39 protein-coding genes (1 of these 39 only partly in view) are annotated in these 41,289 nt (G+C 69.4%); 22 read left to right on the top strand and 17 right to left on the bottom strand.

Annotated elements, in window-relative coordinates; translation table 11 throughout:
- Positions 1-173 precede the first annotated feature (173 nt).
- A complete protein-coding gene (locus PSS76_RS22705) occupies positions 174-1,772 on the bottom strand; it encodes an adenylate/guanylate cyclase domain-containing protein (RefSeq protein ID WP_337456648.1) in 1,599 nt (532 codons plus the stop codon).
- Between the two features lie 44 nt (positions 1,773-1,816).
- Between PSS76_RS22705 and nucS the strand changes: the two genes are divergently transcribed.
- Together nucS and PSS76_RS22695 are read left to right on the top strand one after the other, a co-directional pair.
- On the top strand, positions 1,817-2,506 hold the full coding sequence (gene nucS, locus PSS76_RS22700; protein WP_013415637.1) for an endonuclease NucS: 690 nt from the start codon (positions 1,817-1,819) through the stop codon (positions 2,504-2,506).
- Between the two features lie 42 nt (positions 2,507-2,548).
- On the top strand, positions 2,549-2,881 hold the full coding sequence (locus tag PSS76_RS22695; RefSeq protein WP_013415638.1) for an Rv1322 family protein: 333 nt from the start codon (positions 2,549-2,551) through the stop codon (positions 2,879-2,881).
- A 49-nt stretch (positions 2,882-2,930) separates the two neighbouring features.
- On the opposite strand, the gene PSS76_RS22690 is transcribed toward PSS76_RS22695, so the two are convergent.
- Complete coding sequence (locus PSS76_RS22690) at positions 2,931-3,869, bottom strand: coiled-coil domain-containing protein (RefSeq protein WP_081187796.1); 939 nt, start codon at positions 3,867-3,869, stop codon at positions 2,931-2,933.
- A gap of 99 nt (positions 3,870-3,968) precedes the next feature.
- Positions 3,969-4,448 carry a methylmalonyl-CoA epimerase gene (gene mce / locus PSS76_RS22685; protein WP_005513989.1) on the bottom strand — a complete coding sequence of 160 codons (480 nt, stop codon included), beginning with the start codon at positions 4,446-4,448 and terminating at the stop codon, positions 3,969-3,971.
- 90 nt (positions 4,449-4,538) lie between these two features.
- On the opposite strand from mce, the gene PSS76_RS22680 reads away from it, so the two are divergent.
- From PSS76_RS22680 to PSS76_RS22670, 3 genes are all read left to right on the top strand, one after another.
- Positions 4,539-5,732: an acetyl-CoA C-acetyltransferase gene (locus PSS76_RS22680; RefSeq protein ID WP_005513988.1), complete on the top strand. Its 1,194-nt coding sequence runs from the start codon at positions 4,539-4,541 to the stop codon at positions 5,730-5,732.
- A gap of 83 nt (positions 5,733-5,815) precedes the next feature.
- Positions 5,816-6,196, top strand: coding sequence for a DUF3817 domain-containing protein (locus tag PSS76_RS22675; RefSeq protein ID WP_175272110.1), 381 nt, complete (start codon positions 5,816-5,818; stop codon positions 6,194-6,196).
- Between the two features lie 105 nt (positions 6,197-6,301).
- The gene (locus tag PSS76_RS22670; protein ID WP_064057830.1) at positions 6,302-7,210 is read left to right on the top strand and encodes a tetratricopeptide repeat protein; all 909 of its coding nucleotides are present in this window, start codon (positions 6,302-6,304) and stop codon (positions 7,208-7,210) included.
- Between the two features lie 22 nt (positions 7,211-7,232).
- On the opposite strand, the gene PSS76_RS22665 is transcribed toward PSS76_RS22670, so the two are convergent.
- The 3 genes from PSS76_RS22665 to PSS76_RS22655 are packed head-to-tail and all read right to left on the bottom strand — an operon-like array spanning position 7,233 to position 12,929.
- Positions 7,233-8,678 carry a neutral zinc metallopeptidase gene (locus PSS76_RS22665; RefSeq protein WP_337456647.1) on the bottom strand — a complete coding sequence of 482 codons (1,446 nt, stop codon included), beginning with the start codon at positions 8,676-8,678 and terminating at the stop codon, positions 7,233-7,235.
- Between the two features lie 49 nt (positions 8,679-8,727).
- The gene (glgB, locus tag PSS76_RS22660; RefSeq protein WP_013415642.1) at positions 8,728-10,923 is read right to left on the bottom strand and encodes a 1,4-alpha-glucan branching protein GlgB; all 2,196 of its coding nucleotides are present in this window, start codon (positions 10,921-10,923) and stop codon (positions 8,728-8,730) included.
- Entirely contained in the window at positions 10,920-12,929 is a 2,010-nt protein-coding gene (locus PSS76_RS22655; protein ID WP_013415643.1) for an alpha-1,4-glucan--maltose-1-phosphate maltosyltransferase, read from the bottom strand. The genes glgB and PSS76_RS22655 overlap by 4 nt, the downstream gene beginning before the upstream one ends.
- A gap of 455 nt (positions 12,930-13,384) precedes the next feature.
- Between PSS76_RS22655 and glgP the strand changes: the two genes are divergently transcribed.
- Complete coding sequence (gene glgP, locus PSS76_RS22650; protein WP_337456646.1) at positions 13,385-15,985, top strand: alpha-glucan family phosphorylase; 2,601 nt, start codon at positions 13,385-13,387, stop codon at positions 15,983-15,985.
- A 32-nt stretch (positions 15,986-16,017) separates the two neighbouring features.
- On the opposite strand, the gene gabT is transcribed toward glgP, so the two are convergent.
- The 5 genes from gabT to PSS76_RS22625 all read right to left on the bottom strand — a co-directional run bounded on the left by gabT (position 16,018) and on the right by PSS76_RS22625 (position 23,518).
- The gene (gene gabT, locus PSS76_RS22645; RefSeq protein WP_337456645.1) at positions 16,018-17,370 is read right to left on the bottom strand and encodes a 4-aminobutyrate--2-oxoglutarate transaminase; all 1,353 of its coding nucleotides are present in this window, start codon (positions 17,368-17,370) and stop codon (positions 16,018-16,020) included.
- 15 nt (positions 17,371-17,385) lie between these two features.
- On the bottom strand, positions 17,386-19,035 hold the full coding sequence (locus PSS76_RS22640) for an ABC transporter permease (protein WP_337456644.1): 1,650 nt from the start codon (positions 19,033-19,035) through the stop codon (positions 17,386-17,388).
- Positions 19,032-19,952: an ABC transporter ATP-binding protein gene (locus PSS76_RS22635; RefSeq protein ID WP_005513976.1), complete on the bottom strand. Its 921-nt coding sequence runs from the start codon at positions 19,950-19,952 to the stop codon at positions 19,032-19,034. The genes PSS76_RS22640 and PSS76_RS22635 overlap by 4 nt, the downstream gene beginning before the upstream one ends.
- 68 nt (positions 19,953-20,020) lie before the next feature.
- Positions 20,021-22,078, bottom strand: coding sequence for an ATP-dependent DNA helicase (locus PSS76_RS22630; RefSeq protein ID WP_005513973.1), 2,058 nt, complete (start codon positions 22,076-22,078; stop codon positions 20,021-20,023).
- A 51-nt stretch (positions 22,079-22,129) separates the two neighbouring features.
- On the bottom strand, positions 22,130-23,518 hold the full coding sequence (locus PSS76_RS22625) for a cytochrome P450 (RefSeq protein WP_337456643.1): 1,389 nt from the start codon (positions 23,516-23,518) through the stop codon (positions 22,130-22,132).
- An 88-nt stretch (positions 23,519-23,606) separates the two neighbouring features.
- Between PSS76_RS22625 and PSS76_RS22620 the strand changes: the two genes are divergently transcribed.
- Positions 23,607-24,227 carry a TetR/AcrR family transcriptional regulator gene (locus PSS76_RS22620; RefSeq protein WP_337456642.1) on the top strand — a complete coding sequence of 207 codons (621 nt, stop codon included), beginning with the start codon at positions 23,607-23,609 and terminating at the stop codon, positions 24,225-24,227.
- A gap of 13 nt (positions 24,228-24,240) precedes the next feature.
- Here PSS76_RS22620 and PSS76_RS22615 read toward each other — a convergent pair whose 3' ends face one another.
- The gene (locus PSS76_RS22615) at positions 24,241-24,828 is read right to left on the bottom strand and encodes an isochorismatase family protein (protein WP_064076732.1); all 588 of its coding nucleotides are present in this window, start codon (positions 24,826-24,828) and stop codon (positions 24,241-24,243) included.
- Complete coding sequence (locus PSS76_RS22610; protein WP_337456641.1) at positions 24,825-26,192, bottom strand: nicotinate phosphoribosyltransferase; 1,368 nt, start codon at positions 26,190-26,192, stop codon at positions 24,825-24,827. Before PSS76_RS22610 ends, PSS76_RS22615 begins: the two co-directional genes overlap by 4 nt.
- Positions 26,193-26,262: 70 nt before the next feature.
- On the opposite strand from PSS76_RS22610, the gene clpS reads away from it, so the two are divergent.
- The 7 genes from clpS to rdgB all read left to right on the top strand — a co-directional run bounded on the left by clpS (position 26,263) and on the right by rdgB (position 31,342).
- A complete protein-coding gene (gene clpS, locus PSS76_RS22605) occupies positions 26,263-26,619 on the top strand; it encodes an ATP-dependent Clp protease adapter ClpS (protein WP_005513967.1) in 357 nt (118 codons plus the stop codon).
- A 48-nt stretch (positions 26,620-26,667) separates the two neighbouring features.
- Complete coding sequence (gene aosR, locus PSS76_RS22600) at positions 26,668-27,249, top strand: oxidative stress transcriptional regulator AosR (protein WP_005513965.1); 582 nt, start codon at positions 26,668-26,670, stop codon at positions 27,247-27,249.
- The gene (locus PSS76_RS22595; protein ID WP_084963456.1) at positions 27,246-28,334 is read left to right on the top strand and encodes a P1 family peptidase; all 1,089 of its coding nucleotides are present in this window, start codon (positions 27,246-27,248) and stop codon (positions 28,332-28,334) included. The genes aosR and PSS76_RS22595 overlap by 4 nt, the downstream gene beginning before the upstream one ends.
- 34 nt (positions 28,335-28,368) lie before the next feature.
- Entirely contained in the window at positions 28,369-29,049 is a 681-nt protein-coding gene (locus PSS76_RS22590; RefSeq protein WP_084980143.1) for a rhomboid family intramembrane serine protease, read from the top strand.
- Between the two features lie 123 nt (positions 29,050-29,172).
- Positions 29,173-29,931, top strand: coding sequence for a cyclic nucleotide-degrading phosphodiesterase (locus PSS76_RS22585; RefSeq protein ID WP_022595244.1), 759 nt, complete (start codon positions 29,173-29,175; stop codon positions 29,929-29,931).
- A 20-nt stretch (positions 29,932-29,951) separates the two neighbouring features.
- On the top strand, positions 29,952-30,734 hold the full coding sequence (gene rph / locus PSS76_RS22580) for a ribonuclease PH (protein ID WP_005513956.1): 783 nt from the start codon (positions 29,952-29,954) through the stop codon (positions 30,732-30,734).
- A complete protein-coding gene (gene rdgB / locus PSS76_RS22575) occupies positions 30,731-31,342 on the top strand; it encodes an RdgB/HAM1 family non-canonical purine NTP pyrophosphatase (protein WP_084963452.1) in 612 nt (203 codons plus the stop codon). Before rph ends, rdgB begins: the two co-directional genes overlap by 4 nt.
- 79 nt (positions 31,343-31,421) lie before the next feature.
- Here rdgB and PSS76_RS22570 read toward each other — a convergent pair whose 3' ends face one another.
- Together PSS76_RS22570 and PSS76_RS22565 are read right to left on the bottom strand one after the other, a co-directional pair.
- Positions 31,422-31,802: a DUF3817 domain-containing protein gene (locus tag PSS76_RS22570; RefSeq protein WP_013415656.1), complete on the bottom strand. Its 381-nt coding sequence runs from the start codon at positions 31,800-31,802 to the stop codon at positions 31,422-31,424.
- Positions 31,799-32,206 (bottom strand): transcriptional regulator, encoded by a 408-nt coding sequence (locus tag PSS76_RS22565; protein WP_084963450.1) that lies wholly within the window; start codon positions 32,204-32,206, stop codon positions 31,799-31,801. The genes PSS76_RS22570 and PSS76_RS22565 overlap by 4 nt, the downstream gene beginning before the upstream one ends.
- A 267-nt stretch (positions 32,207-32,473) precedes the next feature.
- Between PSS76_RS22565 and rpsP the strand changes: the two genes are divergently transcribed.
- The 5 genes from rpsP to PSS76_RS22540 all read left to right on the top strand — a co-directional run bounded on the left by rpsP (position 32,474) and on the right by PSS76_RS22540 (position 35,959).
- The gene (rpsP, locus tag PSS76_RS22560; protein WP_013415658.1) at positions 32,474-32,923 is read left to right on the top strand and encodes a 30S ribosomal protein S16; all 450 of its coding nucleotides are present in this window, start codon (positions 32,474-32,476) and stop codon (positions 32,921-32,923) included.
- Positions 32,923-33,165 (top strand): RNA-binding protein, encoded by a 243-nt coding sequence (locus PSS76_RS22555; protein ID WP_005513947.1) that lies wholly within the window; start codon positions 32,923-32,925, stop codon positions 33,163-33,165. The genes rpsP and PSS76_RS22555 overlap by 1 nt, the downstream gene beginning before the upstream one ends.
- A 6-nt stretch (positions 33,166-33,171) precedes the next feature.
- A complete protein-coding gene (rimM, locus tag PSS76_RS22550) occupies positions 33,172-33,738 on the top strand; it encodes a ribosome maturation factor RimM (protein ID WP_084980329.1) in 567 nt (188 codons plus the stop codon).
- Between the two features lie 10 nt (positions 33,739-33,748).
- Positions 33,749-34,447, top strand: coding sequence for a tRNA (guanosine(37)-N1)-methyltransferase TrmD (gene trmD / locus PSS76_RS22545; protein ID WP_005513944.1), 699 nt, complete (start codon positions 33,749-33,751; stop codon positions 34,445-34,447).
- Between the two features lie 78 nt (positions 34,448-34,525).
- Positions 34,526-35,959 carry a flavin monoamine oxidase family protein gene (locus tag PSS76_RS22540; RefSeq protein ID WP_337456640.1) on the top strand — a complete coding sequence of 478 codons (1,434 nt, stop codon included), beginning with the start codon at positions 34,526-34,528 and terminating at the stop codon, positions 35,957-35,959.
- Here PSS76_RS22540 and PSS76_RS22535 read toward each other — a convergent pair.
- On the bottom strand, positions 35,913-36,851 hold the full coding sequence (locus PSS76_RS22535) for a serine hydrolase (protein ID WP_064057845.1): 939 nt from the start codon (positions 36,849-36,851) through the stop codon (positions 35,913-35,915). The two genes, PSS76_RS22540 and PSS76_RS22535, sit on opposite strands and share 47 nt — an antisense overlap.
- A 76-nt stretch (positions 36,852-36,927) precedes the next feature.
- On the opposite strand from PSS76_RS22535, the gene PSS76_RS22530 reads away from it, so the two are divergent.
- Positions 36,928-39,252: a Tex family protein gene (locus PSS76_RS22530; protein ID WP_005513941.1), complete on the top strand. Its 2,325-nt coding sequence runs from the start codon at positions 36,928-36,930 to the stop codon at positions 39,250-39,252.
- A gap of 44 nt (positions 39,253-39,296) precedes the next feature.
- Here PSS76_RS22530 and PSS76_RS22525 read toward each other — a convergent pair whose 3' ends face one another.
- The gene (locus PSS76_RS22525) at positions 39,297-39,968 is read right to left on the bottom strand and encodes a GAP family protein (protein WP_013415662.1); all 672 of its coding nucleotides are present in this window, start codon (positions 39,966-39,968) and stop codon (positions 39,297-39,299) included.
- Positions 39,969-40,078: 110 nt separating this feature from the next.
- Between PSS76_RS22525 and PSS76_RS22520 the strand changes: the two genes are divergently transcribed.
- Positions 40,079-41,053, top strand: a complete 975-nt coding sequence (locus tag PSS76_RS22520) for a formylglycine-generating enzyme family protein (RefSeq protein WP_013415663.1) — start codon at positions 40,079-40,081, stop codon at positions 41,051-41,053.
- Positions 41,053-41,289, top strand: partial view of a hypothetical protein gene (locus PSS76_RS22515; RefSeq protein ID WP_013415664.1) — the beginning only. Its footprint extends 648 nt past the window's final position; 237 of the gene's 885 nt are visible here — the first part of the coding sequence; its start codon is at positions 41,053-41,055; the stop codon falls past the right edge of the window. The genes PSS76_RS22520 and PSS76_RS22515 overlap by 1 nt, the downstream gene beginning before the upstream one ends.

Here is a 41,289-nt window from a genome sequence, read left to right as displayed (position 1 = left end):
CCCGGAAGCTAAGCCCTCCAGCGCCGATGGTACTGCACTCGACAGGGTGTGGGAGAGTAGGACACCGCCGAACACCCGTTAACCGGAAGGCCCCCACCAGCATTGGTGGGGGCCTTCCGGCATTTCACATCCATTCTCTACGGCACGGCCATTGCGTGGATGAGGGGCTGCGATCACACGGCGGAAGTATCCGAGACCGTGTCACGCGACCGGCCCCGAGATGTCTTCGCGATCGGATGCGCCAGGCGCGTGGGAAGCGAGCGTCCGCGGAGCACCACCTCGTCGCCCGCCGTCCACAGCGTTGCCTCGCTCGTGCCGGCACGCTCGACCGTCGTTATCGATGCCAGCAGACGGCCGGGTTCGTTCTTGGCGATCTCGGACAGTCGTGCGGCCTCGTTGACCGGGTCGCCGATGACGGTGTATTCGAAGCGTTCTCGCGCACCCACATTGCCGGCGACGGCGGTTCCGGCGGCGACACCGATGGCCGCGCAGCACTCGGGGACCTCCGCGAGGAGGCGTCGTCGAATCATGCGTGCCGCCGCGAGGGCATGCCCGGCGGCGTCGTCGAGATCCCGGGGTGCGCCGAAGATGGCGAGCGCCGCGTCGCCTTCGAACTTGTTGACGAACCCACCATGACGATCCACCTCGTCGACGACGACTTCGAAGAAGCGGTTGAGGAGGTCGACGACCTCCCCTGGGGGTCGGGTCGCGGCCAGTTCGGTGGAGCCGACGAGATCGACGAAGAAGATGGCGACCTCACGCTCTTCGCCACCCAGACGCGGGGGCTCGACGAGCGCTGCCTCCGCGACGTCGTGGCCCACGTGCCGCCCGAACAGGTCGCGGATCCGTTCCCGCTCCCGCAGACCGTCGGCCATCCGGTTGAAACCGGACTGCAGCTCGCCGAGTTCGGTGCCGTCGTAGACGACGACCGCGGCGTCCAGGTCGCCCTCCTCGATGCGGCTCATGCCGGCCTTCACCGCGCGGATCGGGGCGACCGTCGCGCGCGCCGACAGGAGAATGAGCAGAAGCCCGAATATCAACGTGATGGCACCGAGGCCGACGATGGCCACGATCAATTGCTCCCGCGTGGTCTCGCGGTTGAAGTAGCTGAAGATCGCGACGATCACGAGACCCGTCATCGGTACGCCCGTGCCGAGGATCCACGCAAGCATGGTGCGCCCGACGACGCCGCCCAGCCGGATCCTGGGCCGGGTTCCTGCGGCGAGCGCGCGGGCCGCGGCGGGCCGCAGCGCGAACTCGCTGAACACGTGACTGAACGCGCAGATGGTGAGCCCGCCGAAGGCGATCGTGAAGGCCACCTTGGGAATCGCCTCCGGCTCGACCAGTCCGTAGCACGTGGTGAGGATGACGAGGGCGATCGTCCACTGACCGATCTGCATCTTCGTCAACCGCCACGACATGGTGAGAGCCGCCAATTGTTCAGCTCGGGTCGGGGTGCGGTCCAGCATCATCCATTCGAGGCTGTGCAGGGCGCGTCTGGTCCCCCTGACGGTGCCGACGAGCAGCGCGACCGCCAGGTACACCGGAACGAAGACGAAGTTGAGGAAGCGGAACTCGTCGTCCAGCATCATCGGGCCCGGGACCACGTACGTCACGAGGATCGCGACCACCGCGGCGCCGACCAGGTTGGCACCGAGCAGCGACGTCGTCAATAGCGTCTGGACCCGGATGCGCCGGATTCGTGGCGCCTCGGACGGCGTTCCGAGCAGGCGGGATCCGAGCGGCGTGGAGGCGGATCGGCGCGGGTCCATAGTCGTTCGAGAGTAGACCGATTCGATCCACTAGGGTGGGCGGAGTGCGTCTTGTCATTGCTCGTTGCCGTGTCGACTACGTCGGTCGTCTGACGTCCCATCTGCCGATGGCCCGTCGACTGCTGCTCATAAAGGCGGACGGGTCGGTGAGCATCCACGCCGACGACCGCGCGTACAAGCCGCTCAACTGGATGAGCCCACCCTGCTGGCTCTCCGAAACCACCGACGGTGCGGGCCCGGATGGCGCCGAACAGCAGTTGTGGGTGGTGACCAACAAGGGCGGCGAGGAACTGCGGATCACCATCGAGGAGATCGAGCACGATTCGAGCCACGAACTCGGCATCGACCCCGGTCTCGTCAAGGACGGCGTCGAGGCGCATCTCCAGGAGTTGCTGGCCGAGCACGTCGAGACGCTCGGCGACGGGTACAGCCTCATCCGCCGTGAATACATGACCGCGATCGGACCGGTGGATCTGCTGTGCCGCGACGCGGACGGCGCAACGGTGGCGGTGGAGATCAAGCGCCGCGGTGAGATCGACGGCGTCGAACAGCTCACGCGCTACCTGGAACTGCTGAACCGCGACCCACTGTTGGCGCCGGTCACCGGCGTGTTCGCGGCGCAGCAGATCAAGCCGCAGGCGAAGACGCTCGCCACCGATCGCGGGATCCGTTGCCTCGTCCTCGATTACGAGGCGCTCCGCGGAACCGAGAGCACCGAGTTCCGGCTGTTCTGAGCGAGGAAGGATTGCGCGGAGGACGCCACCTAGACTGGGGGAGTGCCGCGCCGTAACCAGTCCCACAAGTCTCAGCGCCGATCCGGCGGGTCGTCAGGGGAGAGCCGCGGCGGCAGTCTGTTCGGAGACGCGTTGGCCCGCGAGGAGTCCGGTCCCGCGGGCTACGACGACGAGCGCTTCATGGTGCGTCAGATTCCCGGCGCCCGGGCGACGAAGAGCTACCGCTGCCCGGGATGCGACCAAGAGGTGCGCCCGGGTGTCGCGCACGTCGTCGCGTGGCCGGCCGACCCTGGTGGCGCCGACGACCGCCGGCACTGGCACACGGGGTGTTGGGCGGGGCGTCGGACACGTGGGTTGACCCGACGCTGGTCCTAGACCCGACCCTGTTCCTGGAGACCCGACGCTGCTCCCAGGCCGTCCGCGCCTAGGACGTTGCCGGGGCCGTCTCGGGCACCTCGTCGTCGTTCGTGGGCTCGGTGGCAGCGTCGCTCTCGGACTCCGAGTCGGTGTCGGCTCCGACGTTGTCGAGCAACTCCGCCTCGCGGTTGACCGACGCCAGCATCGCCGGCACCGAATCGAGTTGGCCGCGGATGCCCAACAGCTGGGCGAGGATTCGGCCGCGCAGCACGCGCAGTTCCTCGGCGAGTTCCTTGGCGTGGGCGATCTTGCGCTCGGACTGCTCCGTCGCGACCTGCACGCGTCGGGCTGCCTCCTCGCTCGCCTCGGTGAGGCGGCGGTGGGCCTCGGCCTTGCTCGTCGTCTCGAGCTCCTCGATCGCGGCGATCGTCTTGGCCCGGCGCTCGGCCATCGTGATCTCGAAGTCCTGCTGGACCTGGACGCGCTTGGCCTCGGATTCCGCGGCCAGACGATCGCTCTCGGCCTGTGCGGCCTGGACGATCCGCGTGGCCTCGGTGCGGGCGGCCTGCATCGTCTGTTCGTGTTCGCGTTCGAGCGCCTCGCGCCGCTTCTCGAGTTCCTCGGTCTTGGTCTCGTAGAGCTTGCGGAGGCGTTCGCTCTCCTGCTCGGCGACCGACAGCATCTCGGCTGCTTCCGCTTCCGCCTTGGCGCGCACCTCGGATGCCTCGTCGGACGCCAGGCGCAGCATCCGGGAGATGCGCTCGCTCATACCCTCCGCGGTGGTGGGAGGGACCGACAGCCGGTCGACGTCGCGACGCAGTTCGTCGATCTCGTCCCGGGCGTCCTCGAGTTGGTTGGCCAGCTCACGTGCCTGCGCGGCCGCCGCGTCGCGGTCCGTCGCCATGAGGCGGAGTTCGGTGTCGAAGCGGTCGAAGTATCGCCGAACCTCGTCCTTGTCGTATCCCTTGCGGACGATGGTGAACGGCATGCCGCGGTCGTAGGCCATGCCTGCCAATCTACCGGGGGAGGCCGGCGCTGTGCCCGTGGCGTGGGCGGGGGATCGTCACACCGGGCCCACGCCACGGACCCGTCGGGAAGTACCCGATCAGTGTCCGCCGTCGGCGGCAGGCTCGACGAGCTCGATGAGCACTCCGCCGCCGTCCTTCGGGTGGATGAAGTTGATGCGCGAGTTCGCGGTGCCCCGGCGCGGAGCGTCGTACAGCAGGCGGACGCCGTCGGCGCGAAGCTGGGTGCTGATCGCGTCGATGTCGGTGACGCGGAACGCGAGCTGCTGGAGGCCGGGGCCGCTGCGGTCGATGAACTTCGCGATCGTGGAGTTCTCGTTCAGCGGGGCGAGGAGCTGGATCGCGGTGGCGCCGGCGACCTGGCCCGGGTAGCCGAGCATGGCCTCGCGCACGCCCTGCTCCTCGTTGACCTCCTCGTGCAGGGAGACCATGCCGAGGTGCTTGCCGTACCAGGCGATGGCAGCATCGAGATCCGGCACCGCGATACCGACGTGGTCGATCGCGGTCACGAGCTCGGAGGTCAGTCCGCTCGGGGCGGTGCTGGGGGAGGAAGATGTCATGTATCAGACGGTAGCGCTACCGTTTGAACTGTTCGCGCCGGGTCACGGCTGAGGCCGCCGACCCGACCAGGATCGACCGCTGGAGGAATCTTGACCACTTCTGTCATCGTTGCCGGGGCACGTACCCCCGTCGGACGGCTGCTCGGATCCCTGAAGGATCTCTCGGGGTCCGACCTCGGCGGTGTAGCGATCAAGGGCGCACTCGAGAAGGCCGGCGTGGCGCCCGAGCAGGTCGACTACGTGATCATGGGCCAGGTTCTCACCGCGGGCGCCGGGCAGATGCCGGCGCGTCAGGCCGCCGTCGCCGCGGGCATCCCGATGGACGTCCCCGCCCTCACGATCAACAAGGTGTGCCTGTCGGGCATCGACGCGATCGCCTTAGCGGACCAGTTGATCCGTGCCGGAGAGTTCGAGATCGTGGTGGCCGGTGGCCAGGAGTCCATGTCGCGGGCCCCGCACATGCTCGAGAAGAGCCGCGAGGGCTTCAAGTACGGCGACGTCACGCTGCGCGACCACATGGCCTACGACGGCCTGCACGACATCTTCACCGACCAGCCGATGGGCAACCTCACCGAGCAGCGCAACCAGGACGACGATCAGCGCATCACGCGGGAGGCGCAGGACGCGTTCGCGGCCGCCTCGCACCAGAACGCCGCTCGCGCCTGGAAGGACGGCCTGTTCGCCGAGGAGGTCGTGCCGGTCACCATCCCGCAGCGCCGCGGTGAGCCGATCGTCGTCACCGAGGACGAGGGCATCCGCGCCGACACCACCGTCGAGTCGCTCGCCAAGTTGCGCCCGGCGTTCGCGAAGGACGGTTCGATCACGGCCGGCACCGCATCGCAGATCTCCGACGGCGCGGCCGCGGTCGTCGTGATGAGCAAGGAGAAGGCCGAGGCGCTCGGGCTCGAGTGGATCGCGGAGATCGGTGCCCACGGCGTCGTCGCAGGACCGGACTCGACGCTGCAGTCGCAGCCGGCGCGTGCGATCGCCCGCGCCTGTGAGCGCGACGGCATCGACCCCAAGGACCTCGACGTCGTCGAGATCAACGAGGCCTTCGCGGCTGTGGGCATCGCGTCGACGGCCGAGCTGGGCATCGACCCGGCGAAGGTCAACGTCAACGGCGGCGCAATCGCGATCGGCCATCCGCTCGGCATGTCCGGAGCCCGGATCGCGCTGCACCTCGTGCTGGAGCTGCAGCGCCGCGGCGGCGGCGTCGGTGCGGCCGCGCTGTGCGGTGGCGGCGGGCAGGGCGACGCCCTGATCGTGCGGGTGCCCAAGAAGTAGGGGCGCCTCTACTCCTTCACGACGCCCCGTGGTCGAGACTGTGACGAGTCTCAACTACGGGGTGTCGTAGTTTGTCGGGCACAATGGCGGCCATGGCGAACTTCTTCGATCTCAGCTCGTGGCCCAAGCGCTTCCGTTTCGTGGCCGTCCTGGAAGCGATCAGCTGGGCCGGTCTGTTGATCGGCATGGCCTTCAAGTACCTGCCCGAGGAGGGGCCCGAGATCGGCGTCAAGATCTTCGGTCCGATCCACGGTGCGATCTTTGTGATCTACATCATTGTCACGTTGTTCACGGCGCGTGCACTGCGTTGGCATCCTGCTACCACGCTCCTCGCTCTCTATCTGAGCATTCCCCCGTTCGGCACGCTCTTCTTCGAGTGGTCCGCGAAGGTGACGGGTCAGCTCGGCGAGCTGTCGGCGGACTCGACGAACGCCGTTGGGCGCGCACCGGCACCGGCTCGGTAGTCGCCTTCGAGTGACGGGCCGGGATGGATGCGCGCCCGTCACTCGTGCCACACTTGAACGGTGACTCGACCCGGTTCCCGTCCGTCCCCTGCAATCGCTGCGGCCATGGCCGGCGCCGTCGATCTGTCCGGTCTCAAGGACCGCGCGCCGGCCCCGCCGAGCCCCTCTGCCGGTCCGCCCGCCGACGGCAGCGCCCCGGTGAACCCCACCGGTCTGGCGCCGGTCGTCGATGTCACCGAGGCGACCTTCCAGACCGAGGTCCTCGATCGGTCCAATGAGGTCCTCGTGATCGTGGACCTGTGGGCGACATGGTGCGGCCCGTGTAAGCAGCTGTCCCCGGTACTCGAGAAGCTCGCCCACGAGGGCGGTGGCAACTGGGTGCTGGCGAAGATCGACGTCGACGCGAACCCCGGTATCGCGCAGGCGTTCGGCGTGCAGTCCGTGCCCACCGTGGTCGCGATCGCGGCCGGCCGGCCGCTCGCCGACTTCGCAGGAGCTCAGCCGGAGCCCCAGCTTCGCCAGTGGATCGCCGCGCTGCAGGAAGCGGTCGCCGGCAAGCTCTCCGGTCCGCCGTCGGCCGACGGTGAACCCGAACCCGAGCCCGAGGACCCCCGTTTCGTAGCAGCGGAGAACGCGCTCGACGAGGGCGACTTCGCGGGCGCCGAGGCCGCCTACAACCTCATTCTCAACTCAGAACCGGCCAATCAGCAGGCGCAGGCGGCGTTGCGCCAGGTCCGGTTCCTCGCCCGCGTGCAGGATCTGCCGGCCGACGCCGTCGCCGTCGCCGACGCCCAGCCCGACTCCATCGACGCGCAGTTCGCGGCCGCCGATGCCGAGCTGTACTCGCAGCAGCCGGAGGCCGCCTTCGATCGGCTCGTCGCGCTGGTCAAGCGGACGTTCGGTGACGACCGGACGACGGTCCGGACCCGCCTGCTCGAGCTGTTCGAGTTGTTCGATTCGGCCGAGCCGATCGTGGTCGCGGCTCGGCGGAAGCTGGCGTCGGCGCTCTACTGAGCGCAGTCCCGTTCCCGCTTCGTCAGCGGTAGCGTCCGTCGCACGCCTTCTGCCCACCGAGTACACCGGTGCGGAAGGCGTCGACCCGTGAGAAGCCGCTGGGCACGGTGGCGCCGTCGACGTCGCTGGCGGCCAGACCGTCGGACAGCAGCCCCGAGATCGCCTCGTCGAGGTCGCCCGCCGACAACCAGATCCGGCGCTCGGTGCCGGTGGTGGACCCGTCCGGGCTCAGTGCCGCCGTGACCGATCCGGACAGGCATGCAGCACGCAGCGCTGCCTGCGGGCCCGTGATGGGTTGGCCGGCGGCCTTCTGTACCGCGAGGGTGTAGCGGGACGCGAGGAGGACGTAGGCGCTGTAGTCGCCGACGACGTCGACGTTCAGCAGGGGGTCGACGCCGGTCATCTCCGTCGCGGGTCGGCTGCGCGCCGCGAGGTCCGCGACGTCCACGCTGATCGTGTTGGTGGTCGGGCAGTACGCCGCGGGACGGGTGGCGGTCGCATCTGCGCACGTGGTGTCGACGCCGTTCAGGTCCAGCTTCGGGGGGTCGTCGAGGGCGAACACCGCGGCGAACGAGTCGAAGAGCACCGTGAGGGTCTCCCGCGTGACGGGGAGCTCGCCGTCGTCGTTACTGCCGCTGAATCCCTGCGGGAGATCGGCTCGCCGGGAGGTGATCTCGTCGGCGTCTATCCGTGTGCACGCGCCGGCCCCGTCGGTGAACCCGATCTGGGCCGCGGTGACCCGTTCGAACGCCGAACCGTGAATCGAATCGGGGTCGTTCGGATCGGCGTCACGCACCGAGACCGTTGCGGCGAGCACCGAATTGAGTCCGTCCGAGGTGTTCAGGGTGAAGTGGGGTGCCCCGTTCTCGGCGACGTGACGGATGAACGCGCCCGCGAAGCAGTCCGCCTGTTGTTCCACGACGATGCCCGGGTCGTCGTCGCCGACGAGCCCTGCCTTGTGCTGGATCGCGTGACCGTACTCGTGGGCGAGCACCATCACCACGGACATGGGCCCGAACGCGTCGACGAGGCTCGGCAGCAGATACGCGCGATCCCAGCCGATCGAATCCTGCCGGATGCAGTACGCGGCGTTGACGAGGTCGGCGGTATCGATGCCGCAGAACCGGGTGCCGTTCGGGGCGTCGGGGTCCCACGACAACAACTCCGAGACGGGCGCGAAGGTGCCCTTGAAGACGGTGGGGTATTCGCCGGCCCAGTAGTCCTCGATGTCCGAGATCGCATTGGCGGCAAGCGCGTCGATTTCGCCGCCGTCGGTGCCGGCAACCGCGAGCGGTGCGTTCGGCACTCCGTCACGGGGTCCGCTGGGGCCGCCGCGGGCCGGGAGTCCGGCGACCGTGAACGGGTCGTCGTAGATGGACACGGCCTGCCCCTCGGTGGTCGCCGAACAGGCTGTGGCCGCGAGCGTCGCCGCCACCAGGACCGTGATCAGGGTCCGCGTCGTCGACACCGGTCGTGTCCGTGTCCTCACCGATCCAGCCCAGTCACCGAGTGTCCCTTCACCGTTCCAGCTCCAACCAGATCGCGGCGCTCGCCGGCAGCGTGAGCGTCGCCGAGGCCGGGCGGCCGTGCCACGGGTGTTCCGTGGCCGTCACCGCACCCAGGTTGCCGAGCCCCGATCCGCAGAAGTCCTGCGCATCGGTGTTCAAGATCTCGGACCACGTTCCGGGCTCGGGCAAGCCCACACGATAATCCGAGTGTGCCGAACCGGAAAAGTTGTACAGACACGCGACGATCGAGCCGTCGCTGCCGTACCGGAGAAAACTGAGCACGTTGTTCTCGGTGTCGTTGGCGTCGATCCACGAATAGCCGCCCGGCGAGGCGTCGAGCGACCACAGTGCGGGGGTGGCGCGATAGATGGCGTTGAGAGCGCACACCAGCGCGTGGATGCCGCGGTGCAGGTCTCCGGTCGCGGGATCCTCGAGCTCGCGCCACCGCAACCCGTGTTCCTCGGACCATTCGCTGGCCTGCCCGAATTCCTGCCCCATGAAGAGCAACTGCTTGCCGGGGTGCGCCCACAGGTAGGCGAGCAGCGCTCGAACCCCGGCGGCCTTCGCGCGGTCGTCGCCGGGCATCCGGGACCAGAGTGTGCCCTTGCCGTGGACCACCTCGTCATGGCTGATCGGCAGCAGGTAGTTCTCGCTCCACGCGTACATCAGCGAGAAGGTGATCTCGTTGTGGTGGAAGCTGCGATGGATCGGGTCGCGCCGCAGGTAACCGAGCGTGTCGTGCATCCAGCCCATGTTCCACTTCATCGTGAAGCCGAGACCGCCGACGCTGGTGTTCCGCGTGACTCCGGGCCAGGACGTCGACTCCTCGGCGACCGTGACGACACCCGAGTGGTGTTTGTGCACGGTCGCGTTCATCTCCTGCAGGAAAGCGACCGCCTCGAGGTTCTCCCGACCGCCGTGCACGTTGGGTGTCCACTGGCCTGCCGGTCGCGAGTAGTCGAGGTAGAGCATCGAGGCAACGGCGTCCACACGCAGGCCGTCGACGTGGAACTCGTCGAACCAGAAGAGCGCGTTGGCGACGAGGAAGTTGCGCACCTCGCGCCGACCGAAGTCGAACACGTAGGTGCCCCAGTCGAGTTGCTCGCCGCGCTGCGGATCGGCGTGCTCGTACAGCGCAGTGCCGTCGAAGCGGGCCAGCGCCCACTCGTCCTTCGGGAAGTGCGCGGGCACCCAGTCGACGATGACGCCGATACCGGCGCGGTGCAGCCGGTCGACGAAGGCCCGGAAGTCGTCGGGGGAGCCGAAACGTGCCGTGGGGGCGTAGTACGACGTCACCTGGTACCCCCACGACCCGCCGTACGGGTGTTCGGCGACCGGCAGCAGTTCGACGTGCGTGAAGCCGGCCTCGATGACGTACGTACTCAACGCGTCGGCCAGTTCGACGTAGTTCAGGCCGGGACGCCACGAGCCCAGATGGACCTCGTAGACGCTCAGCGGTTCCCGGCTCGGTTCGAGTCCGGAGCGGGCGGCCATCCATTCGTGGTCGGTCCACCGATGTGCGGACTCGGTGACGATCGACGCCGTCGCCGGGGGCACCTCCGTCGCGAACGCCATCGGGTCGGCCTTGTCGCGGACGCTGCCGTCGTGGCCGTGGATGCGGAACTTGTACATATCGCCGACCCCGACGTCGGGGACGAACACCTCCCACACCCCGGTGCTCCCCAGCACCCGGAGCGGGAAGGTGCGCCCGCCCCACAGGTCGAACTCACCGAGCACGCTGACGCCGCGGGCCGCCGGCGCCCACACCGCGAACGACGTCCCGCGCACGCTGCCGTCGGGGGTCTCGTACGTGCGGGGGTGCGCACCGAGCACGTCCCACAGTCGTTCGTGTCGGCCCTCGCCGAACAGGTGCAGGTCCAGCTCACCCAGGGTGGGCAGGAAGCGGTATCCGTCAGCGGTGACGACGACATGGTCGCCGGGGTACGTCACCACCAGCCGGTAGTCGACCAGGTCGCGGATGGGGAGGAGCGCGCTGAAGACGTCGTGCCCGACGGGGTGCAGCGGACGGTCGTGGCCGCCGATCCGCACCGACACCGACTCGGCACCCGGCCGCAGTGCCCGCACGACGGTGCCGTCGGGCCGCGCGTGCGCGCCGAGCACCGAGTGGGGGTCGTGGTGAGTGCCCTGCGCGAGCAGTGTCAGATCGTGCGGATCGGGAGGGCACACCGGGTCCGGGGCGGTCACGGGTTGTGTTCCCGGTCGGCGAGGCGGCGTCGGGCGTCGAACGGGATGTGCGGCAGCGTCAGGATGTGTGCGCACGCGCGCCACGGCTCGAGGCGGACGAAGTTGTGCTGCCCCCACTCGTACTGCTCGCCGCTGACCTTGTCGTGCACGGACAGGTGATCGTGCCAGTCACGCCCGATCGCGGGCATGTCGAGCGCGACGAATCCCTGCTGCGCCCCGAACGGGTCGAGATTGACGACGGTGAGCACCGCATCGCCCGTGACCGGGTCGAACTTCGAGTACGTCAGCAGTGCGTCGTTGTCGACGTGGTGGAAATGCAGGTTCCTCAGTTGCTGCAGCGCCGGATGTGCGCGCCGGACGCGGTTGAGCGTCGCGATCCACGGTTCGAGTGACTCGCCACGCGCACGGGCGCCGGCGAAGTCGCGCGGACGCAACTGGTACTTCTCCGAATCGAGGTACTCCTCGCTGCCCGGGCGGACCGCGACGTGTTCGAACAACTCGTACCCCGAGTACACGCCCCACGTGGGCGACAGCGTGGCGGCGAGTGCCGCCCGGATCGCGAACATCCCGGGCCCGCCGTGCTGCAGACTCTCGTGCAGGATGTCCGGCGTGTTCACGAACAGGTTGGGACGGGCCTCGTCGGCCTTGGCCGCGATCTCGTTGCCGAACTCGGTGAGTTCCCATTTGTGCACCCGCCACGTGAAGTACGTGTACGACTGCGTGAAGCCGCGTTTCGCCAACCCGTAGAGCCGGGCCGGACGGGTGAAGGCCTCCGACAGGAACAGCACGTCGGGGTCGGTGCGTTTGACCTCGGCGATCAGCCACTCCCACAGACTCGGCGGCTTGGTGTGCGGATTGTCGACCCGGAAGATCTTCACGCCCAGCCGGACCCAGTGCCGGACGACGCGCAGCACCTCGGCATGCAGCCCGTCCGGATCGTGATCGAAGTCGAGCGGATAGATGTCCTGGTACTTCTTCGGAGGGTTTTCGGCGTACGCGATGGTGCCGTCCGGCAACACCGTGAACCACTCGGGATGCGCGGCCGCCCAGGGATGGTCGGGGGCGCACTGCAGCGCGAGGTCCAGCGCCACCTCGAGACCGAGGCGCCCGGCCTCGGCCACGAACGACTCGAAGTCGGATTCGGAGCCCAGCCGCGGGTGGATCGCGTCGTGCCCGCCGTCGGCCGATCCGATCGCCCACGGGGACCCGACGTCGTCCGGGCCGGCCGTCAGGGCGTTGTTGGGGCCCTTGCGGTTCACCTCGCCGATCGGGTGGATCGGCGGCAGGTACACCACGTCGAAGCCCATCGCGGCGATCCGCGGCAGATCCGCGGCCGCGGTCGCGAAGGTACCGTGCCGTGGCGCGCCGTGCTCGTCCCAGCCACCGGTCGAGCGGGGGAAGAACTCGTACCAGGACCCGAACAGGGCGCGTCGGCGGTCGACGACGACGTCGTACGTACGCGACGCCGTCACCAGTTCGCGCAGCGGCCGGATCCGCAGCGCCTCGGCCACTTCCGCCGAGAAGGCCGGCGCGACCCGGACCGGCAGCTGCCGCTCGGACCGAAGTGCGGACGCGACGCCGAGGAGTCGGCTGCGGTCCGAATCCTGGGCGCCGTCGGCGGCCCGTTCGAACAGGCGCGCGCCCACCTCCAGGTCGTTCGCGAGGTCTGCGGGCCCCTGGCCGACGGCGAGCTTGGCCTCGACCGCGTTGCGCCACGTCTGGATCGGATCGCCCCACGCCTCGATCCGGTACGTCCAGGTACCGACCGACGTCGGTGCGAACGACGCGTGGAAGGCATCGAGAACGTGGCCGGGATGCATGGGAATCCGCAGCGTTTCTGCAGAACCTCCGGGCCCCTCGACGACGAGCGTCGCCGCGACCGCGTCGTGGCCCTCGCGCCACACCGTCGCGGACACGGGGAACACCTCGCCGACCACGGCCTTGGCCGGGAACCGGCCGCCGTCGATCGAGGGCAGCACATCGTCGATGGCGAGGCGACCTGGCACACGTACTCCGTTCGGCTGCGACTGTCCGGGGACAGCGTCGAGGTGACGGATCAACGGTAGTTCAGCGGCTCGCGTGGCGTCGGGATCGCGGACCGAGAAATCGGTGAGATCGACTTTACGGCTCGTTTACTCGCGGCAACCCCGGGGCAATTCGTCCCGAATACCGTTCACGGCGTACTACTCGACGCTTCGAACGAAGCCGGACCGAAAGGTAACCGTATGGGACTCGTCGCCGGATTGATCGACCTCGTCGGAGGACTGCTCCATCTGCTGCTCGGGGGGCTGTAGCAGCCGGCAGTCCAGCCGACAGGAAGTAGCAGGCCAGTAGTCACCGCGCCCTCCGGTTCCGTCTCCACCGTCGACGGAACCGGAGGGCGCCCTCGTGCGTCGGTACCGTCGCCGGCGGTGCCCGACTCGGCGCGTCACCGGACTCGAACATGGGTAGTGTTCGCGGCGTGAAAGCCCTGCGTCGTTTCACCGTCCGTGCCCATCTGCCCGAGCGTCTCGCGGCACTGGGAACCCTGTCGACCAACCTGCGGTGGTCGTGGCATCCGCCGACGCAGGATCTGTTCGCGTCGATCGACCCCGAACTGTGGACTGCCGTTCGTCACGACCCCATTCGGATGCTCGGTGAGGTCGATCCCTACCGGCTCGACGAACTGGCGGTCGACCCTGCGTTCCTCGCCGATCTGGATCGCGCGGCCGCGGATCTCGACGACTATCTGACGCGTCCGCGGTGGTATCAGGACCAGCTCGACAAGGGTGCCGAACTCGCCACCGGCATCGCCTACTTCTCGATGGAGTTCGGCGTCACCGAGGTGCTGCCCAACTATTCGGGCGGCCTCGGCATCCTGGCCGGCGATCACCTCAAGGCCGCGTCGGATCTGGGTCTGCCGCTGATCGGCGTCGGGCTGCTGTACCGCTCCGGTTACTTCCGCCAGTCGCTCACCGCTGACGGTTGGCAGGCCGAGCACTATCCCGCACACGATCCGCAGGGGCTGCCGCTGCGGCTGCTCACCGAGAACGCGGGCGACGGCGGGCCGGGCGCCCCGGTGCTCGTGCACGTCGCGATGCCCGGAGGCCGGGTCCTGCGGGCCCGGGTGTGGATCGCGCAGGTCGGGCGGGTTCCCCTGCTGCTGCTCGACTCCGACATCGCCGAGAACGATCCGGAACTGCGTGCGGTGACCGACCGGCTGTACGGCGGCGACCAGGACCACCGGATCAAGCAGGAGATCCTCGCCGGCGTCGGCGGCGTCCGCGCGGTGCGCGCCTTCACCCGGGCACACGGGCTCGCCGACCCCGAGGTGTTCCACATGAACGAGGGGCATGCCGGTTTCCTCGGCCTCGAGCGCATCCGGGAACTCGTCACCGGCCCCGGACTGGACTTCGACGCGGCGCTCGCCGCGGTCCGCGCCGGCACGGTGTTCACCACGCACACCCCCGTCCCGGCCGGCATCGACCGGTTCCCGGTGGACCTGGTCCGCCGCTACTTCGGCGGGAACGAGGGCGAACGCGATTCGACGCTGCTGCCCGGTCTGGCCGTGGACCGGATCCTGGCCCTCGGCAGCGAGAACGACCCGGGCGTGTTCAACATGGCGCACATGGGCCTTCGCCTCGGCCAGCGCGCCAACGGTGTCTCGAAGCTGCACGGCGAGGTGAGCCGGGAGATGTTCGAGTCGTTGTGGCCCGGCTTCGACGCCGCGGAGGTGCCGATCGGGTCGGTCACCAACGGCGTGCACGCCCCGACGTGGGCGGCGCGCGAATGGATGGACCTCGGGCGGCGCCTCGTCGGGCCCGACATGCTCGAGGAGGCCCGCGGCTGGGAGCGGCTGCGCGAGATCGCTCCGGCCGAGCTGTGGTCCACCCGCAACACCCTGCGGGCGCAGCTGGTGGACGAGGTGCGCCGCCGAGTCCGGGCGTCGTGGCTCGACCGCGGCGCCACCGAGGCCGAACTCTCCTGGACCGCAGAGGTGTTCGACCCGAACGTCCTCACCGTCGGCTTCGCCCGCCGGGTGCCCACGTACAAGCGCCTGACCCTGATGCTGCGCGACCCGGAGCGGCTGAAGGCACTGCTGCTCGACGACGAGCGTCCGGTGCAGTTGGTGGTCGCCGGGAAGAGCCACCCCGCCGACGAGGGCGGCAAGGCGCTGATCCAGCAGGTGGTGCGGTTCGCCGACCAGCACGACGTCCGGCACCGCATCGTGTTCCTGCCCGACTACGACATCTCGATGGCCCGCTACCTGTACTGGGGCTGCGACGTGTGGCTCAACAACCCGCTGCGCCCGCTCGAGGCGTGCGGGACGTCGGGCATGAAGTCGGCGCTCAACGGCGGCCTCAACCTCTCCATCCGGGACGGGTGGTGGGACGAGATGTTCGACGGCGAGAACGGCTGGGCCATCCCGACCGCGGACGGCGTCGTCGACGAGGTCCGCCGCGACGACCTCGAGGCCACCGCGCTGTACGAACTGCTCGAGCGGTCGGTACTGCCGCGGTTCTACGACCGCGACGAGCACGACCTGCCGACCCGCTGGGTCGAGATGGTGCGGCACACCCTGCAGAGTCTCGGGCCCAAGGTGTTGGCGTCGCGGATGGTGCGCGACTATGCCGTCGAGTACTACGCCCCGGCCGCGAGCGCCTCCCGAAACGTGCTGCCCGACAACTTCTCCGGTGCCCGCGAGGTGGCCGGGTATCGGCGGCGCGTGGAGTCCGCGTGGCCGGGCGTGCAGGTGGCGCAGGTCGACAGTGCCGGCCTGCCCGACGACCCGGAGATCGGCGCCGATCTGTCGCTGCGGGCATTCGTCCGCCTCGGCGGCCTGTCACCGCAGGACGTCGTGGTGCAGGCGGTGCTCGGACGGGTGGGGCCGAACGACGACCTCACCGATGTCACGCCCGTGCCGATGGCGCACACCGGGACGGACGGTCTCGGCGAGGTGTTCGAGGCTCTCACGCCGCTGCCGGTCTCCGGATCGGTGGGGTATACGGTTCGCGTGCTGCCGCACCACCGACTCCTCGCGACGGATGCGGAACTGGGGTTGGTGGCAGCGCCGTACGTGTAGAGCGGCCACAGCGTTCCTCGGCCGACGCTCCGTCAGCTTGCACGCACGGCGGCACCGAGGATGTCGAGTCCGTCGTCGAGGAGATCATCGGGAATCACCAGCGGCGGCAGCAGACGAATGACGTTGCCGTAGGTACCGCAGGTGAGTACGACGACACCGCGTTCGAGTGCCCGCGCAGCGATCTCCCGGGTAGCCTCCGGGTTTGGTTCGCGGGTGCCGGGGCGGACGAATTCGAGCGCGAGCATCGCGCCGCGGCCACGGACCTCGCCGATGATGTCGACATCGTCGGCGAGTGCCTGCAGTCGCGGGCGGGCAATTTCCTCGATGTGGCGTGCCCGGCCGCAGAGATCGAGGTCGCGCATCTGGTCGAGCGTCGCCAGCGCGGCGGCGCACGCGACCGGGTTCCCTCCGTACGTGCCGCCGAGGCCGCCCGTGTGCACCTCGTCGATCAGGTCGGCGCGACCGACCACCGCGGACAGCGGCATGCCCGACGCGATGCCCTTCGCGAGCGTCATCAGATCCGGGACCACGTCCTCGTGCTCGCACGCGAACCATGCGCCGGTGCGGGCGAATCCGGTCTGGACCTCGTCGGCCACGAACACGATTCCGCTCTGACGGGCCCACGCGACCAGCGTCGGCAGGAAGCCCGGCGCCGGCACGATGAAGCCGCCCTCACCCTGAATCGGTTCGAGGAGGATCGCCGCGATCCGCCGGGCGCCGATCTGCTTGTCCATGAGGTCGATTGCGCGCCGCGCGGCCTGCTCACCGGTCATCGCGCTACCGTCCGGATTCGGTGGCTCGCGGAACGGATACGACATCGGCATCCGGTACACCTCGGGGACGAACGGGCCGAACCCGTCCTTGTACGGCAGGTTCTTCGCCGTCAGCGCCATCGTGAGATTGGTGCGGCCGTGGTACGCGTGATCGAAGGCGACGACGGCGTCGCGGCCGGTCGCGTGCCGGGCGATCTTGACGGCGTTCTCGACGGCCTCGGCGCCGGAATTGAACAGCACCGCTCGCTTGTCGTGGTCGCCGGGCGTGAGCGCGACGAGCCGCTCGCACACGGCTACGTATTCCTCGTACGGCGTCACCATGAAGCACGTGTGGGTGAACCGCGCCGCCTGCTCCCGGACGGCCGCGGCGACCGCGGTGTTGGACGACCCGGCGCCGGTGACCGCGATGCCGGAACAGAAATCGATCAGCGAGTTCCCGTCGACGTCGACGATGACGCCGCCGTCCGCGTCCACCGCGTACACCGGGACCGACGACCCCACGCAGGCCCCGACCGCGGCACGCCGACGGGCGGCGAGGGCGAGGGACCGCGGCCCGGGGAGTTCCGTGTCCAGTCGGAGCTGCTGGGGGAGTCGATATTCGATGTCGGGCACGTCGACCTCCCGGGGTCAGGACTGGATGTCGCGGCGACGGAAACCCAGCAGCGCCAGCGCGTACAACGCGGCGGCGATCGCGAGCAACACGATCAACGGCACGACGTCGAACTCGTCGGCCGGCAGGTTGGGGGTGAAGTGGAACGGCGACGCCCAGCCGGTCCAGTCGGGCAACACCTCGAGGAACATCCCGATCACCAGTGCGTAGCCGAGATACACCCACACCACCGCCAGCAGCCGCGGGAACCACGCGTAAACCGCGGCGGTCAGCGCGATCACCGTGAGCGTCGCGGGCAGGAAGTTCGCGGCAGAGCCCACGAGCCGACCGAACATCGAGCCGTCGTGCAGTGTCGCGGCCGCGGTGACGCCCATCGCCGCGCCGGCGGCCAGCACGATCAGGGCCGTCGCCACCGAGATCACCACCAACTGCGCGCCGAGCCACCGCCACCGCGACACCGGGCTCGACAGCACGTCCTCGGCCCGGCCCGACGTCTCCTCGTTCCGCGCCGACTGCACCGCGGTCATCGCGTACATGCACGCCATGATCGCCAGGAACACCAGATACAGCGCGAACGCTCCCTGTGCGGCGTTGCCCTCGCCGCCCGGCAGCAGGTCGGCGAGCCGCGGATCCTGGTCGACGAAGTCGGCCACCTGTTGGCCCAGCGCACCGATCGGGAAGGCCAGCGCCGCGACCCCGATGGCCCACGCGGCGATCTGGTTTCGTTGCATCCGCACCGTCAGCGCCGTGATCCCGGTCAGCGCACCACTCGCGCGCGGCCGCCCGCCGCGCGGCGCCACCAGACCGGCCCCGACGTCGCGCCGCCCCACCACCGCATACGCCAGCACGACGCCGACGACCACCGCAGCGAGCCCGAGCAGCAGCGGCCACCACCGCTCGTCGACGTAGGCGCGCGTGGATTGCGCCCAACCGATGGGCGACAGCCAGGACCACACGCTGCCGTCCTCCTTGGCGCGGACGTCGCCGACCGCGCGCAGCAGGTAGGCGACGGCGAGTGCCACGAGCCCCAATCCGCTTGCGGTGCGGGCATGCTCGGTGACCTGGGAGAACAGTGCCGACGTCGCGCCGAACGCGAGGCCCACCATGAACACGCCCGCAGCGAGGTTCCAGGACCCCAGCGCCGGCAGACCGACCGCGGTCAGTCCCAGACCGAGGATCAACCCGATCGACAGGTTCGCCAGCAGCACCACCGCGAGACCCGACGTGATCGGCGCGAACCGGCCGACGACGCCCGAGCGCAGCATCTCGGCGCGTCCGGTCTCCTCCTCGGTGCGCAGGTGCAGCGTCACGAGCAGCACCGACATGATCGCGACCGCGATCATCGTCATACCCGCGATCTCGTTGGCGACCATCGCGCCGAGCGTGTAATCCGAGAGTCCGTAACCCGGACCGGCGAGAGCCGTGGCGGCCGGCGATTCGATCAGCGCCGCCCGCGCCTGGCGCGACTCGGCGGTGGGGTAGAGGGTCTGGTAGCTCGACGCCAGCAGCACCGTGGATCCGCCGACAGCGATCACCCACGCGGGCAGGCGGATCCGGTCGACCCGCAGCGCCAGGCGGGTGAGGTTCCACGTGCCCGCGAGTGGATCGGCGGCCCCCGCATCCGCGGGCCGGACGGCCTGCGTGGTGGGGGCGACCTGCGTCGTCATCGCGGCTCGATGCCCAGCGAGTCGAACTCGTCGCTGTACTCGCGCAGGAACAGGTCCTCGAGCGTCGGCGGGTTCGCGGTGATGGTCACGACCCCGAGACCGGCCAGTGTCGTCATCACCGAGTCGATGTGATCGGAGTCGACGTCGAACGTGACGCCGTTGTCCGGGTCGTCGAGGCGCTTGACGTTGTGCACACCCGGCACGGACTCGAGACCGGCCGGGGACCGGCGGGTGGTCGCCGTCACCGTGGTCCGGGTGAGGTGCCGCAACTCGGCGAGGGTGCCGCTCTGCACCGTGCGGCCGGCGCGGATGATGGTCACCACCCCGCACAGCGACTCCACCTCGGCGAGAATGTGACTCGACAGCAAGATCGTGCGGCCCTCCCGTGCCGCCTCACCGATGCACTGCTGGAACACCGCCTCCATCAACGGATCCAGGCCGGACGTCGGCTCGTCCAGGATCAACAACTGCGCGTCCGCCGCGAGCGCCGCGATCAGCGCCACCTTCTGCCGATTGCCCTTCGAATACGTGCGTCCCTTGCGTGTGGGATCGAGTTCGAAGCGCTCCAGCAACTCCCGACGACGCGTGTCGTCGAGGCCGCCGCGCAGCCGTCCGAACAGGTCGATCGCCTCGCCGCCGGTGAGATTGGGCCACAGGTTGACGTCGCCCGGCACGTACGTCAGGTGCCGGTGCAGGTTGACGGCGTCGCGCCACGGATCGGCCCCGAGCACCGAGATCTCGCCCCCGTCCGCGCGCAGCAGGCCGAGCAGTACCCGGATGGTGGTGGACTTGCCGGAACCGTTGGGGCCGAGGAAGCCGTGGACCTCGCCGGGGGCGACCTCGAGATCGAGGCCGTCGAGGGCATGGACGTCACCGAAGCGCTTGGTGAGTCCGCGAACCGAGATCACCGGGTCCATCGCCCGAGCATAGGACGACCGACGCCGACTCGACCGGGTTTCCGGGACAGCCCGCCGTCATACCGCCGTCAGCTCGACGGCCGCGACGCCGCGATCCGGGCGAGTGCCTGCCGGACCACCTTCGGGTCGGCCGTCTCCCAGAACGGCGGCAGGGACGCACGCAGGTAGCCGCCGTACCGGGCGGTGGCCAGCCGGGAGTCGAGGATCGCGACCACACCTTTGTCGTCGGTGCTGCGCAGCAGACGACCGACGCCCTGCGCGAGCAGCAGTGCGGCGTGATTCGCGGCCACCGACAGGAAGCCGTTGCCGCCGCGGGACTCGACCGCCTGCTGGCGGGCCACCAGCAGCGGGTCGTCGGGCCGGGGGAAGGGGATGCGGTCGAGGATGACGAGGCTCAGCGACGGGCCGGGCACGTCGACGCCCTGCCACAGCGACAGGGTGCCGAACAGGGTCGTCGGCTCGTCCTCCGCGAACTTCTTCACCAGCGTGCCGGTGGCATCGTCGCCCTGGCACAGGACCGGCACGTCGAGCCGTCCGCGCATCTCCTCGGCGGCGGCCTTGGCGGCCCGCATCGACGAGAACAAGCCCAGCGTGCGGCCGCCGGCGGCGGTCACCAACTCCTCGATCTCGTCCATGAACGCGGGGGACAGGCCGTCCCGGCCGGGCGGTGGCAGGTGCCGGGCGACATACATGATCCCGGACTTGGCGTGGTCGAAGGGGGACCCGACGTCCAGTGAATTCCAGCGCAGCGCACCGGCATCCGACGGCGCCTCCTTGCCGGTGGCCGTGCCGGTGTCGCTGCGGGACGGCGACTCCGGCGGCAGACCCCAGTTCACCGCGAGCCCGTCGAACGAGCCGCCCACGGTCAACGTGGCAGACGTGAGGACCACCGTGGACTCGGCGAACAGGCTCGCCCGCAGCAGCCCGCCCACCGACAGCGGCGCCATCCGTACCACCCGGCGGATGTTGCCGCGGTTGTCCTCGACGGCCAGCCACACGACGTCCCGGCGCTTGGCCGGATCGGGTTCGTCGAACGCGGTGAGAACCCGGACCGCACTGTCGTGGATCTCGTCGATCGCCGACAGGGCGGCGTTGCGTGCGGCGGCTGCTTCCGGGTCGGCGGCCGCCATACCGGGCTTCGACGGGCCGATCGCGGTGCGCACGTTCCACGCCGCGTCGCGGACGGCGGCCAGCGCCATGCCGACGCCGTCGGGCAGCGCGTCCCAACGTCCCGCCGGCAACTCCTCGAGGAGATCCGCCCACCCCTCGGCGGCGGCCTCGAGGCGGTCGACGTCCTGCTCCTCGACGAGCTTGACGGCACGCCGGGCCGCGCCGCTGATCGCGGGCGCCGTCAACTCCGCGGTCGCGACCCCCGTGACCCGGTCCACCAGTTCGTGGGCCTCGTCGATCACGACGACATCGTGCTCGGGCAGCACCGCGATCCCGGAGATCGCGTCGATCGCGAGCATCGCGTGGTTGGTGACCACGACGTCCACCTGAGCGGCCTCCGCGCGCGCCCGCTCGGCGAAACAGTCCTCGCCGACGGGGCAGCGCGACTTACCGAGGCACTCGCGGGCGCTGACGCTGACCTGCCGCCACGCCTGGTCGCTCACGCCGGGCACGAGGTCGTCGCGGTCACCGGTCTCGGTGTCCGACGACCACTTGGTGAGCCGCTGGACCTCGCGGCCGAGCCGGGAGACCGCGAAGGCGTCGAACAGTTCGGCGTCCGGCGGATCGTCCTGCGCCATCCCGGTGTGGATCTTGTTCATGCACAGGTAGTTGCTGCGGCCCTTGAGGATCGCGAACCGGGGAAGACGTCCCAGCGCGGGCTTCAACGCCTCCGCGAGACGGGGCATGTCGCGATCCACGAGCTGGCGTTGCAGCGCGATCGTCGCGGTCGAGACGACGACGGTGCGTCCGGACTCGACGGCATGCCGGACGCTGGGCACGAGATACGCGAGCGACTTGCCGGTACCGGTGCCGGCCTGCACCGCGAGGTGCTCGCCGGTGTCGATGGAGTGGGCGACCGCGGACGCCATCGTCAACTGGTTCTGGCGTTCCTTGCCGCCCAGGGAGCGGACCGCGAGCTTGAGGAGATCGGGCACGTTCGGCAGCTCACGGGACACCGCAACAGGGTACTGCCCGGCACCGTCAACTCCGGTCGGCGACCTGCCGCATCACGGTGCGGACCGCGGCGACGGTGCAGGCATGCGAGGCCGCAGACGCAGATCGACCGGCTGTCCGTCGGAGGGGAACGGCAACGAGGTGAAGTCGAGCGGAGCGACGTAGTCGGCGTCGACCTGCCAGTCGAAACGCAGGAGCAGATGATGCATGATCGCCTTGATCTCGGCGCCGGCGAAGTGCATTCCCAGGCATTTGTGCACGCCGCCACCGAACGGCTCCCAGGCATACCGGTGCACCTTGTCCTCGCGGCGGTGCGGCGCGAAGCGCTCGGGATCGAAGCATTCGGGGTCGGGCCAGTACTCCGCCATGTGATGGGTGAAATGCGGAGCCACCGCCGCGTAGGTGCCGGCCGGTACGAAGTGCCCGCGAACCTGGGTGTCGCGCACCGCGCGGCGCGCCACGACCGGCACCGGAGAGACGATCCGGAGGCATTCCTTCATGACCAGATCGAGGCTGTCGAGCCCGTCCAGTTCGGTGTGGCTCGGTGTCGAGGTCCCCAGCGCCAGCGACTCCGCGCGGCAACGGTCCTGCCACCTCGGATGTTGGCCCAGGTACTGCATCATCGTGGAGAGAGTGATCGTCGAGGTGTCGTGGGCGGCCATGAGGAGGAAGATCATGTGGTCGATCACCTCGTCGTCGGTGAAGCGTTGTCCCGCATCGGCCTCGATGTGGCAGAGCACGGAGAAGAGGTCGTCGGTCTCGCGGGTTCGGCGTGCCGGTAGATACCGGTGCAAGAATTCTTCGAGAACGCGCCGGCCGTCGAGCCCGCGCTTCCATCGGGTCCCCGGGACCGGCCGGCGGATCACCGAGGTGGCCGCCTGGACACAGTCGACGAAGGCCTTCTGCACCGAGGCGATCTCGCTGTCGGTTGCTCCTTCCGCCCCGCCCATGAAGATGTCGGTGGCGAGATCCAGCGTCAGTGCCTTGAGCGCGGTGTAGGCCCGGAACCCCTCGGTGGGGGTCCATCCCTGAAGCGCCGAGTCGATCGCGGGGTGGAGGGCGGCGACGGTCTTCTCGAGCCGAGCTCGGGTGAACGCCTGCTGCATGATGCGGCGGTGTCGTAGATGTTCCTCCGAGTCGAGGAGCATGAGACCGCCGTGGAAGAAGGGACCGATCAGGACCGACCAGCCGTCGCCGTTGGCGAAGGCCCGATCCTTGTTCTGCAGCACTTCCTGGCAGGCGTCCGGGCCGAGCACGGCGAGCCACCGTCGACCGAGCATCGAGAACCACGAGATCTCGCCGTAGCGGTCCCACTGTCGTTGCATCAGCGCGAGTGGATCCCGGATGTACGCGAGTACCTGCCCCACGAGCGGCAGGCCCGGTCGGCCCGCGACCGGGCGTAGCCCGGACTGTGTGGGTGGAGCGGCCAACAACTTGGTCATGACACCTCGACCCCCGTTCATCTGACAGTAGGCTCTGTCAGATAGATGTAGTCTGGGTCACAGTCGGTCGGTCTGTCAATATCGATCCATGGCTTCCTCCCTCCCGCGCCGCTACGCCGGTCTCAGCGGTGACCAACGCACCGCGCGGCGGCGCGAGAGCCTGCTCGAGGCGGGGCTGGACGTGTTCGCGGCGGGCGGGATCAGCGGCGCCACCATGACTGCCATCTGTGCACGCGCCAAACTCACCGAGAGATATTTCTACGAGAGCTTCACCAGCAGGGACGAACTCCTGCAGACCGTCCTGGACGGCATCGTGGAGGAGGTCCGGCGCCGCGGACTCGATGCGCTGCACGCCGACACCGGGACGCTGGAGCAGCGTGTCCGCAATGCCATCGCCTCGTTCGTCACCATCCTCACCGAAGACCCCCGAAAGGGCCGGTTCGCGCTCATCGAGTCCGCCGCTGTCGAACCTCTGCGCACTCACCGCCGCGCCGCACTGCGGGGTTTTGCCCAGATGGTCGCCGACGAGGCTGCACGCATGTACGGCGACCGCGCCTGGCCGCCGTTGCAGGGCGAGATCGCAGGACTGCTGTTCGTCGGCGGTCTGGTCGAACTGGTCACCGCATGGTTGAACGAGGAGATCACCGTCACGCCGACCGAGATCGTCGACGCGGCGACACATCAGTTCACGTCCACCGCGCACCGCTGAGGACTCGGAGGCGTCAGGGCGCGGCGTCTCCCGGCTCGGAGAGGCGGCCGACCAGCTCGACGCCGGCCGCGTCGAGCTCGGCCAATGCCGCCTCGACGGTGGCGGGGGACACGCCCGCGGTAAAGGGGAGCAGCACGCGGGTGCGGAAGCCCTCGGTGGCGGAGTCCAGCGCCGTCGCCCGGACGCAGTGATCGGTCGCGATCCCGACGACATCGACGGCGTCGATGTCGTGCCGGCGCAACCAGTCGGCGAGCGACTCGCCGGACGGCGAGACACCCTCGAAGCCCGAGTACGCGGCGCTGCGCTCGCCCTTCGAGAAGGTCTCCTCGATCGCATCGGTCCCGAGTGCCGGATGGAAATCGGCGCCCGGCGTCCCGGCCACGCAGTGCGGCGGCCAGCTGTCGACGAAGTCCGGGGTCTCGGAGAAGTGGTCGCCCGGGTCGATGTGGTTGTCGCGGGTCGCGACGATCGCGCTGTAGCCGTGGTCGGAGTACAGCTCCTCGATCGCGGCGGCCACTGCCGCACCGCCCGCGACGGCGAGTGCACCGCCCTCGCAGAAGTCGTTCTGGACGTCGGTGACGACGAGTGCCGTGCCGGTCACTTCACTCCTCCCTCGGCAACCGCCGCGATCGGCTCGGTCGACGCGAATCGGGTGGGTACGGCGGGGTCGCCGTGCGACAACTTGAGCCCCTCCCACGGCAGGCTCACCAGGTTCGCGGCGAGCAGGGCCCGGGCCTCGTCGAGCGTGGGAAGGTCGTCGACGAGCTCGCCCGCGCGCACCATCGGGACGAGCAACTCCCGGGACTCGAGACCGGCGGTGTCCGGCGCTGCGGCGCCCGCCCGGTAGAGCACCTCTTCGACGATCGTGCCCGACGCCCGGCTCAGGCGCATCGCGCGTTTGGTGCCGCCCCGGGACTGCTTGTTGCTGCTGCGCTTCTCGACCGGCACGCCCTCGACCTCGACGAGTTTGTAGACCATCCCGGCGGTCGGAGCACCCGATCCCGTCACGAGTGACGTTCCGACGCCGTACGAGTCGACGGGTTCGGCGCGCAGCGCGGCGATCGCATACTCGTCCAGGTCCCCGGACACCACGATCCGGGTGCCTGTCGCCCCGAGGCCGTCGAGCTGCTCGCGGACCTGACGCGCGAGCACGCCGAGATCGCCCGAGTCGATCCGCACGCCCCCGAGGCCCGTGCCCGCCGCGGCCACGGCGTTCTCGACACCGCGGGTGATGTCGTACGTGTCGACGAGCAGCGTCGTGCCGACGCCGAGCGCCGCGACCTGCGACCGGAAGGCGCCCACTTCGTCCGGGACACCGTCGTCGGTGTGCAGGAGCGTGAAGGCGTGGGCGCTGGTGCCTGCACCGGGGACGCCGTGCCTGCGTACCGCTTCGAGATTCGAGGTGGCGTCGAAGCCCGCCAGATACGCGGCGCGCGCGCACGCGACGGCGGACTCCTCGTGGGCGCGGCGCGAGCCCATCTCGATCATCCGGCGGCCGTCCGCCGCGCTGACCATCCGGGCGGCGGCCGACGCGATCGCGCTGTCGTGGTTGAGGATCGACAACACCAGCGTCTCGAGTAGGACACATTCGGCGAACGTCCCGCGGACCGAGAGAATGGGCGACCCGGGGAAGTACAGGTCGCCCTCGCGGTAGCCGTCGATGTCGCCGGAGAACCGGAAGTCCCGCAACCACCGCACCGTCGCGGCGTCGAGGAAGCGGCCCACGATCTCGAGTTCCGGCTCGCCGAAACGGAAGCGCGACAAGGCGTCCGCGATGCGTCCCATGCCCGCGACCACGCCGTACCGGCGGCCGTCGGGCAGTCGTCGGGCGAAGACCTCGAAGCTGCACTGCCGGTGGCCGGAACCGTCCGCGAGCGCCGCCTCGAGCATCGTGAGCTCGTACTGGTCGGTGAAGAGGGCTGTACTGGACGTGTCGACGTCACGGGATGCGGGAACGGTTGCCACAGGGCCAACTCTACGATTCGGACCCCGGCCGCGGGTGTCGGGTTCGATGGCTACGCCGTACCCTGGACCCATGGCGCCGTGTTCGACGATGACAACTTTCCCGACGACACTTCCGGTCGGCAAGATGCCCGCTGCAGCGCCCCAGGTCTCGCCCGCGGAGGCCGAGATCGAGGAGACGGTCGAGGCGCAGGATCGCCCCTGGGTAACCGTCGTCTGGGACGACCCGGTCAACCTCATGCACTACGTGACGTACATCTTCCAGAAGCTCTTCGGCTACAGCAAAGCCAAGGCGACGGATCTGATGATGCAGGTTCATAAGGAAGGCAAAGCGGTCGTATCCAGCGGTTCTCGCGATAAAGTCGAGAACGATGTCCGGAAACTTCACGCCGCCGGCCTGTGGGCGACGATGCAGCGGGACGACAGCTAGACCCTCCTCCATCCATCCCTCTCGACGGTAAGGATCCCGGGTACAGACGTGCGGACTTGGACCAGGAAGAACTCGCTCGGCGGACTGAAACTCCGTTCGGAGATGGACGCCCACGAGGCGGCGGTGCTGAGGTCTCTGGTGACCTCGGTGTCCGGACTCCTCGAGGAGCGCGCGGCGTCGGCGCCCACCGACGAACTGGCTGCTCTCACGGGACTGCGGACCGGCAACTCCGAAACCCCGTCGGACGAGGTGCTCGCCCGGCTGCTGCCGGACTTCCAACGTCCGGACCCGGACAAGGCCGACTCCGGCGACGACACCGAGCGCGGCAACGTCAACAGCGCACTGCGTAGCCTCCACGAGCCCGACATCATCGACGACAAGCTCGCCGCCGGATCCGTCATCCTGCAGACCGTTCCCGCCGAGGGCGGCAAGGTCGTCCTCACGCCCGAGCAGGCGGACGCGTGGCTGGCCGGACTCAACGACGTCCGCCTCGCGCTCGGCACGAACCTCGGCATCGACTCCGACACCCCCGACGAGGTGGACCCGGACGATCCGCGGGCCCCGCACTACGACGTCTACCACTGGTTGACGTGGATGCAGGACTCCCTCGTCCAGGCGCTGATCGCGTGACGGCGCCCGGCACGTCGGTCCGGACCGGACCGACCGATTCGCTGTGCGACGTGACGGGCGTTCTGGTCGGTCACGACTACGTCCTCGACACGGACGCGACCCTCGGGGCGGGGGGCGCCACCGGATGCACCGTCGTGCTGGCGCCGGCGGGCGCAACCGCCGGCGTGGACGTCCGCGGGGGCGGCCCCGGCACCCGCGAAACCGACCTGCTCGACCCCAGCCACTCCGTGCAGCAGGTGCACGCGGTGCTGCTCTCCGGTGGCAGCGCGTACGGGCTGGTCGCAGCCGACGGCGTCATGCGATGGCTCGAGGAGCACCAGCACGGCATCCCGATGGGCGCGCCCGGCCAGGTCGTCCCGATCGTGCCGGGCGCGGTCGTGTTCGATCTCCCCGTCGGCGACTGGCGGATCCGGCCCACGGCCGACTTCGGCTACCGGGCCGCGGACCGCGCGGACACGACCGTCACGACCGGCTGCGTCGGCGCGGGTACCGGCGCCCGGGCGGGCGTGCTCAAGGGCGGAGTCGGCACCGCAAGCGCTGTCATCGAGGGCGGCCCGGCCGACGGCATCACGGTGTCGGCGCTGCTGGTCGCGAATCCGGTGGGCTCCGTGTGGGATCCGGAGACGGGACTGCCGTGGGGACTTTCCCTCGCGGACGCCGAACGGCGCGGCATGCGCCTGCCGTCCCCCGAGGAGTTGTCCGCCGCGAACGCGCTGGCCGCGAAGGGCACGGTGCTCAACACGACCATCGGCGTCGTCGCCACCGACGCGAAGCTGTCGAAGGCGTCGTGCCGCCGGGTCGCGGTCGCGGGGCACGACGGCATGGCTCGGGCGATCCGGCCCGCGCATTCCCCGCTCGACGGCGACACGATCTTCGCCCTCGCCACCGGAACCCACGAGACGCCGCTGCCCGACGGTGTCCCCGCGGCGTTCCCGCGCGAACTGCCGATCCTCGACGCGGTGTGCACCGCCGCGGCGCAGTGCGTCGAACGGGCGATCGTCGATGCGATCCTCTCGGCCACCACCGTCGCCGGGATCCCCGGCTACCGGGACGTGTTCCCGTCGGCGTTCGGGACCTCCGGCTAGGCGGCGGGCACCGTTCGCCACCGGTCGCCGGTCGGTGGTGGTCGGTACGCTCGGTTCCGTGAGCACCGGATCCGAAGTGCGCGTGACCCCGCCCCGCGTTCCGCGCCCGCTGTGGCAGCGGGCCGCGATGACCGTCGGCGGGTTCGCGGTCGTCCTCTACGTCCTGGAGGCGTTCGACACGATCGCGCCGAAGAACCCACTGGACCAGTGGGGAGTCGAACCGCGCACGCTCGACGGTTTGTGGGGAATCCTCTTCGCCCCCATGCTGCACTACGGATGGGGCCACCTGCTGGCCAACACCGTGCCGCTGCTGGTCCTCGGCTTCTTGGTGTTGATGTCGGGCATCGGTCGCGGCCTCGCCGCAACCGGGATCATCTGGGTGATCGGTGGCGTCGGCACATGGTTGACCGGTGGCGTAGGAACCGCGCATCTCGGCGCCTCCGTGCTGATCTTCGGGTGGCTCACCTTCCTGCTGGTACGCGGCATCTTCACGAGGAGTTTCGGGCAGATCGCGCTCGGCGTGGCGGTGCTGTTCGTCTACGGCGGCATGCTCTGGGGGGTGCTGCCCGGGCAGTACGGAATCTCGTGGCAGGGGCACCTGTTCGGCGCGATCGGCGGTGTCGTCGCCGCCTGGATCCTGTCCGCCGACGCCCGCAAGGGTGCTCCGGAGGCCGGGACGATCGGTTCCGCCGGGAGCGCGCGGCCGCTGCGCTGACTCGACCGTCACACCGCCGACCAGCGTATCGACGCATCACAATCGCGCGTCGAATGTGAGTTGACGCCACCGAAAGTGCCCGAAGCTTTTTGAGATCCGGGTACGCGTGGCAGCATAGTTTGCATGCGCATTACGGTCCTGGGATGTTCGGGCAGCGTCTCCGGACCCGACTCGGCTGCTTCGGGCTACTTGTTGACCGCTCCCGGCACTCCGCCGGTCGTCATGGATTTCGGGCCCGGCGTCCTCGGCGCCCTGCAGAAGCACGCCGATCCCGGCGAGGCCACGATCCTGCTCTCGCACCTGCACGCCGACCACTGCCTCGACATGCCCGGCCTGCTCGTCTGGCGGCGCTACCATCCCACCCCGCCGAGCGGACGCGCACTCGTCTACGGCCCGACCGACAGCGCGTGCCGCATCGGGGTGGCATCGGCCGAGTGCGGCGGTGAACTCGACGACATCTCCGACACCATCGATCTGCGCAGCTGGTCCGACGGCCACGTCGCCGAGATCGGCGAGATCGCGGTCCAGGCGTTCCGGGTGAACCATCCGCCGGAGTCCTACGGTTTCCGCGTCACCAGCAAGGCCGGCCGGGTCCTCGCGTACACCGGCGACACCGGCATGTGCGACGCCGTCGTCGACCTGGCACGCGACGCCGACGTGCTGCTGTCCGAGGCGTCGTGGACGCACAGCCCCGACCGCCCCGAGGGCATCCATCTCTCCGGCACCGAGGCCGGTCGGGTCGCCGCCCGGGCCGGCGTCGGCGAACTCCTGCTCACCCACATCCCGCCGTGGACGTCCCGCGAGGACGTCATCGCCGAGGCGAAGGCCGAGTTCTCCGGCCCGGTGCATGCCGTGTCGGCCGGGGACGTCTACACCGTCTGACCCCGACTAGGCTCTCGGTCGTGACGACACGAGAAGACGGTAGGACGGACGACGAACTCCGCGAGGTTCGGATCACCCGGGGATTCACCAACCATCCCGCAGGGTCGGTGCTGGTCGAGTTCGGCAACACGCGGGTCATGTGCACCGCGAGCGTCGAAGAAGGTGTGCCGCGCTGGCGGAAGGGTTCGGGGCTGGGCTGGCTCACCGCCGAGTACGCGATGCTGCCCGCGGCCACCCACACGCGCAGCGGTCGCGAGTCGGTCAAGGGCAAGGTCGGCGGGCGCACGCAGGAGATCAGTCGGCTGGTCGGCCGCTCGCTGCGCGCATGCATCGATCTCGCCGCGATCGGTGAGAACACCATCGCGATCGACTGCGACGTGTTGCAGGCCGACGGTGGTACCCGCACCGCCGCCATCACCGGCGCCTACGTCGCGCTCGTCGACGCCGTGACCTACCTGCGTGCCGCGGGCCGCCTGGCGGACCCGCAGCCTATCTCGTGTGCCATCGCCGCGGTCAGCGTCGGCGTCGTCGACGGCCGTGTCCGCCTGGACCTGCCGTACGAGGAGGATTCGCGCGCGGAGGTCGACATGAACGTCGTCGCGACCGACACGGGCACGCTCGTCGAGATCCAGGGGACCGGCGAGGGGGCGACGTTCCCGCGCTCGACGCTCGACAAGCTGCTCGACTCCGCGCTCGCCGGCTGCGAACAGCTGTTCGCGATCCAGCAGGCCGCACTCGCCGAGCCGTACCCGGGCGTGCTGCCCGAGGCGACCGAGCCCAAGAAGAAGGCGTTCGGCAGTTGAGCGGGAAGATCCTGGTCGCCAGCCGGAATGCCAAGAAGCTCGGTGAGCTCCGTCGCGTCCTGGCGGCCGCCGGAATCGAGGGACTCGAGGTGATCGGGCTCGACGAGGTACCGGAGTTTCCCGAGACCCCGGAGACCGGCGCGACGTTCGAGGAGAACGCGATCGTCAAGGCCGTGGACGGCGCGGCGGCCACCGGGCTGCCGTGCGTCGCCGACGATTCCGGACTCGAGGTCGACGCGCTGAACGGGATGCCCGGCGTGCTGTCGGCGCGGTGGAGCGGTCGTCACGGCGACGACGACGCCAACACCGCGCTGCTGCTCGGACAGCTGGCGGACGTGCCCGACGAGCGACGCGGTGCGGCGTTCGTGTCGGCGTGCGCACTCGCCATCCCCGGACAGGACACCGTCGTCGTGCGGGGCGAATGGCGTGGGCGGATCGTGCGAGAGCCTCGCGGTGACAATGGCTTCGGCTATGACCCCGTATTCGAGCCCGAGGGTGACCGGCGGACGTCGGCGGAGCTGTCCCCGCAGGAGAAGGACGCCGCGTCGCACCGTGGCCTCGCGCTGGCTCAGCTGGTGCCGGCTCTCGCGGCGCTGGCCCACGGCTGACCGCGAACCTCACAGACACGCGCAGGGCCCGTCCGATCGGACGGGCCCTGCGCGTGTCTGTGAGTGCGGTGGCGCCGCTTCAGACGCCGAAGTCCTTCTTGACCTGCTGCGTGCGCCAGTGCTCGACGAAGAACGACAGGAACGGGATGGTGCCGGCGAGCAGCGTGCCGATCGTGCGACCCGCGGGCCAGCGCACCTTCACCGCGAGGTCGATGGTGAGGATCAGGTACACGAAGTAGACCCAGCCGTGGACGATCGCGATCCAGGTGGGGAGGTTGTCGACGCTGAAGATGTACTTCGCGACCATCTCGGCCGTGAGGACGAGAAGCCAGATACCCGTCGCGTAGGCGAGAACGCGGTAGCGAAGCAGGGCCGACGCGATCTTCTTGTTGTCCTGCGGCGTGGGCGCCGCTGCGGTCGCGGTCTGCTGTGGGGTGGTCTCGTGGGGGCCGCCGCTCACTTGTCGCTCCTATCGGGCTCGCGAGCGGAGAGCTCGGCGAGGTAATCGTTGTACTCGAGCATCTGCCGGGCGTCGGAGTCGTCGAGATCGCTGGGGTCGGTCGTGGTCGGCGCTTTGGGGCGCTCCGGGAGGAGCCCCTCGGGGACCTCCGTCGGTTCGGCGTCCGCGGTGGCGGATCCGCCGACCTGGGCGTCGCCGTCCTCGAGCTGCACGAAGCGTCGGTACGCGTACACGACGAACGCCGCGAAGAGCGGCCACTGGAATGCGTAGCCGAGGTTCTGGCCGGTGCCGCCGACGGACTCGAAACGCATCCATTGCCACCAGCCGAGCGCCAGGCATCCGAGCGATGCGACGACGACCAGCACGATCAGTGCCGGCCGGCTTTTTCGACGAGTTCGGGCCACACTTCGACGGTACCCGAGGTGAGGCTGGTCCCCGTAGGGGTCCTCGGTGGTTCTGGTCACCTGAGCTGCGGCGCAGCGGTCGCGTGGACTGCGTTTCCGTTCGCGGTGGGTCGTCTGGCAGAATCAACCGCTGTTCGTCGCATCCGGTTACGTACCGCGCGGCGGTCACAGGAGAGAGGCAAAACCGGACTCACCATCCTGGTGGGTCGCTGAATTGCACGTGACATGTGCGCACAGGTGTGCGTGCTGAAGGAGATGCACAGCGTAATGGCTGTCAAGATCAAGCTCACCCGCCTCGGCAAGATCCGCAACGCGCAGTACCGGATCATCGTCGCGGATTCCCGCACCCGCCGCGACGGCCGTGCGATCGAGACCATCGGCAAGTACCACCCGAAGGAAGAGCCGTCTCTGATCGAGATCGACTCGGAGCGCGCACAGTACTGGCTGGGCGTCGGCGCGCAGCCGACCGAGCCCGTCGAGGCCCTGCTCAAGATCACGGGCGACTGGCAGAAGTTCAAGGGTCTGCCGGGCGCCGAGGGCACCCTGCGCACCAAGGAAGCCAAGCCCACCAAGCTGGAGCTGTTCCAGGCTGCGCTGGCGCAGGCCGAGAACGAGCCGGTCTCCGAGGCCATCACCCCCAAGAAGAAGAAGGCCGCCAAGGAAGAGGCCGCGGAGGCTCCCGCTGCCGACGCCGAGTCCGCCGAGGCTGCCGAGTAATGAGCGCCGTTGTCGCCGATGCCGTCGAGCATCTCGTCCGTGGGATCGTCGCCAACCCCGACGACGTTCGCGTCGAGCTGATCACGGGGCGTCGGGGACGTACCGTCGAGGTGCATGTGCACCCCGACGATCTCGGTAAGGTGATCGGTCGCGGTGGTCGTACCGCGACCGCCCTGCGGACCCTCGTCTCCGGTATCGGAGGCCGCGGGATCCGCGTCGACGTCGTCGACACCGATCTGTAGTACGCAGTGGAACTCGTCGTAGGCCGCGTCGCCAAGTCGCACGGCATCAGGGGAGAGCTGGTCGTCGAGGTTCGTACGGACGAACCCGAGGAGCGCTTCGCCGTCGGTGCCGAACTGCGTGGCCGCAAGCCGCGCGAGAACAAGCTGCACACATACACGGTGGAAGCCGCCCGGGAGCATTCCGGGCGGCTTCTGCTGCGCCTCGAGGGCATAGCCGATCGCACCGCGGCGGACAATCTGCGCGGCACGCTGTTCGTGATCGACACCGCTGATCTCACCCCGTCCGACGATCCGGACGAGTTCTACGATCACGAGCTCGAGGGGTTGACCGTGCGGATGGCCGCCGGCCGCCCCGATGCCGGCACTCCGGTGGGCACCGTGCTCGAGGTATTGCATTCTGCGGCAGGTGAATTGCTGTCGATCCGCCCGGAGGGGCAGACATCCGGCGAACTGCTCGTCCCGTTCGTCACGGCGATCGTGCCCACCGTCTCGGTGGCCGACGGCCTCATCGAGATCGATCCGCCGGAGGGCTTGCTGGACCCCGACTTCGGCGACAGCCGCAACGAGGAGTGACCGAACCACCGTGCGTCTCGACGTAGTCACGATCTTCCCCGAGTACCTCGAGCCGCTCCGTGCGGCGCTCCTGGGCAAGGCGATCGACAAGGGGCTGATCTCCGTCGGCGTCCACGACCTGCGACGCTGGACCCACGATGTACACAAAGCCGTCGACGACTCGCCTTACGGAGGCGGCCCCGGCATGGTCATGAAGCCGACCGTGTGGGGCGACGCGCTCGACGAGGTCCTCACCGACGAGAACGGCGAGCCCGATTCCGAGGCCCTCCTCGTGGTGCCGACCCCCGCCGGTGTGCCCTTCACTCAGGCCACCGCCCACCGCTGGGCGGAAGAGAAGCACCTGGTCTTCGCGTGCGGACGGTACGAGGGCATCGACCAGCGCGTGTTCGACGACGCTGCCCGTCGGGTGCGGGTCGAGGAGGTCTCGATCGGCGACTACGTCCTCATCGGCGGCGAGGCCGCGGTCCTCGTCATGGTCGAGGCCGTCGTCCGCCTGCTCCCGGGTGTGCTCGGCAATCAGCAGTCCCACCAAGAGGATTCGTTCTCCGACGGCCTCCTCGAAGGGCCGAGCTACACCCGTCCCGTCAGCTGGCGCGGGCTCGACGTCCCGCCGATCCTCCTGTCGGGGGATCACGCCAAGGTCGCGGCGTGGCGGCGGGAGCAGTCGCTGCAGCGGACGGCCGAGCGTCGTCCCGATCTCCTTTCCTGATCGGTTCCCGATCGGTTTCGCCGGGCCTTTGACCTGGAGTGGGTCACGCGAGTAGGCAGGAACTCGAGGTGACCGGCAATGACAGACGTCGACTTTTGCGTGGTGGGAGCTGGGTTCGCGGGTCTGACTGCGGCTCTGCGCCTGAAACAGGCGGGCCGCTCCGTGGTCCTGCTCGACGCCCGGGACCGCATCGGCGGGCGCACCTTCACCGAGACCCGCGCCGACGGAACCTGGATCGACCGGGGCGGTGCGTGGGTCGGCCCCGGCCAGGACCGCATCCTCGCGTTGATGTCCGAGTTCGGGGTGTCGAGGTACAAGCAGTACACCGGTGGCGACGCGATGATGGTGGTCGACGGTAGGAAGTACCGCTATCAGGGCACGATCCCGATGACGATGAGTCCGTGGGCGGTCGCGAATCTCGGCACGGTTTTTCTCGAACTCGGGGAACTGTGCAAGACCGTTCCACTCGACGCGCCGTGGGAGGCGAAGCGGGCGGTCGAATGGGACCGGATCAGTCTCGCGAAGTGGCTGGACGACAATGTGCTGTCGAAGCCGGCGCGCCAACTGCTCGAGATGGCGATCGCCGGGTGCTACACGTCCGCGGCGTCGGAGGTGTCCTTCCTGTTCGTGCTGTATCAGATGGCGTCCGGCGGTGGCCCGGGATTCGTCCTGGGGGTCGCGGACGCGGCACAGGACTCCCGCCCTGTCGGCGGCATGGGGGCGATCTATCGGCCCATGGCCGCCGAACTCGGTCGCTCCCTGCACCTTTCGCAGCCTGTGCACACGATCGCGCAGGACGCCTCCGGTGTCACCGTCACCACCGACCACGTGTCGGTCCGGGCGCGGCGGGCCATCGTTGCGGTGCCGATCGCGGTGGCCGGGCAGATTCGGTACGAGCCGCTGCTCCCGGTCGACCGGACGTTCCTGCACCAGCGGATGCCGAGCGGTGCGATCCGGAAGATCTCGGTCGTCTACGACGAACCGTTCTGGCGCGCCGACGGCCTGTCGGGGCAGTCCGCCGCGCCCGACTCGCCGGCGATGGTGACGATCGACGCGGGTACGGACGCGCCGCGGCCGGGGGTGTTGTGTGTGATCGTCGAGGGGCCTCGTGCGCGGGAATTGGGCAGGCTCGCGGCGTCGGAGCGTCGCACCGCGGTTCTCGGTGCCCTCGCCGAACGGTTCGGCCACGACGCGGCCACGCCTGTCGACTATATCGAGCAGGACTGGAGCGCCGAAAGGTACTCCGGCGGAGGCATGCTCAGCCATGCACCCACCGGGGTGCTCACCCAGTTCGGCCCTGCGCTGCGGTCGCCGTGTGGGCGCATCCACTGGGCCGGCACGGAGAGTTCCGCGGTGATGTGCGGATGGGTCGACGGCGCGGTGCGTTCGGGGGAGCGGGCCGCCCGCGAGGTGCTCGCGGCCGACGACCCGGTGCACGCCGGGCGCAGCCGGCGCGAGGAACGGCCTAGGCGATCCGCTGCAGCGGGAACACCGTTCGCACGACCTCGGTGACGGTTTCGCGGGCGTGGGCCGCGCTGACGTCGTCCACCGCCGCAGTCAGGGACGTGTCGGGGTAGTCGGCGTCGTCGTCGCCGTAGTCGAGGTCCTCCCGGGAGACGACGACCAGCACGTAGCGGTCGTCCTCGCCGACGATGCCCGTCGACACGTGGGTCCAGCGGTCGTCGATGCAGCACATCCAGCCCTGCTTGACGGCGAGCGTGGTCTCCGCACCGAGGCCGTCGGGCAGGCCGAAGCGTTGGTCGTAGCCCTCGGTGGAGGTGGCGTTCGAGGCACGCAGGTGTGTGAGGATCTCGGTGCGCCGGCCGTCGTCGAGTCCGCCGCGCCCGTCGAGCAGTCCCGCGTAGTAGTCGACGAGGTCGGCGGGGGTGGTCTCGGTGTTCCACCAGTTGTCGTCGTACGGCGTGGTGGTCGCGGTGAGTTGGTATCGGCCCACGACGTCCTCGACGATCTCGGGACCGCCGTACTCGTTCCACAGTGTGTTCGCGGCGTCGTCGTCGGAGCGTTCGAGCATCCGGCCGATGAGGTCGTGCTCCTCGGGGGTGAGCTCGTGTTCGGCGCGGGCCTCGCGGAACAGCACGTCGTCGGCGATGAAGAGCTTGACGACCGAGGCGGTGGGAAACGACGTGGCGTCCGCGACCGCGGAGTACGTGCCCTCCCGCCGGTCGAGGAGCGCGATCGACACGTCGGCGCCGCGGGCGAGTGCGTCGTCCACCGCCCGGGTCATCCGCTCGTCGAGCGTGCCCGCCGGCGTCTCGGTGACCGTCTGCACGGTGTCGGCGGCGAACGCTGCCGCCGGGTCGTTGGGGTCGTGGGTGAACATGCAGCCCGCGGCCAGCAGAGCGGTCGCGCAGGCCCCCGCGAGGCGCCAGCGCACCCTCGCCATCGGGTCCTCCAGGTAGATCTCGGCGGGCGGCCTCGTTGCCGACGCTCACGACAGGCTAGCGGTAGGGTCGTTCGCCGTGACGACTGCTCTCAAATCTGTGAACCACCGCATCGCCGAGGAGCTCGACGTACGGGAGGGGCAGGTCGCCGCGGCGGTCGACCTCCTCGACGGTGGGGCGACCGTTCCGTTCGTTGCGCGTTACCGCAAGGAGGTCACCGGCGGTCTGGACGACGCCCAGTTGCGCCAGCTCGAGGAGCGGCTGCGTTACCTGCGTGAACTCGACGAGCGTCGTATCGCGATCCTCGAATCGATCCGCTCGCAGGACAAGCTCGACGACCAACTCGAGCAGCAGATCATGCTCGCCGACACCAAGGCGCGTCTCGAGGACATCTACCTGCCTTACAAGCCGAAGCGGCGCACCAAGGCACAGATCGCGCGTGAGGCCGGCCACGAGCCGGTGGCGGACGCGCTGATCGGCGATCCGACGATCGATCCCGCCGGCTACGACGCCGAGCAGCTCGACGGCGCCCGCGCGATTCTCGTCGAGCGGTTCGCCGAGGACGCCGACCTGGTCGGTGAGCTGCGCGAGCTGATGTGGACCCGTGGCCAGGTCGAGTCGACGGTCCGCAAGGGCAAGGAGACCGAGGGCGCCAAGTTCGCGGATTACTTCGAGTTCTCCGAGCCGTTCGAGAAGCTGCCGTCGCACCGGATCCTCGCGATGTTCCGCGGCGAGAAGGAAGAGATCCTCTCGCTGACCCTCGCGTCCGACCGTGAGCCGCTCGAGCCCGGCGAGACCAGCGTCTACGAGGCTCGGATCGCCTCCCGGTTCGGTATCGCCGACCGGGGGCGTGCGGCCGACCGCTGGCTGCTCGACACCGTTCGTTGGGCGTGGAAGACGAAGATGCTGATCACGCTGGGCATCGACACCCGCATGCGCCTGCGGCAGTCCGCCGAGAAGGACGCGGTCGACGTGTTCGCTGCCAACCTCAAGGATCTGCTGCTCGCGGCCCCGGCGGGTACGCGCGCCACCATGGGCCTGGATCCGGGCTTCCGCACCGGCACGAAGGTCGCCGTCGTCGACGCGACCGGCAAGGTCGTCGCGCACGACACGATCTACCCGCACCAGCCGCACAACAAGTGGGATCAGGCACTGGCGACGCTCGCGGCACTCGCCGCCAAACACGGTGTCGACCTCGTCGCGATCGGCAACGGCACCGCGTCGCGTGAAACGGACGCGCTTGCCGCGGAACTGATCTCGAAGTTCCCGCAGGCCGGGCTGACGAAGGTCATGGTGTCAGAGGCGGGCGCGTCGGTGTATTCGGCTTCGGCGTACGCGTCGCAGGAACTGCCCGATCTCGACGTCTCGATCCGTGGCGCCGTGTCGATCGCGCGGCGCCTGCAGGACCCGCTGGCCGAGCTGGTGAAGATCGACCCCAAGTCGATCGGCGTCGGGCAGTACCAGCACGACGTGTCCGAGACGATGCTCGCGCGCTCGCTCGGGGCGGTCGTCGAGGACGCCGTGAACGCGGTCGGCGTCGATGTGAACACCGCATCGGTGCCGCTGCTGTCCCGGGTGTCGGGCATCGCCGGTTCGCTCGCCGAGAGCATCGTCGCCTACCGCGACCAGAACGGGCCGTTCCGCAGCCGCAAGGGACTCAAGGACGTCCCGCGTCTGGGCCCGAAGGCGTTCGAGCAGTGCGCCGGCTTCCTGCGGATCCGGGGCGGCGACGACCCGCTCGACGCGTCGGCCGTACACCCGGAGGCCTACCCGGTGGTGCGCCGGATCGTGCAGTCCTCCGGGTCGGCGGTGGGGGAGCTGATCGGCAACACGGCCCTCCTGCAGAAGCTGCAGCCGACGGACTTCGTCGACGAGAAGTTCGGTCTGCCGACCGTCACCGACATCATCGCCGAGCTGGACAAGCCGGGCCGCGACCCGCGCCCCGAGTTCAAGACGGCGACCTTCGCGGCGGGCATCGAAAAGGTCGCACACCTGAAGCCGGGCATGGTGCTCGAGGGCGTCGTCACCAACGTCGCCGCCTTCGGGGCCTTCGTGGACGTCGGGGTGCACCAGGATGGTCTGGTCCACGTGTCGGCGATGTCGCGCACCTTCGTCAGCGACCCGCGCGAAGTGGTGAAGTCCGGCGACGTCGTCAAGGTCAAGGTTCTGGAGGTGGATGTCGAGCGTCAGCGCATCGGCTTGACGCTGCGCCTGGACGACGAGGTCGGCGCCGCCGCCCCGAAGGGTGGCCAGGGCGGCCGGGGCCCGCGACCGAACGGTCAGGGCGGTGGTCGGCGACAGGGCGGGCAGCGGCAGGGCGGGCAGGGCCGGGACCGTCGCGACGATCGTCCCGCGAGCGGCTCGATGGCGGACGCGCTGCGCAAGGCCGGCTTCGGGAAGTGACACGCGCGACGGGCGTCCTGCTGTGAGCGGGGCGCCCGTCGGCGTCAGTACCCGCCGATGCCCTTGCCGATCAGGGACACACCGATCACGAGCAGGAGCACCGCCATCACCGCGGCGTTGTTGGCGGTGAGCCACACCTTCAGGCCCTGCAGCCACGACGTCGCCCGCTCGCGCATCGTGAAGTAGCCGACGACCGGGACGGCCACCGTGCTCGCGGCGAGGATCGTGAACACGACACCGGTGACGGTCTTCGCGCCGACCCCGACATCGAGTTGGCTGACGGCGACGGCGGCGCCGACGATCATCAGCAGGTTCTTCGGATTGATCGCGGACAGCCCCACGCCCAGCGCGAGAGCCTTTCCCGGGGTGACCTTGTCGATCGCGGCCAGCCACGCCGGCATGCTCGGCTCCTCACCGGGCGCCGGACGAGTCCGCCACTGCTTGACGGCGAGCGCGAGCAGCAGCACACCGAGCACGAGCCGGATAGTTGCCGTGACCGCGTTCCCGTCCGAATTCGACGACAGGTCGATCGCGCTGCCGATCGCCACGAAGACCACGTACCCGACGGCGATCCCGAGAATCCAACCGGCGAGAAAGGCCGTCGCAGTGCTCCCTGCCCGCGGCGTGAGCAACATCAGGATCGTCGCGATGATCGGGATCGGGCTGATCGCGACGCCGATCGCGAGGGGGAGCACATCCCCGATGGCGGTACCCATGACGGGATGATCGCAGCACCGGATGTGGACGCGCCCCACCCTCGACGGGTGAAACGCCGGATCCCGCTCCGGCTTTCGTGACGCACCCGCAGGTGGAATGCTCGTGAACCATGCAGCCGATCGCATCTGTGGGCACTGATCCGTCCCGCGCGCCGAAGAACATGGTGTGGGTTCCCGGGGGAACGTTCTGGATGGGCTCCGAGGACTTCTATCCGGAGGAGCGCCCCGTCCACGAGGTCGGTGTGGACGGTTTCTGGATGGACACCCATCAGGTGACGGTGGCCGAGTTCCGGCGGTTCGTGAAGGCGACCGGTCACGTCACGACCGCGGAGACCGCGCCCGACCCTGCCGACTACCCCGACGCCGATCCCGCGCTGCTCGTCCCCGGGTCACTCGTCTTCACCCCGCCCGCGCAACCGGTGTCGCTCGACGACTACCAGCAGTGGTGGTCGTGGGTGCCGGGGGCGGACTGGCGCCACCCCGAGGGTCCGGGCAGCAACGTCGGGGGCCGTGAGCGGCATCCCGTCACCCACGTCTCGTACTCCGACGCGCAGGCGTATGCCGCGTGGGCGGGCAAGACACTGCCCACCGAGGCCGAGTGGGAGTTCGCGGCCCGCGGCGGTCTCGACCGAAAGACGTTCGTGTGGGGCGACGAGTTCGCTCCCGACGGCCGGCACCAGGCCAACACGTGGCAGGGACAGTTCCCGTGGCAGAACCTCGCCGAGGACGGTTTCGTCGGCACGTCACCGGTCGGGACGTTCCGACCCAACGGCTACGGCCTCGTCGACGTCGCGGGCAACGTGTGGGAGTGGACCACCGACTTCCACACCGCCGACCACGGTGCGTCGGGCAAGAACGTGGCACCCGCGTCGTCGTGCTGCATTCCCCGCAATCCGCGGGTCGAGATCGGTGAGGTGCAGGCCGGCGAGGCGTACCCGCGGCGCGTGATCAAGGGCGGCTCGCACCTGTGCGCCCCCAACTACTGCCTGCGCTACCGGCCCGCCGCGCGTCAGGGCGAGACCGAGGAGACGTCGACCTGCCACATCGGCTTCCGGTGCATCGTCCGCGGACCCGGACCGTCCTGATGGAGCACTGGCTGGATCGGGAGATCGTCGCGAACGGACGCCTTCCGCTGCTCTTCTTTCTGGTCGGCTTCCTGCTCGCCTTCGTCTTCATCCGGATCAGCGTGCGGATGATCCGGGCCGAGGTGCGCTGGTGGCCGGGGAACATCACTCCCGGCGGCCAGCACATCCACCACGTCGTGTTCGGGGTCGTGACGATGTTCGCGTCCGGGATCGCCCTGATCGCGGTGTACGAGAAC

It is taken from the genome of Prescottella sp. D32 (assembly GCF_037287305.1).
Lineage (GTDB): Bacteria > Actinomycetota > Actinomycetes > Mycobacteriales > Mycobacteriaceae > Prescottella > Prescottella equi.
Note: the sequence above shows the minus strand (reverse complement) of the source record. Positions and strands in the feature narration are given on the sequence as shown.

What these genes read in the sequence shown, in the direction of transcription:
- PSS76_RS22535 (WP_064057845.1), bottom strand. Translation starts at nt 36,851, where the DNA reads ATGGCGAGGGTGCGCTGGCGCCTCGCGGGGGCCTGCGCGACCGCTCTG.
- rpsP (WP_013415658.1), top strand. Translation starts at nt 32,474, where the DNA reads ATGGCTGTCAAGATCAAGCTCACCCGCCTCGGCAAGATCCGCAACGCG.
- PSS76_RS22640 (WP_337456644.1), bottom strand. Translation starts at nt 19,035, where the DNA reads ATGACGACGCAGGTCGCCCCCACCACGCAGGCCGTCCGGCCCGCGGAT.
- PSS76_RS22540 (WP_337456640.1), top strand. Translation starts at nt 34,526, where the DNA reads ATGACAGACGTCGACTTTTGCGTGGTGGGAGCTGGGTTCGCGGGTCTG.
- PSS76_RS22670 (WP_064057830.1), top strand. Translation starts at nt 6,302, where the DNA reads ATGGCCGGCGCCGTCGATCTGTCCGGTCTCAAGGACCGCGCGCCGGCC.
- PSS76_RS22635 (WP_005513976.1), bottom strand. Translation starts at nt 19,952, where the DNA reads ATGGACCCGGTGATCTCGGTTCGCGGACTCACCAAGCGCTTCGGTGAC.
- PSS76_RS22525 (WP_013415662.1), bottom strand. Translation starts at nt 39,968, where the DNA reads ATGGGTACCGCCATCGGGGATGTGCTCCCCCTCGCGATCGGCGTCGCG.
- PSS76_RS22620 (WP_337456642.1), top strand. Translation starts at nt 23,607, where the DNA reads ATGGCTTCCTCCCTCCCGCGCCGCTACGCCGGTCTCAGCGGTGACCAA.
- PSS76_RS22690 (WP_081187796.1), bottom strand. Translation starts at nt 3,869, where the DNA reads ATGGCCTACGACCGCGGCATGCCGTTCACCATCGTCCGCAAGGGATAC.
- PSS76_RS22585 (WP_022595244.1), top strand. Translation starts at nt 29,173, where the DNA reads ATGCGCATTACGGTCCTGGGATGTTCGGGCAGCGTCTCCGGACCCGAC.
- clpS (WP_005513967.1), top strand. Translation starts at nt 26,263, where the DNA reads ATGGCGCCGTGTTCGACGATGACAACTTTCCCGACGACACTTCCGGTC.
- PSS76_RS22675 (WP_175272110.1), top strand. Translation starts at nt 5,816, where the DNA reads ATGGCGGCCATGGCGAACTTCTTCGATCTCAGCTCGTGGCCCAAGCGC.
- PSS76_RS22625 (WP_337456643.1), bottom strand. Translation starts at nt 23,518, where the DNA reads ATGACCAAGTTGTTGGCCGCTCCACCCACACAGTCCGGGCTACGCCCG.
- PSS76_RS22555 (WP_005513947.1), top strand. Translation starts at nt 32,923, where the DNA reads ATGAGCGCCGTTGTCGCCGATGCCGTCGAGCATCTCGTCCGTGGGATC.
- PSS76_RS22520 (WP_013415663.1), top strand. Translation starts at nt 40,079, where the DNA reads ATGCAGCCGATCGCATCTGTGGGCACTGATCCGTCCCGCGCGCCGAAG.
- mce (WP_005513989.1), bottom strand. Translation starts at nt 4,448, where the DNA reads ATGACATCTTCCTCCCCCAGCACCGCCCCGAGCGGACTGACCTCCGAG.
- PSS76_RS22705 (WP_337456648.1), bottom strand. Translation starts at nt 1,772, where the DNA reads ATGGACCCGCGCCGATCCGCCTCCACGCCGCTCGGATCCCGCCTGCTC.